This is a genomic window from Propionivibrio sp., assembly GCF_041441355.1.
Lineage (GTDB): Bacteria > Pseudomonadota > Gammaproteobacteria > Burkholderiales > Rhodocyclaceae > Propionivibrio.
Genome location: NZ_JASDTF010000027.1, coordinates 113188 through 154410, shown reverse-complemented (window position 1 = coordinate 154410; position 41223 = coordinate 113188). Strand labels below are relative to the sequence as shown.

At 65.4% G+C, this 41223-nt stretch carries 38 protein-coding genes; 9 read left to right on the top strand and 29 right to left on the bottom strand.

Annotation, left to right across the window (positions count from 1 at the left end):
- Positions 1-1090 (top strand): molecular chaperone DnaJ (dnaJ, locus tag QMB55_RS10555; protein WP_497588666.1); only part of this gene is annotated, 1090 nt, incomplete at its 5' end.
- 51 nt (positions 1091-1141) lie between these two features.
- Positions 1142-1390, top strand: a complete 249-nt coding sequence (locus QMB55_RS10550; protein ID WP_497588665.1) for a DUF1289 domain-containing protein — start codon at positions 1142-1144, stop codon at positions 1388-1390.
- Between the two features lie 25 nt (positions 1391-1415).
- Here QMB55_RS10550 and tcuB read toward each other — a convergent pair whose 3' ends face one another.
- From tcuB to QMB55_RS10535, 3 genes are all read right to left on the bottom strand, one after another.
- Positions 1416-2531 carry a tricarballylate utilization 4Fe-4S protein TcuB gene (gene tcuB, locus QMB55_RS10545; RefSeq protein ID WP_497588664.1) on the bottom strand — a complete coding sequence of 372 codons (1116 nt, stop codon included), beginning with the start codon at positions 2529-2531 and terminating at the stop codon, positions 1416-1418.
- 1 nt (position 2532) lies between these two features.
- A complete protein-coding gene (tcuA, locus tag QMB55_RS10540) occupies positions 2533-3957 on the bottom strand; it encodes an FAD-dependent tricarballylate dehydrogenase TcuA (RefSeq protein WP_497588663.1) in 1425 nt (474 codons plus the stop codon).
- Positions 3958-4032: 75 nt separating this feature from the next.
- Positions 4033-4959, bottom strand: coding sequence for a LysR family transcriptional regulator (locus QMB55_RS10535; protein WP_497588662.1), 927 nt, complete (start codon positions 4957-4959; stop codon positions 4033-4035).
- Positions 4960-5251: 292 nt separating this feature from the next.
- Here QMB55_RS10535 and QMB55_RS10530 point away from each other — a divergent pair, with 292 nt between their 5' ends.
- The 4 genes from QMB55_RS10530 (at position 5252) to QMB55_RS10515 (ending at position 10418) form a co-directional block, all read left to right on the top strand.
- Complete coding sequence (locus tag QMB55_RS10530; protein ID WP_497588661.1) at positions 5252-5611, top strand: CzcE family metal-binding protein; 360 nt, start codon at positions 5252-5254, stop codon at positions 5609-5611.
- A 256-nt stretch (positions 5612-5867) separates the two neighbouring features.
- A complete protein-coding gene (mutS, locus tag QMB55_RS10525) occupies positions 5868-8501 on the top strand; it encodes a DNA mismatch repair protein MutS (protein WP_497588660.1) in 2634 nt (877 codons plus the stop codon).
- Positions 8498-9463, top strand: a complete 966-nt coding sequence (locus tag QMB55_RS10520) for a metallophosphoesterase (RefSeq protein ID WP_497588659.1) — start codon at positions 8498-8500, stop codon at positions 9461-9463. The genes mutS and QMB55_RS10520 overlap by 4 nt, the downstream gene beginning before the upstream one ends.
- Before the next feature lie 73 nt (positions 9464-9536).
- Entirely contained in the window at positions 9537-10418 is an 882-nt protein-coding gene (locus tag QMB55_RS10515) for a DMT family transporter (protein ID WP_497588658.1), read from the top strand.
- Between the two features lie 74 nt (positions 10419-10492).
- On the opposite strand, the gene QMB55_RS10510 is transcribed toward QMB55_RS10515, so the two are convergent.
- Together QMB55_RS10510 and QMB55_RS10505 are read right to left on the bottom strand one after the other, a co-directional pair.
- Positions 10493-10987, bottom strand: a complete 495-nt coding sequence (locus QMB55_RS10510) for an FKBP-type peptidyl-prolyl cis-trans isomerase (protein WP_497588657.1) — start codon at positions 10985-10987, stop codon at positions 10493-10495.
- Positions 10984-11454: a peroxiredoxin gene (locus QMB55_RS10505; RefSeq protein ID WP_497588656.1), complete on the bottom strand. Its 471-nt coding sequence runs from the start codon at positions 11452-11454 to the stop codon at positions 10984-10986. Before QMB55_RS10505 ends, QMB55_RS10510 begins: the two co-directional genes overlap by 4 nt.
- Before the next feature lie 223 nt (positions 11455-11677).
- On the opposite strand from QMB55_RS10505, the gene QMB55_RS10500 reads away from it, so the two are divergent.
- Positions 11678-12397 (top strand): SIMPL domain-containing protein, encoded by a 720-nt coding sequence (locus QMB55_RS10500; RefSeq protein ID WP_497588655.1) that lies wholly within the window; start codon positions 11678-11680, stop codon positions 12395-12397.
- 32 nt (positions 12398-12429) lie between these two features.
- Here QMB55_RS10500 and QMB55_RS10495 read toward each other — a convergent pair whose 3' ends face one another.
- The 7 genes from QMB55_RS10495 to pyrG form a co-directional block, all read right to left on the bottom strand.
- The gene (locus QMB55_RS10495) at positions 12430-13473 is read right to left on the bottom strand and encodes an HD domain-containing phosphohydrolase (RefSeq protein WP_497588654.1); all 1044 of its coding nucleotides are present in this window, start codon (positions 13471-13473) and stop codon (positions 12430-12432) included.
- A 3-nt stretch (positions 13474-13476) separates the two neighbouring features.
- Positions 13477-17364 (bottom strand): PAS domain S-box protein, encoded by a 3888-nt coding sequence (locus QMB55_RS10490; protein ID WP_497588653.1) that lies wholly within the window; start codon positions 17362-17364, stop codon positions 13477-13479.
- A 149-nt stretch (positions 17365-17513) separates the two neighbouring features.
- Positions 17514-17852 (bottom strand): cell division protein FtsB, encoded by a 339-nt coding sequence (gene ftsB, locus QMB55_RS10485; RefSeq protein ID WP_497588652.1) that lies wholly within the window; start codon positions 17850-17852, stop codon positions 17514-17516.
- Between the two features lie 93 nt (positions 17853-17945).
- Positions 17946-19229 carry a phosphopyruvate hydratase gene (gene eno, locus QMB55_RS10480; protein WP_497588651.1) on the bottom strand — a complete coding sequence of 428 codons (1284 nt, stop codon included), beginning with the start codon at positions 19227-19229 and terminating at the stop codon, positions 17946-17948.
- Between the two features lie 22 nt (positions 19230-19251).
- A complete protein-coding gene (locus tag QMB55_RS10475; protein WP_497588650.1) occupies positions 19252-19554 on the bottom strand; it encodes a DUF1330 domain-containing protein in 303 nt (100 codons plus the stop codon).
- The gene (kdsA, locus tag QMB55_RS10470; protein WP_497588649.1) at positions 19551-20390 is read right to left on the bottom strand and encodes a 3-deoxy-8-phosphooctulonate synthase; all 840 of its coding nucleotides are present in this window, start codon (positions 20388-20390) and stop codon (positions 19551-19553) included. The genes QMB55_RS10475 and kdsA overlap by 4 nt, the downstream gene beginning before the upstream one ends.
- Positions 20387-22018: a CTP synthase gene (pyrG, locus tag QMB55_RS10465; RefSeq protein WP_497588648.1), complete on the bottom strand. Its 1632-nt coding sequence runs from the start codon at positions 22016-22018 to the stop codon at positions 20387-20389. Before pyrG ends, kdsA begins: the two co-directional genes overlap by 4 nt.
- 178 nt (positions 22019-22196) lie before the next feature.
- Here pyrG and QMB55_RS10460 point away from each other — a divergent pair, with 178 nt between their 5' ends.
- Complete coding sequence (locus tag QMB55_RS10460) at positions 22197-22841, top strand: ankyrin repeat domain-containing protein (RefSeq protein ID WP_497588647.1); 645 nt, start codon at positions 22197-22199, stop codon at positions 22839-22841.
- Between the two features lie 110 nt (positions 22842-22951).
- Here the strand turns inward: QMB55_RS10460 and lexA are convergent, their stop codons facing one another.
- The 15 genes from lexA to QMB55_RS10385 all read right to left on the bottom strand — a co-directional run bounded on the left by lexA (position 22952) and on the right by QMB55_RS10385 (position 38389).
- Positions 22952-23554, bottom strand: a complete 603-nt coding sequence (gene lexA, locus QMB55_RS10455) for a transcriptional repressor LexA (RefSeq protein WP_497588646.1) — start codon at positions 23552-23554, stop codon at positions 22952-22954.
- 65 nt (positions 23555-23619) lie between these two features.
- Complete coding sequence (gene fabV / locus QMB55_RS10450; RefSeq protein ID WP_497588645.1) at positions 23620-24831, bottom strand: enoyl-ACP reductase FabV; 1212 nt, start codon at positions 24829-24831, stop codon at positions 23620-23622.
- 16 nt (positions 24832-24847) lie between these two features.
- A complete protein-coding gene (locus tag QMB55_RS10445) occupies positions 24848-25267 on the bottom strand; it encodes a MaoC family dehydratase (protein ID WP_497588644.1) in 420 nt (139 codons plus the stop codon).
- 285 nt (positions 25268-25552) lie between these two features.
- Positions 25553-26347 (bottom strand): SDR family NAD(P)-dependent oxidoreductase, encoded by a 795-nt coding sequence (locus QMB55_RS10440; protein WP_497588643.1) that lies wholly within the window; start codon positions 26345-26347, stop codon positions 25553-25555.
- 24 nt (positions 26348-26371) lie between these two features.
- Positions 26372-26686, bottom strand: a complete 315-nt coding sequence (locus tag QMB55_RS10435; RefSeq protein WP_497588642.1) for a hypothetical protein — start codon at positions 26684-26686, stop codon at positions 26372-26374.
- Positions 26687-26706: 20 nt separating this feature from the next.
- Entirely contained in the window at positions 26707-27951 is a 1245-nt protein-coding gene (locus tag QMB55_RS10430) for a thiolase C-terminal domain-containing protein (protein ID WP_497588641.1), read from the bottom strand.
- A 68-nt stretch (positions 27952-28019) separates the two neighbouring features.
- Entirely contained in the window at positions 28020-29417 is a 1398-nt protein-coding gene (locus QMB55_RS10425) for a GntP family permease (RefSeq protein WP_497588640.1), read from the bottom strand.
- A gap of 30 nt (positions 29418-29447) precedes the next feature.
- Positions 29448-31127: an acyl CoA:acetate/3-ketoacid CoA transferase gene (locus QMB55_RS10420; protein WP_497588639.1), complete on the bottom strand. Its 1680-nt coding sequence runs from the start codon at positions 31125-31127 to the stop codon at positions 29448-29450.
- A gap of 556 nt (positions 31128-31683) precedes the next feature.
- On the bottom strand, positions 31684-33183 hold the full coding sequence (locus QMB55_RS10415; RefSeq protein WP_497588638.1) for a sigma-54 interaction domain-containing protein: 1500 nt from the start codon (positions 33181-33183) through the stop codon (positions 31684-31686).
- 65 nt (positions 33184-33248) lie between these two features.
- A complete protein-coding gene (locus QMB55_RS10410) occupies positions 33249-33761 on the bottom strand; it encodes an asparaginase domain-containing protein (RefSeq protein WP_497588637.1) in 513 nt (170 codons plus the stop codon).
- Between the two features lie 28 nt (positions 33762-33789).
- Positions 33790-34437 (bottom strand): pyroglutamyl-peptidase I, encoded by a 648-nt coding sequence (gene pcp, locus QMB55_RS10405; RefSeq protein WP_497588636.1) that lies wholly within the window; start codon positions 34435-34437, stop codon positions 33790-33792.
- A 90-nt stretch (positions 34438-34527) separates the two neighbouring features.
- Positions 34528-35301: a LamB/YcsF family protein gene (locus tag QMB55_RS10400; RefSeq protein ID WP_497588635.1), complete on the bottom strand. Its 774-nt coding sequence runs from the start codon at positions 35299-35301 to the stop codon at positions 34528-34530.
- A complete protein-coding gene (locus QMB55_RS10395; RefSeq protein ID WP_497588634.1) occupies positions 35298-36365 on the bottom strand; it encodes a 5-oxoprolinase subunit C family protein in 1068 nt (355 codons plus the stop codon). Before QMB55_RS10395 ends, QMB55_RS10400 begins: the two co-directional genes overlap by 4 nt.
- On the bottom strand, positions 36349-37161 hold the full coding sequence (pxpB, locus tag QMB55_RS10390; protein ID WP_497588633.1) for a 5-oxoprolinase subunit PxpB: 813 nt from the start codon (positions 37159-37161) through the stop codon (positions 36349-36351). Before pxpB ends, QMB55_RS10395 begins: the two co-directional genes overlap by 17 nt.
- Before the next feature lie 10 nt (positions 37162-37171).
- Positions 37172-38389 (bottom strand): NRAMP family divalent metal transporter, encoded by a 1218-nt coding sequence (locus QMB55_RS10385; protein WP_497588632.1) that lies wholly within the window; start codon positions 38387-38389, stop codon positions 37172-37174.
- 246 nt (positions 38390-38635) lie between these two features.
- Between QMB55_RS10385 and QMB55_RS10380 the strand changes: the two genes are divergently transcribed.
- A complete protein-coding gene (locus QMB55_RS10380) occupies positions 38636-39166 on the top strand; it encodes a winged helix DNA-binding protein (RefSeq protein ID WP_497588631.1) in 531 nt (176 codons plus the stop codon).
- A gap of 71 nt (positions 39167-39237) precedes the next feature.
- Here the strand turns inward: QMB55_RS10380 and QMB55_RS10375 are convergent, their stop codons facing one another.
- Both QMB55_RS10375 and fliW read right to left on the bottom strand, forming a co-directional pair.
- A complete protein-coding gene (locus tag QMB55_RS10375) occupies positions 39238-40413 on the bottom strand; it encodes a glycerophosphodiester phosphodiesterase (RefSeq protein WP_497588630.1) in 1176 nt (391 codons plus the stop codon).
- A 361-nt stretch (positions 40414-40774) separates the two neighbouring features.
- Positions 40775-41203: a flagellar assembly protein FliW gene (gene fliW / locus QMB55_RS10370; RefSeq protein WP_497588629.1), complete on the bottom strand. Its 429-nt coding sequence runs from the start codon at positions 41201-41203 to the stop codon at positions 40775-40777.
- Between the last annotated feature and the right edge of the window lie 20 nt (positions 41204-41223).

Here is a 41223-nt window from a genome sequence, read left to right as displayed (position 1 = left end):
GAAGGCCTACCGCAAGCTGGCCATGAAGTACCACCCGGACCGCAATCCGGACAACCCCAAGGCGGAAGAGCACTTCAAGGAAGTCAAGGAAGCCTACGAAATCCTCTCCGACGGGCAGAAACGCGCCGCCTACGACCAGTACGGCCATGCGGGCGTCGACCCGCAGGCGGGCATGGGCGGGGGCTTCGGCGGCTTCGGCGCCGGTGCCGGCGCAGGCGGTTTCTCCGACGCCTTCGGCGGCATCTTCGACGAAATCTTCGGCGGCGGGCGTGGCGGTGGCGGCGGTGGGCGCTCGAACATCTACCGCGGCGCCGACCTGCGCTACAACCTCGAGATCACCCTCGAACAGGCCGCCTTCGGTACCGAGACCAAGATCCGCATCCCGACGATGGAAGTCTGCGAGCCCTGCAAGGGCACCGGCGCCAAGGCCGGCACGCAGCCCAAGACCTGCCCGACCTGCCAAGGCAGCGGCCAGGTTCGCCTGCAGCAAGGCTTCTTCTCGATCCAGCAGACCTGCCCCAAGTGCCACGGCACCGGCAAGTTCGTCGCCGACCCGTGCGGCAGCTGCCACGGCGCCGGACGCGTCAAGCAGCACAAGACGCTGGCAGTGAAGATTCCGGCTGGCGTTGACGAGGGCGATCGCATCCGCCTGTCGGGCGAAGGCGAGCACGGCATCAACGGCGGTCCCTCGGGCGACCTCTACGTGCAGATCCACCTCAAAGCGCACGCCGTCTTCCAGCGCGAGCAGAACGACCTGCACTGCGAGATGCCGATCAGCTTCACCACCGCCGCGCTCGGCGGCGAGATCGAAATCCCGACCCTCGACGGCATGGCCAAGATCAAGATCCCGTCCGAGACCCAGAGCGGCAAGACCTTCCGCCTGCGCGGCAAGGGCATCAAGGGCGTGCGCAGCCATACGCACGGTGACCTGATGTGCCACGTCGTCGTCGAAACGCCGGTCAACCTTACTGAACGGCAGAAGGAATTGCTACGCGAACTCGAAGAGTGCAACCGCTCGGACGACGGCCTGCACAATCCGCGTGCCAAATCCTGGATGGACCGGGTGAAGGATTTCTTCAGCGCCAGCTGAGAATCCACGCCGCCGCCCTCCGAAACGCCTGCCTCGCGCAGGCGTTTTTGCATGCCGCCACACCGCGAGCGCCCCGCCCCGGACGGCACGCCGCGCCTGTGCTATCGTCTCGCCATGAAAAAGCGCGCGCCCTTCTACCCCTGCCTCGGCTACTGCATCATCGACGCCACCGGTACCTGCGTCGCCTGCGGCCGGCCGCCCGACCTCGGCGCGCCGAAGGGGAGCGCGCTCGCCGCGCCCGCGGAGCCCCTCCCGGCCACCGCGCCCCCTGAACCGCGCGCGCCCAAAAAACCCGGCTGACGGCGTTCCCGAGCGCCGCCCGCCTTTACTCGCCGCCGAGCCCCAGCCGGTTCGGCTGACGTTTTTCGATCGACCACTTCAAAAGCGCCGCAGCCCGGTAAAGTCCGTGCGCAAATTTGCCGTAGGGCAAGGTGATGAAGAGTGCCAGCACCAGCGCCAGATGGAGTACGAGCAAGGGCGCCAAGGCGGCCGTCTCGCGCGCGGCGAGCAGCACGAGGCCGCTCAGGCTGGAGAGCAGCAACAGGAGGGTGAAGCTGCGATCAAGCGAATGCTGCGCCGGATCGCCATGTTGTGGGTGGCGGCGCAGGTTGAGCCACAGCAGCCCTGCCGGCCCGACGACGAGCAGCACACCGCCCAGCGTGCCGAGCAGCACCGGCAGACTGTTCAAGGCATACGGCGCGACGCGGCCGAGCAAGTAGTGATAGCCGGTTGCCGCCAGCGTCGCGGCGAAACAGAGCACAAATCCATAGAAGGTGAAATGGTGAAAGCGCCGGCGCGCAAGCGTGAACGCGTCGTCAGTTTCGTTGCACCCCTCACCATGGCCGCCATCGAGGTACTTCAACGTCAACACCGCCGCGGCCGCCTCGCCCGCCGCTCCTCGGCTCGGGGGCAGCGCCTGCCCCGTGGAAATGCTGCACCAGAAGCGCCGCAGGCCGACCGCCAGCGCCAGCATCACTCCGCCAAAGACGGCACCGAAAACCGTCACCAGTTGCCCGTGCGGGAAATAGGCGAAGAAATCGCCAGGCCGCCGGGCCGCAAGTGCCGCGCCGCCGTTGAGCACCAACAGCAGGAGAAACAACGCCAGGCTCGCGCACACGGCGACGAATGCGAACCGCCAGGGCCGCGCAAACAGTCTTGCGGCGACAGGCGGCCAAGCATATTTAGCGTAGGTGCGCCCCCGCAGCCTAGCCATCGCCTGCGGCACGTTGAGCGAGAATTCATGCGGTGGCGCAAACTGGCAGGCATGCAGGCACGAACCGCAGTTGTGGCAGAGGTTGGCAAGGTAGTGCGCGTCGGCGGGCGGAAATTCGAGGCGCCGCGTCATTGCCGGAAAGACTGCGCAGAACCCCTCGCAATAGCGGCAGGCGTTACAGATCTGCAGGACGCGGGCCACCTCGGCCTCCGGTGCAGCAGCGGACAATTCAGATCCTTGCATGGTTTTCGTTCCCGAGGAGATGTGCCGCCTGCGCGGCGCGCAGGCCGGCGACGCGGCCGAAGGTGGTCCCGATCGACATTCCGATGCCCGCCAGGTAGCCCTTGCCTAGTACGTTGCCGGCCATCATTTCGCCGGCAACGAAAAGGTTGTCGCTCGGCCGCCCCCCGAAATGCACCGCAGCATCGGTATTCACCTTCAACCCCAGATAGGTGAAGGTGATCCCTGGCCGCAGGGCGAAGGCGTAATACGGCGGCGTATCGAGCGGCCTTGCCCAATGCGTCTTGGGTGGCGAGAGCCCTTCGGTGCGACAGTCGTCGAGCACTGCGTGGTCGAAGTGGCCGACGCGGCAAGCGGCGTTGTAGGCGCGTACGGTGTTTTCGAGCGATGCCGGCTCAAGCCCCGAGCGGCGCGCCAATTCGGCCAGGGTGTCCGCCTTGAGGCCTGGGAAAACTGGCGGCATGAAGCGCCCGACGGCCTTGGCGTCGATGATCGAATAAGCGACTTGCTCCGGCTGCCCAGCGACCAACCGCCCCCAGATGGCGTAACGTTTGGGCCAGAAATCCTCGCCTTCGTTGTAGAACCGTTCACCGTCGCGGTTAACAACTATCCCGAGCGAGACGCAATCGATTCGCGTACAAATGCCGCCGTCGTACAACGGCGCGCGCGCATCGATGGCCACGCAGTGCGACTGCGACGGCTCGCCGACAATGTCGGCGCCCGCCGACATCATCGCGCGCAGCAGCCTGCCTTCGTTGTAGCGCGTACCTCGGATAAGGAAACGCTCGGCCGGCCATTCGCCGCGCGCATTCTGCCCCCAGGCCTCGCGCAGCCAGTCGCGGTTCGATTCAAAGCCGCCGCAAGCCAGCACGCAGGCGCGTGCCGGGAAGCGTCGCGCGCCTGAATGGGCGGCGACGAAGCGGTCGCCATCGAGTTCCAGCGCATCGACCGGCGTATCGTAGCGAATGCGCACGCCGAGACGTTCGGCGCTGCGGTAATAGGCATTGACCAAGGCCTTGCCGCCCCCCATGAAGAAGGCGTTGGTCCGCGCGGTGTGCAGCGCGCCCGAAAGCGAAGGCTGGAAATGCACGCCATGCCGGCACATCCAGCCGCGGCAGTCGGCCGTCGAACGGATCACCTGCCGCGCCAGGGCCTCGTCGGTCAGGCCGCCGGTCACCCCAAGGAGGTCGTGCCAGTACTCGTCTTCCGAGTAGGCGTCGACCAGAACATCCTGCGGCGCGTCGTGCATGCAGCGCAGATTGCGCGTGTGCTGCGAGTTGCCGCCACGCCATTCGCGCGGCGCCGCCTCCAGCAACATCACCGAGGCACCGGCCTCGCGGGCGCAAAGTGCGGCGCACAAGGCGGCATTGCCGCCACCGATGACCAGGACATCGACCAGCGTTTCAACCGGCATGGGTTCCTCCTCTCGAAGGCCCCCACTTTACGCCGCCAAAACTTCAGGCGTAAGCACGCCCATGACAACAGGCGTTCAGTTTTTGTAAAGTCTCGCCCCGGGCCAGACACCGGCGTCGACACGCTGCCGAGCGACCTGCTCGAGCACCACGCGCGCCGCGAGACCGGCCGGCGAAAGCTCCTCGTCCGACAAGCTGACCATGAGGTTGGGGCGACGCGCCAAGGCATCGGTCAGCTCGATGCAGCGCAAATGGCCACCGGGCTCGCGCACGGCGGCGGCCCCCGGTTGCACCGTGGCCCCCAGACCGGCGCGCACTGCGTCCATGAGCAGCGCCAGACCGTCGATTTCTGCCACGACGTCGAGCGCTACGCCGGCCTGCACCGCCGCTGCGTCGACCAAGGCGCGCAGGCCGTGTTGAGCGCTCGGCAAGATCAACGGCAAGCCGGCCACCGCCGCGAGACGAACACTCGCTCCACGCGGCAGGCCGGGCAATCCGGAAGGCGCGATCAGGAACAAGGTTTCCTCGAGCAACGGTCGAACGCTCCAGCGCCGCGCACGCTCGGCCTGGAACAGAATGGCCAGGTCCAGCTGGCGCCGGTCGACCAGCGTCGAAAGGTTGCCCGACAACGCCTCGACGAGGCGCACCTGGATCGCCGGATAACGCGCCCGCATCTCGGTGAGGAAAGGCACGCCCAGAATCGACGCCGTGCTCGGGGGCATGCCGACGCTCACCTGCCCCGAAAGGCGCGCCTCACGCGCCGCGCGGGCCGCTTCGTCGACATGCCGCAGGGCCAGCTGCGCCTGCGGCAGGAAAGCAAGCCCCGCTTCGGTCGGAACCACGCCCGTCGCCGTACGGCGCAGGAGGCGCGCCGCCAACTCGCCTTCCAGACGGCTGATCTGCTGGCTCAAGGCCGAGGTGCCGAGGCCAAGCTCGGCCGCTGCACGTCCCATGCCGCCCAACTCGACGACACGCACGAAATAGCGCAGCTGTCGTAACTCCATCGCATTTTTCTCCCGTTCCCAACACCGGCTTTGGCGCCCCGTCCCGAGCCTCTTCGGCAGCGGCATCATCTCAAGCGCCCGCCCTTTCGGCCCGCACTCCAATGCTAAAGTGCGCTCACCGGGCATGGCAACAGGCGTGGGCCAAGCCCCTGAAAGCGCTGCCGACGCAGCTTGCAGGAACGTAATCCTTGCGTCACCGGGCGGTCAGCGTCGCCTGTCTATGATGGCCTCACGGTTGAACGACGGAGCCCCTCCGAAGTCGGCCCAGTTCATTTTTGACAGGAGACCCTCCATGCAGCTTCACCTTCAGTCCCGCGTTTCCCGCAGCGTTTTCATGGCCTCGTTCATCGCCGCCCTGTCGGCCCTGGCCAGCGGCCAGGCTGCGGCCGCCAGCGACGTCAGCGCGCAACCCGCCGCAACCTACGGCAAAATCGCCAAGATGCCGACCACCCGGACCATCGAGATCACCCCGCAGACGCGCCACATCAACGTCACCCAGCTCGAGAGCGTTCAGCTCAAGCTCGGCGAACAGCGCGTCAATTGGACCTTCGACACCCTGAGCACACGCGCCTTCCCGCTCGCGGCCATCGTTCCCGGCGCGGGCGAAGTCACCGTCTATGTCGCGCCCTCGCCGCTCTGGCAAGGCCGTTAATTTCCCTCCCCCTCCTGCCCGCGTTCAGCGCCGCTTCCCTCCGGCGCGCCTGCAAACCCGCGGAACATGAGTTTTTCCGAGCGAGCGTCCCCGACGCTCGCTTTTTTATTGCATCCGCGAAGCGGCACCGCAGCGCCGGCTTTCATCCCGCTGTGCGTGCCCGGGAACACTGAAAACGCGACTTTTCGGCGATAATTCGCCTTTCCGCGCGCCGCCCTGGCGCCCCGCACAATCCCGAAAAGAAACCGTTTTGCCGATGTCGAAAACGCCTGCCTCCGCCACCCACACGCCGATGATGGTCCAGTACCTGGGCCTGAAGGAACAGCATCCGAACACCCTGCTGTTCTACCGGATGGGGGATTTTTACGAGCTGTTCTACGAAGACGCCGAGAAGGCCGCGCGCCTCCTCGACATCACGCTGACCACCCGCGGCCAGAGCGCCGGACAGCCGATCAAGATGGCCGGGATTCCCTATCACGCGGTCGAAGGCTACCTCGCGCGCCTCGTGAAGCTCGGCGAGTCGGTGGTCATCTGCGAGCAGGTCGGCGACCCGGCAACGAGCAAAGGACCGGTCGAACGCGCCGTGGCGCGCATCGTCACCCCCGGCACGCTGACCGACGCGGCGCTGCTCGACGACAAGCGCGACGTGCTCCTGATGGCGCTGGCCACTGTGCGCCAAGGCACAGGCACGCTCGCCGGCCTCGCCTGGCTCAACCTGTCGAGCGGTGAATTCCGCCTTACCGAACTTCCCGTCGAACGCCTCGCCGCGACGCTCGAACGCATCCGCCCGGCCGAGCTTGTACTCGGTGAAGCGCAGCAACTGCCCTGCCGCGCCGAAACGGCGCTGACCCGCCGCCCCGACTGGCACTTCGACGCCGAGGCGGCCGAGCGCGAACTGTGCGCGCACTTTGCCACCGCCTCGCTCTCGGGCTTCGGCGCCGATGGCTTGAAACCCGCCATCGCCGCCGCCGGCGCCCTGTTGCGCTACGCCCAGGCGACGCAGGCGCGCGCCTTGCCGCACGTGCAGGCGCTGGTCGTCGAGCGCGACCAGACCTTCCTCGGCCTCGACCCGGCGACGCGGCGCAACCTCGAACTCACCGAAACCCTGCGCGGCCAGCCGGCGCCGACTTTGTGCAGCCTGCTCGACACCTGCGTCACGGCCATGGGCTCGCGCTTTTTACGCCACGCCCTGCACCACCCGCTGCGCGACCCGGCGTTACCGGCCGCACGCCACGCAGCGATCGACAGCCTGCTCGACGACGGTGCCCCGCGCCTTACCGCGCTGCGCCAGGCGCTGCGCGGTGTTGCCGACATCGAGCGCATCGCCGGCCGCATCGCCCTCTACAGCGCCCGTCCGCGCGACCTCTCCAGCCTGCGCGAGAGCCTGCGCCGCCTGCCCGAACTGCGCTCACCGCTCGCCGGCAGCCCGGCACCGCTCCTCGGCGAACTGGCGCTGGCGCTGGCCACGCCCGAAGCCGCGCTCGACCTCCTCGACCGCGCCATCGCCCCCGAACCGGCGGCGCTGATCCGCGACGGCGGGGTGATCGCCACCGGCTTTGATGCCGAACTCGATGAACTGCGCGCCTTGAACGACAACTGCGGCGCCTTCCTCGTCGACCTCGAAGCACGCGAACGGGAGCGCACCGGCATCAGCAACCTCAAGGTCGAGTACAACCGCGTCCACGGCTTCTACATCGAGATCACCCACGCCAACGCCGCCAAGGTCCCCGAGGACTACCGCCGCCGCCAGACGCTGAAGAACGCCGAACGCTACATCACGCCCGAACTCAAGGCTTTCGAGGACAAGGCGCTCTCGGCCCAGGACCGCGCCCTGCGGCGCGAGAAAATGCTCTACGAAGGCGTCCTGGCGGCCTTGCAGGCCGACCTGCCGCAACTGCAGCGCATCGCCCGCGCGGTGGCGCACGTCGACCTCGTGGCCGGCTTCGCCGAGACGGCGCGCCTGCGCAACTACTGCCGGCCCGAGTTCTCCAGCGAACCCGGACTCTCCATCGAAGCCGGGCGGCATCCGGTGGTCGAGGGCGAACTTGCGGGCGGCGAGAGCTTCATCGCCAACGACACGGTGCTCGGCGAACGGCGCCGCCTGCTGCTCATCACCGGCCCGAACATGGGCGGCAAATCGACCTACATGCGCCAGACCGCGCTGATCGCGCTGATGGCCCACGTCGGCAGCTTCGTGCCGGCCCGGCGCGCCGTGCTCGGCCCGCTCGACCAGATCTTCACCCGCATCGGCGCCGCCGACGACCTCGCCTCGGGGCGTTCGACCTTCATGGTCGAGATGACCGAATCGGCGGCCATCCTGCATCACGCCACCGAACACAGCCTGGTGTTGATGGACGAAGTCGGACGCGGCACCTCGACCTTCGACGGCATGGCGCTGGCCTTCGCCATCTGCCGCCACCTGATCGAGAAGAACCGCGCGCTGACGCTCTTCGCCACGCACTACTTCGAACTCACCCGGCTCGCCGCCGAGTACTCCGACCTCGCCAACGTGCACCTCGACGCCGTCGAGCACGGCGAGAAGATCGTCTTCCTGCACGCCGTCGAGGACGGCCCGGCCAACCAGAGCTACGGCATCCAGGTCGCCGCGCTGGCCGGCATCCCGGCCGCCGTGGTGCGCGCCGCGCGTCGCCAGCTGAGCGAGTTCGAGGAACGCGCGGTGGCGCACCTCGCGCATCCGGTGCAGCCCGACCTCTTCGCCGCGCCGGCCGCGGCGCACGTCGCCGAATTCGAGGGCTTCGACGACCTCGACGCGCCTGAATTCGCCGAGCCCCACCCGGTGCTCGCTGAACTCGCCGCGCTCGACCCCGACGCGCTCACCCCGCGCCAGGCGCTCGACACCCTCTTCGCCTTGAAGGCGCTGCTCAAATGACGCCCCCGGCGGGCGCGCGGACCACCGGCCGCTGGCGGAGCATGGCCCTGGCGGCCTTATTCTGCGCGCTCTCCAGCCTGCCTGCAGGGCGCGCCGATGCTGAAACCTGGCGCTTCACCCTGATCGGCGACACGCCCTACAGCGGCTACGAGCGGCGCGAATTCCCGGCCATGCTCGACGCCATCGCCGAAGAATCGCCTGAACTCATCGTCCACGTCGGCGACTTCAAGGCCAGCAAGGCGCCCTGCACCGACGCCCTGTTCGCCGAGCGGCACGCGCTCTTCGATGCCGCTCGCGTGCCTTTCGTCTTCGTCCCCGGCGACAATGAATGGACCGACTGCAAACGCCTGCCCGCCGGCCATTACGACGAAGGCGAGCGCCTTGCCGCGCTGCGCCGCCTGTTCTTCGCCGCCCCCGTCTCGCTCGGGCAACGCAAGATCGAGCTCGAACAGCAGTCGGCCGAATTCCCCGAACACCTGCGCTGGCGCCTCGGCCCGGTGCTGATGCTCACCCTCAACGTCCCCGGTCCAAACAATAACTTCGGCCTGACGCCCAGGCCCAGCATCGAATTCCGTGAGCGCAACCCCAACGCCGTCGCCTGGCTGCGCGAAGGCTTCGCCCTGGCGCGCCGCGAAGGCCGTGCCGGCGTCGTCGTCTTCATGCAGGCCAACCCGGGCTTCAAGCACTTCGCCGCGGGCCTTGCCCGGCGCGGCTACCGCGAGCTGCTTGAAACGCTGCGCGAGGAAACCCAGCGCTTTCCCGGCCAGGTGCTGCTCGCCCACGGCGACACCCACTGGCAGCGCACCGACCGCCCGCTGCGCGCCGCCGACGGTCGCATCCTCGAGAACTTCACCCGCACCGAATCCTTCGGCTACCCCTTCATGGGCTGGACGCGGATCGTCATCGACGACCGCGACCCGGCGCTCTTCCGCTTCCAAACGCAGGTCTGGCCGCCACGCTGAACATCGCGCGCCGGATTTGACGCCGCCGCCTCGCGGGTCGATACTGCCAAGCCTGCTCCCCCATGCCGCTGCCATGACCCACGCCCGCGCCGTCGCCCTGATGTTCCTCGCCACCTTGCTGTGGAGCATCGCCGGCATCGTCACCCGCCACCTCGACGCGGCGCAGAGTTTCGAGGTCACCTTCTGGCGCAGCCTGGCCAACGCCCTGGCCCTGCTGCTCGCGCTCTCCTGGCTGCGCGGCGCCGCCTTCTGGGCCGACCTGCGGCACGGTGGGCGCGTCCTGTGGGCCTCGGGCCTGTGCTGGGCAACGATGTACACCGCCTTCATGGTGGCGATGATGCTGACCACGGTGGCCAACGTGCTCGTTGCCATGTCGGTCGGCCCGCTCATCGCCGCGCTTTTCGCCCGCGTCTTCCTGCGTCGCCGTCTGCCGCGCGCCACCTGGCTGGCGATCGCCCTGGCCGGCGTCGGCATCGCCTGGATGTTCGGGCACGGCGTCAGCGACGAACTCTCGCTGCGCGGCACCTTGATTGCCCTGCTGCCGCCGCTCGCCGGCGCCTGCAACTGGACGCTGCTCGAGGCCAGTGCCGAACGCGGGCGCGACATGTCGCCGGCGGTGTTCATCGGCGCCGTGCTCTCAGCCCTCGTCACCCTGCCGCTGGCCCTGCCCTTCCAGGCCACGCCGCACGACCTCGGCCTGCTCGGGATGCTCGGCGTCGTCCAGCTGGCGCTGCCCTGCCTCCTGGCCGTACGCGCCTCACGCGCACTGGCGGCGACCGAAATCAGCCTGCTCGGCCTGCTCGAAGTGATCTTCGGCGTCGCCTGGGTCTGGCTTTGGGGCAAGGAAACGCCGACGCCGGAAACGCTCACCGGCGGTCTGCTGGTCATCGGCGCGCTGCTGTTCAACGAATTTGCCGGCCAGCGCCGGCGGCGCGCGGCCCTGGCCCTGAGCTGACGCTGCGCTCGCGTACGCATCGGCCATAAAAAACGCAGCCCGCAGGCTGCGTTTTTTATCGGCAAAAGCCTGACTTACTCGTCTTCGCACTCGCCGTCTTCGTGCACATGGCCGTGCGCGATTTCTTCTTCGCTCGCCGGGCGAACGCTGGTCACCGTGCAGGTGAACACCAGTGCCATGCCGGCCAGCGGGTGATTGCCGTCGAGCACTACCTTGTCTTCGGCGATCTCGGTGACGCGGAAGATCAGGAGGTCGTCATCGTCGCCGTTCTCGGGCGTGCCCTCGAACTGCATCCCGACTTCGAGTTCCTTGGGGAAGCCCTTGCGGGACTCGACCTGGATCAGGTCGGCATCGTATTCGCCGAAGGCCTCGTCGGGCTGCAGCTTGACGACGACGGCCTCGCCGACCTTCTTGTCCTGCAGCGCTTCCTCGATCTTGGGGAAGATGTCGTCGAAACCGCCGTGCAGATAGACGAGCGGTTCCTGACCGGCGTCGACGAGGACGCCATCCGGGTCCTTGACGTTGTAATCGAGGGTGACGACAGTGTTCTTGGCTACTTGCATGTTCATGAATTGAGTTCCTTCACCGCGCGCAATACATCGAGCGCGTGGCCCTTGGCGTTGACTCCGTACAGTGCCAGACGGAGCACGCCGTGTTTGTCGATAACGAAGGTCGAGCGGACGATGCCGTGCTTCTTGACGCCATCCACTTCCTTCGCCTGCCACACGCCGTATTGCTTGCACGCCGCGCCATCGCCGTCCGAGAGGAGGCGCACGGAAATCCCGTGCTTGTCACGAAATTCGGCATGCCGGAGGCAATCGTCGCGGCTGATGCCGAAGACGGTGCAACCGTGCCGCGAAAATTCGTCCTCGTGATCGGAAAAATCGGTGGCTTCGAGCGTACACGCAGGCGTGTCGTCCCGCGGGTAGAAGAAGAGAATGACACTGTGCTTACCGCGAAAGGCGGCGAGATCGACGTTCTCCATGTCCGCATCCGGAAGGATGAACATCGGCGCGACCTGTCCTGCTTTGAGCATGCTTCCTCCTCTCTGTCCCGCACCGCCCGCCTGTCGACGGGCAAGTGCGACCGATTCTAACCAAGCTTTTCGCCCCAGGCCAAGGGATTTCGCTGCTGCAGCACAGCACGCCGGCACTGTTAGAATGGTCAGTCGACACAGCCATCGCGGCACGGTTCTGCACCGCCGCGCGCCAGGCTGCCCTTCACCCGCGCCATTCCGCGCGCCCACGAGGAGCCTATCCATGTCCACGACCCTCCCCTGCCGCAGACTTTCCTGCCTCTTCGCACTTTGCCTCGCCGTCGCGGCCGCGCCCCAGGTCGCCGCCCAGACCGCCGGCCGCGAAGCCCGCAACGGCACGAGCATCGAGTTTTCCGCCGAAGCCAGCCGGACGGTGAACAACGATCTCTTCCGCGCCGTGGTCAGCGCCGAGGCCAGCGGCGCCACGCCGGGCGAGCTCGCGCGCCAGGTCAACGCGCAAATCGCCGACGCCTTAAAGCTGGCACGTGCCTACGCCCCGATCAAGGTGCAGAGCGCCGGCACTTCGACCTCGCCGATCTACGGCAAGAGCAACAAGATCGAAGCCTGGCGGATGCGCTCCGAACTGATGCTGGAAACCGCCGACAGCGCCGCCCTCTCTGAACTGCTCGGTCGCTTGCAGAGTACGCTCGCGGTCTCGGCGCTGACCATGCAACCCGCACCGGAAACCCGACGCAAGGTCGAGAACGAGGTGACCGTCGATGCCATCGCCGCCTTCAAGGCGCGCGCCGATGTCGTCGCCGAAGCGATGGGCAAGAAATACCGGATCAAACAGATGAACATCCACACCAACAGCCGCGGGCCGCAACCGCTCTACCGCGCTGCGAACAAGTCGATGCTTATGGAAGCGGCGGCGCCGATGCCGGTCGAGGGCGGCGAATCGGCGATCAACGCCACGGTCACCGGCCAGATCGAGCTTGAATAAGCGATAAGCGGACGAGCAAGCGCGCCGACGGCCTACCAGAAGCGCGAACGGTCGTCGGAGTAGGCGCTGCGGATTCGCGCGAACTCGGGCACCAGCTCGATAAACCGCGGCACCAGGCCGGGATCGAAAGCACCGCCCGATTCGGAGACGATGTACTCGACGGCGGCGGCCGACGTCCAGGCGGTCTTGTAAGGCCGCGCGCTGGTCAGGGCGTCATAAACGTCGCAGATCGAAACGATCCGGCCTTCGATCGGGATCGCCTCGCCGGAAATTCCTTCAGGATAGCCGCGCCCGTCCCAGCGCTCGTGGTGGGTCATGGCCACCGAACGGGCCAGGCGCAGCAGGCCGGAGGCATGCTCGCCGATGATCTCGGCGCCGATGCGCGTGTGCTGCCGCATGATCTCGCGCTCCTCGGCGGTAAAAGTGCCGGGTTTGAGCAGGATCTTGTCCGGAATTCCGATTTTCCCGATGTCGTGCATCGGGGCGACCACTTCCAGCATCTTGGCATGTTCCTCCGGGATGCCGGCGGCAAGGGCGAGCAGATAGCAGCACTTGGCCATGCGGATGACGTGCATCCCGGTCTCGTTGTCGCGGTATTCGCCGGCACGCCCCAGGCGGCGAATGATCTCGAGCCGCGTTTCCTCGAGTTCGGCGGTCCGCTCCCGGACCCGCTGTTCAAGTGCCAGGTTCTGGTTATGCGCCTCGAGGTGGATGCGCACCCGCTGCAGCACGATCGCCGGATGGCAGGGTTTGTGCAGGTAATCGACCGCCCCCAGGCGCAAACCGATCTCCTCGTTGTTCACGTCGCTGTGCGCGGTCAGGAAGATCACCGGAATCCCGCGCGTACGCAAGTCGCTCTTGAGTCGGCGACAGGTCTCGTAGCCGTCCATTCCGGGCATCATCACGTCGAGCAGGATCAGGTTCGGCTGCGGCGTCTTCTGCGCGAGGTGCAGCGCCTCCAGCCCGTCGCGCGCAAAGATCACGCGATAGTCGTCGCCCAGAATGTCCGACAGCAAGGCAATGTTCTCGGCCGCGTCATCGACGACGAGAATCGTCTCGTTCTCCAGTCCGTTCATGGTTCACTCCTTCGCTTGCCCAAGACCCACGGTCATACCTTCCAGAATCTCAACCGCCTTCTGGAAATCGAACCCCGTGACCGCGTCGGAAAACGCCGCGATCGGCCCGGCCGTCATTCCGGCGGCACTCAGCACTTCGACCACATCCGCCAGCCGTCGTGCGGCGACGGTGTCATTGCCGATCAATAAGGCCCGGTATTCGGCCAGCAGCCTGGCTTCGCAGACGTCTAACGGCCTCGCGGGCGGGCCGCTGCCTTCCGGGTGACCGGAGCGCGGCGTTTCCGGCCCGACCCAGGCCAGCGCAGCCGCGAGGCCGGCCATGATGCGCTGCAACTCATCCTCCAGCGCCGCCTCCAGCGTCGCGCAGCGGGCCGATCCGCCGGCGCGCAGATCGCCTTCCAGTGCCTCCGCCCGGCGGCCAAGTTCGGACGCGCCGATCAGGCGCGCCGTTCCCTTGAGGGTGTGCGCCAGACGCAGGCCGGAATCCCAATCGCCCTGTTCCCGCGCTTGCCGCAGGAGATCGACATAAACGTCGCCGTAACTGCGCTCGAACTGCCGCAACATCCTGAGGTAGCGCGGCCAGTGGCCGCGCACATGGACCATGCCGAGCCTCGGATCGACCCCGGGCATCTCGGGTAAGCCGATCGGAACGCCCGGCGCTGGCGGCTCGGGCTCGGCGGCCAACGCCTCCGGCGCCTCCCGGCGCGGTGCCGCAGAGCCTTGCGGGATCGGCGGCAGCCACTTGTCGAGCACGGCAAAGAACAGCTCCGGGTCCACCGGCTTGGAGATGAAGTCGTTCATCCCGGCGTCGAGGCAGCGTTGGCGGTCCTCGTTGAAGGCGTTGGCGGTCATCGCCAAAATCGGGCGCGAGCTCCAGTCGGGCAGGCGACGCAGCGCCTGGGTCGCTTCCAGGCCGTCCATCTCGGGCATCTGAATGTCCATCAGCACCAGGTCGTACGCCTTGCGTCCCACCATTTCGAGGACTTCGCGCCCGTTGATCGCCGTGTCCGTCTCCAACCCGACGGAGTTGAGCAGTTCCAGGGCCACCTCGCGGTTGATCTCGTTGTCCTCGGCCAGGAGAATCCGGGCATGTCCGGCACGCAAGCGCCCTTCCGTGTCGGATGCCGGATCGCACGGGGCGGCCTCGGCCCCGTGCTGTCCGTAGCCGAGACGCGCCGTCAGCCAGAAGACACTGCCGCGCCCCGGCTCGCTGCTGACCCCGGTTTCCCCGCCCATCAGGAGGGCCAGACGCCGGGTGATCGCCAGCCCCAGTCCGGTGCCGCCGTATTTGCGCGTGGTCGACGCGTCACCCTGCTCGAAGGAGCGAAAGAGACCGGGCAAAACCTCGGACGTGATCCCGATTCCGCTGTCCTCCACCTCAAAGCGCATCAGAAGCGTATCCGCCTGCCGTTCGAGCACCCGCGCCCGCAGGACGATTCCGCCGTGCTCGGTGAATTTGAGCGCGTTGCTCACGTAGTTGAGCAAGGCCTGCCGCAACCGGGTCGGGTCGCCGCGCAGCGGTTCGGGAAGCGCCTCCGCATCGATCGTGACCTGCAGCCCCTTGCTCCGGGCCTCTTCGTTGATCAAGGCCTGGATGTTTTCGAGCAGCGCCGAGAGCTGGAAATCGGCGCTCTCCAGCTGAACCCGTCCGGCTTCGATCTTGGAAAAATCGAGGATGTCGTTGATGATGGAGAGCAGGTGCTTGCCGGCGCTCTCGATCTTCTCCACTCGCACGGCCTGCTCCTGCGGCAGCCCCGCGCGCAGGATCAGGTGGGCGAGCCCGAGGATGGCGTTCATCGGGGTGCGGATTTCGTGGCTCATGTTGGCAAGGAAAGCGCTCTTGCTGCGCGTCGCCCGCTCAGCCTCGTCGGCCCGCCGGGCCAGCTCGCTCTGCATGGCGGCCAGCATCTGCTCGCGCGCCTTGCGCTCGCGGTTGTCGATCATCGTGCTGCGCGAGTACTGTACTGTGCCGTCCGCGTTGTACACGAGATTGGCGCTGACCAGGGCGGAGAGGCGCGAACCGTCGCGGCACACGAACTCCAACTCGGCGTCCCGCAACAGCCCTTCGCGCAAAAAGCGCGGAAAAGTCGCGGCGAAGAAGGCCTGGCTCTCGGGCGCCATGAAATCAGTAATCGGCCGTCCAACGACGTCTTCGCGCGCATAGCCCAGCCAGTCGAGCTCGGTGTCGTTGATCGCCAGCACCCGGCCGTCCGGCGCCAGCGAGTGATAACCGCAGGGCACTCGGTTGTACAAGGCGGCGATTTCCTCGACGTGTTCGGCCAGCGTCCGGTTGGCTTCGGCCAGTTCGGCGGTGCGCGTCTGAACCAGGTGTTCGAGGTGATTGCGATGCTGTTCGAGTTCGGCATCGGCACGTTTTTTTTCGCTCACGTCCATGACGATGCCCAGAAAGCGCTCCGGTTCGCCGTGCGCGCCGAAAATGGGCTGCCCGCGCGACATCAGCCAGCGTTCGCTTTCGCCAGCGTCGCGCACCCGCCACTCGATGTTCAGTTCCCGCCCCGTCTGTCCGGCAAGCTGCGCGGCGTTCACAGCGCGCTCGCGGTCGTCCGGGTGAATACTGTTAACCCAGGTGTCAAACGACGGTGCCTGCTCCCCAGGTGCCAGGCCATAGAGCCTAAAGACCTCGTCCGACCAGATGTTCTCGCCGGTACGCAGGTTCCATTCCCACATCCCGGCTTTGGCGGCGTCGAGGGCCAGCCGCAGGCGGCGTTCGTTCTCGCGCACGGCAAGCTCGGCCGCTTTTTTCTCGGTCACGTCGCGGCCGATAACGACCGCGCCGGCAATCTTGCCATCCACCCCGTGGATCGGCGCGAAACTGTAGCTGCCCAGCCAGGTTTCGCCGGTGTCCTTGCGCTGCAAACGGAATTCGACATTGCTCGCGGTCTCGCCGCGCAAGGCCCGCGGCGCGGCCCATTCGGATAGCGGCAGCAGGCGCCCGGAGGACGAATAGACCTCGAGAATCTCGGGATAGTCCTCAAAGCGCTGGGCACAGGCAGCTTTGTCCGGAAATTTGTGAAGGAGGGCGAACGCCTCGTTGAAGACGGTGATGCGCCCTTCGAGGTCGGAAATGAACACCGCGTCGGTCATGCTTTCAAGCGCGGCCTCGAGTTGCCGCTTGCTGGCCATGGCCTCGTCCTGCGCCCGTTTTTTCTCGTCAATGTCCTCGATCACCGAGACGAAATAATCCGGCTCGCCTTCCGCCGTGCGCAGCAAGGCCACGGACAGGTTGACCCAGACGCTCCGGCCGTCCTTGCGCCGGTAGCGTTTCTCGAGCGCGTACTGCGTAATCCGGTCGGCCAGAAGGTCGCGAATCTGCGCCTCGTCTACGGCCAGATCGTCGGGATGGGTCACCTCCTGGAAACGCATTCGCAGCAACTCTTCAACGCTGTAACCGACGATCTGCGCCGCCCGTGGATTGACCCGCAACCAGCGCCCGTCGGGCGCGACCAGGGCAATGCCCACCGCGGCCTGATCGAAGGCCGCGTCGAAAAGATTGTCGCTGTGCCGCTGACTGCGCCGCAGGCGCTCATGCACTTCGCTGATCAGGTAACCGACAACGAGGAAAACGAACACCGACGCGATCTGGTTCGGCGCTTCCATCGCCCAGCTCAGCATCGGCGGCATGAAAACATACCAAGCCAACAGCACGCTCACGACGGTGCTCGCCACTCCGCCCCACAGGCCGGCGATGCGCGCACTGAGAAACACGGCGGGGTAGAAAAGGAACCAGACGAAAGGCTGCAAAACGCTCCAGAACGTCCACTGCACGGCGCACGCCAGGCAAGGCACCAGAACGGCCCCCAGCCGCAACCATGGATCATCCAGACGACGACGCCCTCGGCATTGCGTGCCCAGCCAATGCATCAACGACATTCACCACCCCTCGTGAGATCGATGCGATTTCTCTTGATGCAGGTGCAGTCCTGAGAATGGAACGTCGGAACGCCCTGCCGATCTTCAGTCCAGAATAGTGCTTCGAAGTCGTTTCGTCTCGTCGCCCGTCGACGGACTGTAGAGCGCGCCTAGCGCGGCGCGCGTGCAGGCGGAGCTTTCTCTGCTTTTTCGACCCGGGGCGGCGCTTCGCCGGGAAGGCGTTCGGGGATCTGCACGAAAACTTCGTCCTGCTTGATCATCCCGAGTTCGTAGCGTGCCAGTTCCTCGATCGCGTCGTACCCCGTCTTGAGGTCGCGGACTTCCGCGTCGAGGCCGGCGTTGCGCACTTCAAGCTTCTTGTTCGCCTCGCGCTGCAGATGCAACTGGCGGTCGACTTCCCACACGCGCAACCAGCCGCCTTTGCCGATCCAGAGGGGATACTGGATGAGCACAGTGAGGCTTACGAGCACGATCGCCAGCCAGCGCATCGGTCAGAGGATGGGAAAGAAAAAAACGTGGGAAGAGCGGGGGCCAGACGACGAGACGCGGTCACCCACGTCGCGTCGCCAGCGCCCTGCCGTTCAGCGCAGGTTGTAGAAGGCCTCGCGCCCCGGATAGGCGGCGGTGTCGCCGAGGTCTTCCTCGATGCGCAGCAACTGGTTGTACTTGGCGATGCGGTCCGAGCGCGAGAGCGAGCCGGTCTTGATCTGCAGCGCGTTCATCCCGACCGCGATGTCGGCTATGGTGCTGTCCTCGGTTTCGCCCGAGCGGTGCGAGATGACCGCGGTGTAGCCCGCGCGCTTGGCCATTTCGATCGCGGCGAAGGTTTCCGAGAGCGTGCCGATCTGGTTGATCTTGATCAGGATCGAATTGGCCACGCCTTCCTGGATGCCTTCCTTCAGGATGCGGGTGTTGGTCACGAAGACGTCGTCGCCGACGATCTGAACGCCGTCGCCGAGGCGGTCGGTCAGCTGCTTCCAGCCCTCCCAATCGCCCTCGGCCATCCCGTCCTCGATCGAGACGATGGGGAACTGGTCGACGAGGTTGGCGAGGTAATCGATGAACTGGGCCGAGGTCAGCTCCAGGCTTTCGCCGGCGAGGAGGTACTTGCCGTCCTTGTAGAACTCGGAGGCCGCGCAGTCGAGGCCGATCAGCACGTCCTCGCCAGGGAAGTAACCGGCGGTCTCGATCGCCTGCACGATCAGCTGCAGCGCTTCGGCATGGCTGCCGAGGCTGGGGGCAAAGCCGCCCTCGTCGCCGACCGCGGTCGAGAAGCCTTTCTGGTCGAGCAGCTTCTTGAGCGAATGGAAGACTTCGGCGCCGCAGCGCAGCGCCTCGCGGAACGAGCCCTGGCCGACCGGCAGGATCATGAATTCCTGAAAGTCGAGGCTGTTGTTGGCGTGCTGGCCGCCGTTGATGATGTTCATCATCGGCACCGGCATCTGCATCGGCCCCGAGCCGCCGAAGTAGCGGTAGAGCGGCAGGCCCGACTCCTCGGCGGCGGCCTTGGCCACCGCCATCGACACCGCGAGCAGCGCATTGGCGCCGAGGCGCGACTTGTTTTCGGTGCCGTCGAGCTGGATCAGCGTCTGATCGATGAAGGCCTGCTCCTGCGCATCAAGACCGATGATCGCCTCGGCGATCTCGCTATTGACGTGTTCGACCGCCCGCGTCACGCCCTTGCCGAAGTAGCGCGAGGCATCGCCGTCGCGCAGTTCGATGGCTTCGCGCGAACCGGTCGAGGCGCCCGAGGGCACAGCAGCGCGCCCCATCACGCCCGACTCGAGCAGGACGTCGCATTCGACGGTGGGGTTGCCGCGCGAATCGAGAATCTCGCGGGCGACGACATCGACAACGGAGCTCATGGCTGTTCCTTTACCCTGGTGATTACGGTTGATGACCTGCGGCGACCAGCATGTTCATGACGGCCGCCCCTGCGCGCTCAGCGCGCGCCGCCCGGTACTCGGGCGAAGCGTAAAAGGCTTGGGCCCGGTCGACCGAGTCGAACTCGATGATCACGAGCCGCTCGGGCGCCGTCCATGGGCCTTCGAGAATTTCGACCGGGCCGCCGCGAACAAGGTAGCGGCCACCGAATTTTTCGACCGCGGCCGCCGCGAGCGTCCGATAGCGCGCGTAGGCTTCCGGGTCCGAGACTTTCGCCTCGACGACCAGATAGCCCTTTGCGCTCACCCCTTGAGTTCCTCCAGCCCGGCGGCCTTGACCGCACGGTCGAGGGCAACGAGGCCGCGCAACAGACTTTCCATGCGCGCCAGCGGCCAGCTGTTGGGGCCGTCGGAGAAGGCCTGCTCGGGCCGCGGATGCGTTTCCATGAACAAGCCGGCAATGCCCGCGCCGACGGCGGCACGCGCCAGCACCGGAACGAACTCGCGCTGGCCGCCGGAGGACGTGCCCTGGCCGCCCGGCAACTGCACCGAGTGCGTCGCGTCATAGACCACCGGGCAGCCCGTCTCGCGCATGATGGCCAGGCCACGCATGTCGGAAACGAGGTTGTTGTAGCCGAAAGACGCGCCGCGCTCGCAGACCATCAGGGTGTCCGCACCGCCGTTGGCTTCGCGCGCCTTGGCGACAACCTGCTTCATATCGCCCGGCGAGAGGAACTGCCCCTTCTTGATGTTCACCGGTTTACCGCAGGCGGCAACCGCGTGGATGAAATCGGTCTGGCGGCAGAGGAAGGCCGGCGTCTGCAAGACGTCGGCGACCGCCGCGACCTGGGCGATCTCGTCCTCGGTATGCACATCGGTGAGGATGGGCACCCCGACCTGGCGACGGACTTCGTCGAGCAGTTTGAGGCCAGCATCGATGCCGGGGCCGCGCGGCGACTTGCCCGAACTGCGGTTGGCTTTGTCGTAGGACGCCTTGAAGATGTAGGGTAGCCCCAGCCTCGCGCACACTTCTTTCATGTGCCCGGCGACCTCGACGCACAGTTCGAGCGACTCGGCGGTGCACGGCCCGGAAATCAGGAACAGCGGCTGATCGAGACCGACGTCGAATCCGCAGAGCTTCATGCTTTGACCTTGCCGGAAATGGCGGCGCGCACGAAGGAGGAGAACAGCGGGTGACCGGTGCGCGGCGTCGAGGTGAACTCGGGGTGGAACTGGCAGGCCACGAACCACGGGTGCACTTCGGTCGGCAGCTCGATCATCTCGCACAGGTTCTCGCTCGGCGTCCGTGCCGAAACGATCAGTCCGGCCGATTCGAGGCGATCAACGTAGTGGTTGTTGACCTCGTAGCGGTGACGGTGACGCTCATTGACGTCGCTGCCGTAGATCTTCTCGGCCAGGGTGCCCGTCCGCACCGGGCAGCGCTGTGCGCCCAGACGCATGGTGCCACCGAGGTCGGAGGCCTCGTCGCGCTTCTCAAGTTTGCCGGTGCTGTCCTTCCACTCGGTGATCAGGCCGATCAGCGGATGCGGGCAGTTGGCGTCGAACTCGGTGCTGTTGGCACCGGTCAGGCCGACAACATGACGGGCGAATTCGATCACCGCGAGCTGCATGCCGAGGCAGATGCCGAGGTAGGGAATCTTGTGCTCGCGCGCATAGCGGATCGCGGCGATCTTGCCTTCGGTCCCGCGCCGGCCGAAGCCGCCCGGAACCAGCACGGCGTCCATGCCCTTCAGGGCGGCGCAACCTTTGGCCTCGATCTCTTCCGAGTCGAGGTAATGAATCTTGACCTTGGACTTGGTGTGGATGCCGGCGTGGATCAGCGCTTCGGACAAGGACTTGTACGACTCGGTCAGATCGACGTACTTGCCGACGAAGGCGATGTTGACTGTGCATTCAGGATGCTCCAGGGCATGCACGAGACTCTTCCACACCGACAGGTCGGCCGCCTTGGCCAGGATGTTGAGCTTGTGGCAGACGATCTCGTCGAGCATCTGGTCGTGCAGCATCGCCGGAATCTTGTAGATCGAATCGGCGTCGATGGCTTCGATCACCGCCTCGCTCTGCACGTTGCAGAACAGGGCGATCTTGGCCTTCTCGTCGGCCGGGATGTGACGGTCGGCGCGGCAGATCAGGATGTCGGGCTGGATGCCGATCTCGCGCAACTCCTTGACCGAGTGCTGGGTCGGCTTGGTCTTCAACTCGCCGGCGGTCGGGATGTAGGGCAGCAGCGTGAGGTGCACGTAGCAGGCGTTGCCGCGTCCGACCTGAAGGCCCATCTGGCGGATCGCCTCGAGGAAGGGCAAGGACTCGATGTCGCCGACCGTGCCGCCGACTTCGACGATCGCCACCTCGGCGCCCTCGGCGCCGCGGCGGATGTGTTCCTTGATCTCGTCGGTGATGTGCGGGATGACCTGCACCGTCTTGCCGAGGTACTCGCCGCGCCGTTCCTTCTTGATCACCGTCTCGTAGATCTGGCCGGTGGTGAAGTTGTTGCGCTTAGCCATCTTGGCGCTGGTGAAGCGCTCGTAGTGGCCGAGGTCGAGGTCCGTTTCAGCGCCGTCTTCGGTGACGAAGACTTCGCCGTGCTGGAACGGGCTCATCGTTCCTGGATCGACGTTGATGTACGGGTCAAGCTTGAGGTGGGTGATCTTGATGCCACGCGATTCGAGGATGGCACCCAGCGACGCAGCGGCGATGCCCTTACCGAGAGAGGACACCACACCGCCGGTGACGAAGACGTATTTGGTCATGGGAATATCTGCAGCGGGAAAGCCGAATTGTAGCCGAAAAAGGGGGACGGCAAGAAGACGCCCGCGCGTCGTCGCCTCGAACCTTGTCGTATCCGCTGCACCGCGGCGGACGCGACCAAGAGCGCCACAATCGTTTATGATTAGCGTCTATTTCCACCACCCGCGTCACTTTTTGCCCATGAAGCGACCCACCGAAAACCGTCTGCCGGCGACGGCCGCACCCGTTCCGCGCCTCCTGCGCCGGATCGCGTTGCTCGGCTGCATCGCCCTCGCCTTCGGCCTCGGCAGCTGCGACAGCAAGAAGGACAATGCCAAGCCGCCGAGCGACGAAACACCCCCGGTGGCCGAAACGCCACTCGCCAAGGCCGCCATCCAGGGCGACCTGACCGAAATCAGCCAGCAGCTCAAGGGCGGTGCCGACATCAATGCGCGCGACCCGCTCGGGCGCACTCCGCTGCACATGGCTGCTTTCTACGGCCGGGTCAAGACCGCCGAATACCTCATCAACCACGGCGCCGACATCAACGCCAGCGACCGCGTGGGCATGACCCCGCTGCACGTCGCCGTGCTCTCGGGCGGACGCCAGGTGACGCAGGTGCTGCTCGACCACAAGGCCGACCTCGCCAAACGCTCCGACGCCGGCCAGACCGCCCTGCACCTCTCGGCCGCGACCGGCCAGCCCAAGCTCACCAAGTTCCTGCTCGAGCGCGGTGCCGACCCGACGGTCAAGGACGCCGAAGGCCGCACCCCGCTCTCCTACGCCGTGCAGAACAAGCATCCGCAGACGGCAAGCGTGCTGCGCCAGAGCCTGCCCAAACCCTGATCGCAGCACCCCAAAAGCAAAACCCGCCGAGCACTTCGGCGGGTTTTTCGTTTTCGTGAGCGAAAGAGCGCTGCGCTTGCAGCCCCGAGCGCTGAACTGGAGCCCGCGCCTTACATCGCCTCGCCGCCGCGAATGAGGCCGACGGCGATGCCTTCGATGACCAGCGGCTGGACGCGCGTGTCGACAACGATGGGCGCGTAGTCCGGATTTTCGGCGATCAGCTCGACGACGCTCCCGTGCTTGCGGTAACGCTTGACGGTCACATCGTCGTCGAGACGGGCCACGACGATCTGGCCGTTACGCGCCTCGGCGCAACGATGCACGGCCAGGAGGTCGCCTTCGAGGATGCCGGCGTGCAGCATCGACAGGCCACGCACACGCAGGAGGAAGTCGGCACGCGGCTTGAACAGGCTGGCGTCGAGCGCGTAACGCCCCTGCACGTTCTCGACCGCGAGGATGGGGCTGCCGGCGGCCACGCTGCCGATCAGCGGCAGGCCGAGTTGCTCGACGAGGCGAATGCCACGCGCCGAACCCGGTTCGAGAACGACGACGCCTTTCTTCGCCAAGGCTTTCAGATGCTCTTCGGCCGCATTGTGCGAAGAGAAGCCAAAAGCGGTCGCAATTTCCGCGCGCGTCGGCGGCGCGCCGAGCATCTCGACGTTACTGCGGATGAAATCGAGGATTTCCTGCTGCCTGGGCGTCAGCTTGACCATGTCACCTCCTGAACGACTGACTGTATTTTTATACAGTCAGTCGTATTTGGCAAGCCTTCAGACACTTACGGTTGCAGTGCGCGCAACGCTTCGAGATCGACGTCCTCCGCATAGTCCACGCCGTCCACCTCGAAACCGTTGAGTTCCATGAAGGCTCGCCGGAACCCAGCGTAATCGCCGAGCTCACGGAAGTTTTCAGGGGTCATGCTGGAGAGTATTTCGAGCACCTGCGCCTGGACATCGGGGCGCAATTCCCAATCGTCGATCCGCACCAGCCGCTCGGCATCGGTCTCCGGCAGGCCCGCCGCGAGTCGCTCGCCGAACAGCCGCTGCATCTGCTCGATCGGCCCCTCGTGCAGCCCCAGCGCCTTATGCACCCTGAACAAAGCCAGAAGATAGGGGGACAGGCCGGGGATGAAGACACTGGCCTTGGTCACCAGCGCCTTGCAGACGACGGCATAGGCAGAACCGCCGACCGTCTCGGAAAGGAAGTCATCCAGCGTGTCGGCGGTGGCATGGAGATGCCGCTTCGCCGCACCGAGCGTGCCGTGATGATAGATCGGATAATTGATCTCGCTGCCGATGTACGAGTACGACAAAGTCATTGCCCCCGCAGCCAGCAGCCCACGCCCGGCGAGAAAGCGAATCCACGCCTCCCAGTCCTCGCCGCCCATCACTTTTTCCGTGCAGAACCGCTCCTCCGCCGTGGCGGGTTCGACGGTCAGCGGCAACAGGGCTTCGCGCTCGAGATCGAGCATGAAGCCAGTATAGGGCGCATCCAGCGTCTTGATCGCCGAACGCCACAGTTCGCCCGTTTCCGGATTGGGTCGGGCCCCCGTGGCCAGGCTGTAGATCACGAGATCGACCTGCCCGCCGAATTCGTCTTCAATGTAGCGGGCCACCGCCTCGCGCAGATCAGCGGAAAAGGCATCGCCGACGAAGTTCTTGGCGATGCGTCCGGCGCTTTTGGCAGCCTCGTTGAACGCAATGTTGTTGTACCAGCCGGCGGTTCCAACGCCTTTGTCGTTCGCCCCGCGCTCGAAAGAGACGGCGATGGTATCGGCCTGCGCGTCGCCGAAGGCCAAGGCGATGCGCGACGCCAGGCCAAAGCCGGATGAACCGCCGAGGATGAGCACCTTTTTCGGTGCTGTGCCGGTACCGCCGCCGGGCGTGCGGCACCCCTCGACGTAGGCGATCTGCTGGCGCACCGCCGCGGCACAGCCGGCGGGGTGGGCACTGCGCGCAACGACCCCCTGAATGATTGGTTCGATAATCATGATGACTCCTTCTTTGTTACGCGTGCTTCGGTGGCATGACGGTCGCCACACCCTCGACGACGACCCGACCGTCCTGGTTGGTCGTCGTGGTCTTCAGGATCGCGACGTTTTTTTCCGGCCGCAGCTCGGTCACTTCAACCGAGGCCTTCACCGTGTCGCCGATGAAGACCGGCGCCTTGAAGCGGTTTTCCTGCGCAAGATAAATGGTCCCCTTGCCCGGAAGCTGCATGCCCAGGACCGACGAGGTCAGCGACGATACCAGCACGCCGTGTGCGACGCGACGGCCGAAGATGCTTTTTTGGGCCGCAAGTTCGTCAATATGAACTGGATTGATGTCCCCGGACACGCCAGAAAAAAGGATGACATCGGCTTCGGTGATGGTCTTTTCGAAACTTGCCGTCTGCCCGATCTGCAATTGCTCGATTGAAAATGACATGGTCTGCTCCATCAAGTTGAAAATCGATTTCCTTCCCGTTGGCGAGCCGTACCGGCGACCGCAACCCTGGCCGCGCGGCCATGACATCTGATTGCCGAGCAGACGCCTCCCCTCGAAACCTCGAGGCGGACCATCCCGCCGATTGGCGCTCAGGCCATTCGGTACGCAAACAGGACGGAAACGGTCGACGCGAAACGTTGTCGCGTCAGTGCGGAAGCGGTGCCGTGCGCTCCGGGCGCGCCCGTACGGGCGCGCCGGATTCAGGCAGACGCAAACGGAGGCGGCTTACTTGGCGATGCCGCCCGGATAACAGAGGCCGCCGGTGATCTCGAGCGTGGTGGCGTTGATCGCTTCGTTCTCGACGGCATGGCCGATCAGGCGGGCGATTTCCTCGGGTTCGACGAGGCGGCCGAGATGCACGTCGGCGAGGATGGCCTGGAGGGCATCCTGGTTCATGCCGGTGAGCATCGGGGTGGCGGTGTAGCCCGGGGCGATCGCGATGCAGCGCACGTTGCGGATGCCGCGCAGCATGAACTCACCAACCACGATCTTGGGCAGCAGCGCGTCGGCGACCTTGGCGGACGAGTAGTTGAGCTGGCCGACCTGGCCGACCTTGTTCACCGACGAGATGGCAACCAGCAGCCCCGGCCAGCCACCGTTGACCATCGCTTCGGCACCGTCGCGGATGGTCAGGAAGGTGCCAGTCAGGTTGGTGTCGATGACCGGCTGCCACTTGTCGAGGCCCATCTTGCGCGAAACCTTGCCGGTCTCCTTGTCGAGCGCGAGCATCGTGCCGTCGCGGATGATCCCGGCGCAGGAGACGACGATATTGACCTTGCCGAAAGCTTCCAAAGCCGCCTGATAGAAGCGCGCCGTGTCAGTCTCGCTGGTGACGTTGGCCTGCACGCCGATGACCTCACCGCCCGCGGCGGCGATTTCGCCGACGACGCGGTCGATGTTGCCCTGCGCCATGTCGACCACCACCACCTTGGCGCCCTGGCGGGCGAAATACTTGCTGACGGCCTCCCCGATACCATTACCGCCGCCAGTCACGACGGCAACGCAGCCTTTGATTTCCATAATTTTTCCTTTCGCGGAAAGAGATCAAACCGTTTTCGGGCAGGACGTGCTGTCCTTGTCCCAGTAAATGAAGTTGGGATGCGTCACGTCGGGCGGGACGATCTTCAGCTCGCCGAAACGCAGCGGGTGCGCGACGTCCGGGCCGACGAGGCGAACGCCCACCGGCGCCAGCGTGCGCACCAGCTTTTGCGCGCCCGCCAGCGCCGTTTCGGCATCGGCTCCGCCAAAAAGGCCGGCGCCCACCGTCGCCGTCTTGCCGCCGCGCAGGACGACGACGTCCCATGCCGCGGCGCGCGGCACCAGCGTGTATTCCAGGTCGTTGTAAATGAAAGCGCTCATGGCTGACTCCTTTCCCGCGCTCAGCGCGGCGCCTTGAGCACGGTGACGCAGTTGGTCACCGACGAGCCGCCGACGTTGTAGACGACGCCGATGTCGGCCTTCTTCGCGGCCACGCCGATCGGCTCGCCGATCAACTGCTTGTAGGCCAGCGCATGCATCGACGCACCGGTAGCGCCGACCGGGTGCCCCTTCGACTTAAGGCCGCCAGAAAGGTTGACCGGGCAGCGGTCGTCGCGCGTGAAACGCCCGTCGAGGAAATCGAAGCCGGCGCGCCCGTCGGCGGAAAGCCCCAGCGCCTCGGTCGACAGCAGCATGTTGATGGTGAAGCAATCGTGCACTTCGGCAAAATCGATGTCGGCGACGGTGATCCCGGCTTCGCTGAACGCCTTGGCGGCGGCGACCTTGCCGGCCATCAGCTCATGCATGTTGGGGCGCACGTTCTCGGCCAGGCGCTCGGCGGTATGGCCGATGCCGGCGATCTCGACGGCACGCTCGCGGCGGCTGACGTTGGCCGTCTGGGTGACGACCAGCGCCGCAGCGCCGTCGGTGACCAGCGAACAATCGTGCAGACGCAGCGGCGCCGCGATCATCACGTTCTTGCACTTGCCCTTTTCGTCGGGCTGCGACAGCGCGCGGATCTGTTCCAGCGTCTGCGGGCCGTTGCGCACGTGCGCGAGCGGATTCTCGGCGCCGTTCTTGTAGCACAGCGCGCCGGCCGTCCACAACATGTTCTCCAGCGCCTCGGCGCTCAGACCGTAGTGCTGCTGGTAGCCCTTGGCGTAGGCGGCGAAAAGCGCCGGGAAGGACCAGCCCTTCGAGCCTTCGCTTGGCCAGTGCGAAGAACAGGCGAGCACATGCGTCATCTGCGGCGTCGGCAGGAGGTTCATCTTCTCGACGCCGATCACCAGCACATTGCGATAACGGTTGGATTCGACGGCGTAGATGGCGTCGTAGAGCGCGACCGACGACGAGGCGCAGGCGCACTCGCAACGCGTCATCGGCTTGAAGCGCAGCGCCGCGTCGATCTCGGCGGCGAGCGGCGCGACGTGTTCCTGGTTGATGAAGGAACCGGGCGAGCAGGAACCGACATAAACCGCGTCGATGTCCTTGGCTTCGAGGCCGGCGTCGGCGATCGCACCGCGCCCGGCCTCGATCAGGAGGTCGTAGTAGCTGCGCGTGTCGGTGATAAGGCCGGTGGCCTTGTCCTTGGTCACGAATGCGCCGAAAGGGGTGTTGTAGGCGCCGATGATACTGGCTTTGGACATGGTGTTTCCTCCTGAGAAACGATGCGTAAAGGGGGGCCGGCCGCCGAGTGGCGGCCGGCGAAAGCAGGTCAGACGAGGCCGGTCGCGTAGTACATCGCGATGACGAAGAACACCGCGGCCGTCTTGATCACAGTGATCGCAAAGATGTCCTTGTACGACTGGCGGTGGGTGAGTCCGGTCACGGCCAGCAGGGTGATCACCGCGCCGTTGTGCGGCAGGGTGTCCATGCCGCCCGAGGCCATCGACGCCACGCGGTGGAAGACCTCGAGCGGAATGCCCGCGGCCTGCGCGTTGGCGATGAAGGTCTCGGCCATCGCGGCGAGCGCGATGCTCATGCCGCCCGAGGCCGAACCGGTGATGCCGGCGAGCGCGGTGACCGTCACCGCTTCATTGACCAGCGGATTGGGGATCGAACCGAGCGCCTGGGCAACGACGAGGAAGCCCGGCAGCGCCGCGATCACCGCGCCAAAGCCATATTCCGAGGCAGTGTTCATCGTCGCCAGAAGAGCGCCGGCGATGGCGTTCTTCGAGCCTTCGGCGAACTTCTGGATGACGATGCGGCCGGCAAAGACGAAAACGGTGGCGATGCCGACGAGCAGCGCACCTTCGACCGCCCAGATGGCCATGATCGCTTTGGTCTGTTGCACCACCGGCGCCACCTTGCCGATCACCGCCGGGGCAAAGGAGACGCTGTCGCCATAAAGCGAGGGGATGACCATGGTGAACACCTTGTTCATCACGCCAACCAGCACCAGCGGCAGAATGGCGATCACCGGATGCGCCAGTTGCTCGTTTTCGAACGGCGCCGGCTCGTTGATGAGGTCGGTGCCGTAGCCTTCCTGTGCGGCCAGCGCCTTGCGCCGGTTCCATTCCAGGTAGGCCAGGCCGACGATCAGGATGAACAGGCCGCCGAGCGTGCCGAGCACCGGCGCAGCGTAGATGTCGGTCTTGAAGAAGGTGGTCGGGATGATGTTCTGGATCTGCGGCGTGCCGGGGATCGAGTCCATCGTGAAGGTGAAGGCCCCGAGGGCGATGGTGCCCGGGATCAGGCGCTTCGGAATCCCGCCCTGACGGAACATCTCGGCTGCAAACGGATAGACCGCGAACACCACCACGAACAGCGAGACACCGCCGTAGGTCAGGATGCCGCACACCAGCACGATGGCCAGCATGGCGCGCGACGGGCCAATCAGCTTGATCACCGCAGCAACGATCGACTTCGAGAAGCCGGACAACTCGATCACTTTGCCAAACACGGCACCGAGCAGGAAGACCGGGAAATACAACTTCACGAAGACGACCATCTTGTCCATGAACAGGCCGGTAAACATCGGCGCAACCAGGGACGCATCGGTCAGCAGAACGGCGCCCATCGCGGCCACCGGGGCAAACAGGATGACGCTGTAACCCCGGTAAGCGACGAACATCAGGAAACACAGTGAAGCCAGGACGATCAGGAAACTCATGGTGTTAACCCTCTCTTATTCTGTCTAGCATCAGGCCGCGACGGCAGCCGTGGATTTGGCGCACTCGGCGGTTTCGAGTGCAGGGCGGACACCGCTGACGATCTCTTCGCGGATGACCATCGGGGCATCGGCGAAGATGCGGGCATCCATGAGCTTCAGTTCCGGGCTGATCGCCGGGACAAAATCCATGTGCGCCAGAACGTCGCGCTCGAGGTCGACACCGGGGGCAATCTCGATCAGTTCCAATCCGCCTTCAACGAGGCGGAAAACGCAGCGTTCAGTGATGTAGAGCACATCCTGGCCGCGCTTGTTGGCGTAATCGCCACTGAAGGTGCGGTGCTCGACCTCGGCGACGAACTTCTTGGTCTCGCCTTCGCGGGCGATCTTCAGCGCGCCGTTCTCGACCGACACGTCGAGCTTGCCGGCGGTGAAGGTGCCGAGGAAGACCACTTTCTTCGCGTTCTGGCTGATGTTGATGAAGCCGCCGGCCCCCGCGAGGCGCGGACCGAACTTGCTCACGTTGAGGTTGCCGTGGGTGTCGGCCTGCGCCAGCCCAAGGAACGCAAGGTCGAGGCCGCCGCCGTCATAGAAATCGAACTGGTAAGGCTGGTCGATGATCGCCTCGGCGTTGGTCGCTGCGCCGAACGACAGGCCGCCTGCCGGAACGCCCCCAACCACGCCGGGCTCGGCGGTGAGCGTCATCAGGTCGATGATGCCCTCTTCCGTTGCCACGCTGGCCACGCCCTCGGGCATGCCGATGCCGAGATTGACGACGCTGTTGGTCGACAACTCCATCGCCGCGCGACGGGCGATGATCTTGCGCTCGGAAAGCTCCATCGGCGGAATCGAAGACATCGGCACCCGCAACTCGCCGGAAAACGCCGGGTTGTAGGCATCGACGAAGGTCTGCATGTGGTAGTCCGCCTTCTCGGCGACCACGATGTGATCGACCAGAATGCCCGGGATCTTGACTTGGCGTGGATTGAGCGTGCCGCGTTCGGCGATGCGTTCGACCTGGACGATGACGATGCCGCCCGAATTGTGCGCTGCCATCGCAATGGCCATTGCCTCCAGCGTCAAAGCCTCCTTCTCCATCGTCACATTGCCATCCGGATCGGCGGTGGTGCCGCGGATGATGCCGACGTTGAGCGGGAACGTCCGGTAGAAAAGATAATCTTCACCGTCAATCTCTTTGAGTTCGACGAGGTCGCGCCGGGTCACCGTATTGATCTTGCCGCCGCCGAAACGCGGATCGACGAAGGTGCCGAGGCCGACGCGGGTGAGCAGGCCGGGCTTGCCGGCGGCGATGTCGCGGAAGAGGTGCGAGATCACCCCCTGCGGCAGGTTGTACGCGGCAATCTTGTCGTTGACCGCCAGCGCTTGCAGCTTGGGCGCCAGACCCCAGTGACCGCCGATCACGCAGGACACGAGCCCTTCGTGTCCGAGGTGGTTGAGGCCGCGCTCTTTGCCGTCGCCCTGCCCGGCCGCGTAGGCCAAGGTCAGGTTGCGCGGGTTACCGGCCGGGGACTCGGGATCCTCGCCAAGAAAACGTTTTTCGATGGCGACCGCAATGTTCTCGGCAAAGCCGATGCCGACAAACCCGCCCGTGGCGACGGTATCACCGTCGCGAATCAGGCGAGCGGCTTCGGCCGCGCTGATGATCTTGCTGCGCTTGCCGGAGGCTGGCGTAGCGGCTGAAGGTTGCTGCATTTGACTCTCCTCTGACGTGGCACGGCGCGACGACGCCTCCCGGATCAAACAGGAAACGGCGACACGCAGACCTTGGGTGCAAAACAGGACAGCAACGAAAAAGGGAAGGCCGCGGGCAAGCCGCACGCGAGGAGGCCATGCGGCCGTCCAGAATCGATCCGGACGCAGTGCGCGAGCAGCATTGCGCATGCCCCGCCGTCGCAGGTCGATTTAGGGTCGGATAAGGACACGGCCTGATGCTGCCTTGGACGCCCTTTCCGAAAAAAGCACCTCTGAAGCAAACCCTTCCTCCGTTACCGATGAAGCGCAGCGGCTCTGACGGCCAGCTTAGCGCCCACCTTCAAAGCAGAGGGCATGCCAGAAAAAACAGCAACTTGTTTTATATGAATAAAATGTAAAAAACAGCCGAAAAACGAGACGATGACAGTAGGTTGGGTCTCATTATTGAGACAGCACACGCTTACCCGCCAGCTTTGCCTCGTCCGTAAGCGGGAGATCGACAACAAATCGCGTCAAACCGGGGAAAACGCGCCACGTCTCAAAAACGAGACAAATCTCAATGCTGGGATTTGATTCCGTGCGCCTGCAGCTTACGGTAAAACGTGGCGCGCGCCAGACCGAGCCGCTGCGCCGCCCGTTCAGCCTGCCCGGAACAAGCCGCCAAGGCTTCGAGCAGCAGGGTCCGTTCAAAGGCGGCCATCGCTTCGGCATGCCCAAGCCCCCTGGCAAGTACCGCAACGGAGCCTTCCGAATTCCGGTCGAGCGGAGTGGCGACCGGATCTGATGGCGGCAACTCCGGGGACGCCGAATCGGACGGGAGTACGCCGTCAAAATCGGCGGCCGACAGCTGCTGAGTATCGGAGAGCATGGCCACTTTTTCCAGCATGTTCTGCAACTCGCGGACGTTGCCCCGCCAGTCGCAACGCTGCAAACGCGCCAGCGCATCGGGCAACAGTTCGCGGTGCGGCAGGCCGGTGCGCTGCTCGATCTGCTCGAAGATGCTCTCGCACAGGGCGGCGAGGTCAGTGAGGCGCTCGCGCAGCGGCGGGACGGTCAAGGACAGGACGTTGAGCCGGTAGTAGAGGTCCGGCCTGAACTTCGATGCGGCGACGAGCGCCGGCAGATCGACGCTGGTGGCGGCGATGATGCGCACATCGACCTTGACCACCCGGTTCGAACCGACCGGCTCGAACTCCCGCTCCTGCAACACGCGCAGCAGCTTGGACTGGAGCTGCAAGGGCATGTCGCCGATCTCGTCGAGGAACAGGGTGCCGCCATCGGCCAAGAGGAACTTCCCCTCGCGACCGCGTCGATCGGCCCCGGTGTAAGCCCCCGGGGCAGCGCCGAAGAACTCGGTTTCAAGCAGGTTTTCGGGAATCGCTGCGACGTTGACGCCGACAAAAGGCTTGTCGCCGCGCGCCGAAGCGGCATGGATGGCGTGCGCCAAGAGCTCTTTCCCGGTCCCGGTCTCGCCCAGCAGGAGCACCGTGGCGTCAAGCTGCGCCGCGCGCCGCGCCCGGCGCTTGACCTCCATGCACGGCGGACTCGAGCCGATGAAATTGGAGAAGGTGTATTTCGCGCGCCTTGCTTCGGCTAGGCGCTTCTGGGCTTGCGCGATTTCACGCTGCATAGCCTCGAAACGGGCGAACAGCGGCTTGAGCGATTGCACCTGATCGAAGAGTGCAAAACCGGCGGCACCGATCACCTGTCCCGCCTCATCCTTGATCGGGATGCGGGTAACGACGAAGGTCGCGCTGGGCGTTTCCATGAGGTCGAGCAGGATCGGCTGTCCGGTCCGCACGACCTGGCGCATCAAGCTGCCCGGAATGACCTCCTCGACCGCCTTGCCGATCGCTTCGGCCGCCGAATTCGCCCCCAGGCGCTTGGCGTAGCGTTCGTTGATCCAGACGATGCGCGCCTCCAGATCGACAACCACCGTGCCTTCGCACAACGTATCCAGGCTGTCGAACAAGGATTGCATCGCGAGCCGGCGGATCTGCGTGTAATCACGCAGGGCATCGGCCAGCGGAAGTTCGGACAGGCTGATCTGCGGCATGGTTGCGTTCCGATCGGGAAGGAGGCGTGGCGCAGCCGGCGGCACGGTTCGCGCAGGGCGCAAGCTTAGTCGGCCGTATCCTCGAAAACGCCGAGTTCGCGGTTTTTGCGCACCCGGTCCCAAGGACGGCAACGGCCGTTCATCACGATATAGACGCCCGGCGCGGTCAGTTGCGCGGCGAGGAAGGCGCCGCCGAGGTTGAACAGTGCATCGCTGCCCGAGACTGAGTACGGCACCATCGCTCCGGTCAACACGATGTGCTTGCCGGTCAGCGCCGCGTCGCCGGAGGCGAAGGCGCGGCCGAGCACGGCCGCCGTTTCGCTCATCGTGTCGGTCCCGTGGGTGATGACGATGTAGTTTTCCGGCGCGCGCCGACAAGCGGCGAGGACGCGCTGGCGGTTATCGTCCTGCATGTCGAGGCTGTCGACGAGCTGGTTGATCTCCAGCTCGACGCCCAGCGTGCTGCGCACCTGTTCGATGATCTCGGGCAGATGGCTGTCCTTGAAGGTCAGCTGGCCGCGGATCGCGTCGTATTGTTTGTCGAAGGTGCCGCCGGTGATGATGATGCGCAGTGCCATTGCCGCCCAAGCCTCGTGTAAAAGTCGTTCAACAGATCGTCCCGCCGGTCTGTTTGAGGTCTTCGGCACGCGTCAGCGCGGCGGCGATCGCCGCCTCCAGGCCGCGCACCACGGTTTCCACCGCCATGCTCGGCTGGCCGCCCAATCGGGCCGCCTGTTCGGGCAGGTAGGGAATATGGATGAAACCGCCGCGGGTGCTGCTGCCCGACTGCGCCAGATGGTGCATCAACCCGTAGAAGAGGTGATTGCAGACGAAGGTGCCGGCGCTGTTGGAGACCGCGGCGGGCACCCCGGCCTGGCGCATCGCCTCGACCATGGCCTTGATCGGCAGGGTGCTCCAGTATGCCACAGGCGCCCCGGCGACGATGGGCTCGTCGATGGGCTGGAAACCGCCGTTATCCGGAATGCGGAAATCGTCGACGTTGATTGCCACGCGTTCAGGGTTGATCTCCAGGCGCCCGCCGGCCTGGCCGACGGCGATCACCAACACCGGATCGGTGGCGCACAGGTGATCGAGCAGGGTTTCGATCGCGGCCTGGCGAACCACCGGCAAAGCGCGCGTCGCCACCTGACAGCCGCCGATCTCTCGCCCTTCAAGCAGCTTCACCGCCTCCAGCGCGGGGTTGATCGACTCGCCGCCGAAGGGTTCGAAACCGGTCACCAGCACCTTGCGCATCGATTGTCTCCTTTGTCCACATTCCGGCGCGGATGCGCACGGCAAACAAGGGGATGCGGGCCAAGCCCCTCCCCTTTCGCTGACTCAAATTCAGGTCAGGAGTTGCGGGATCGTCACCATCTCGAACCCGGCCGCCTGCAAGCCGGCGCGGATTGCACGCGCGGTGGCCACGGCGTCGGGGCCGTCACCATGCACGCAGATGCTCTGCGGTTTGACCGGGAGGCGTTTGCCGTTGATCGAGATCAGCGCCTGCTCCTCGATCATGCGCATGACGTGCGCCAGGCTTGCTTCAGCGCCGTGGATCATGGCGCCCGGCTGACTGCGCGGCACGAGGTTGCCATCGTCGAGGTAGGCACGGTCGGCGAAGATTTCCTCGACCACCGGGAGACCCTGCTCACGTCCGGCGTAGATGAGCTGCGATGCCGCCGGCGCGAGCAGAATCAGGCCCGGATCAAGGCGATGCACGGCGCGCGCGATGGCGTCGGCGATCTTGCGATCGGCACAGGCGAGGTTGGACAAGGCGCCGTGCGGTTTGACATGCGTGACACGCAGACCCTGGGTACGGGCACAAGCGTCGAGCGCACCGATCTGGTAGATCAGCATCGCCTCGAGTTCGGGCAGCGGGATGTCCATGCGCCGCCGGCCGAACCCCTGCAGGTCTGGATAGCCCGGATGCGCGCCGATGCTGACACCGTGTTTGAGCGCCAGGGCGGCGGTTGAGGTCATCACCAGCGGATCGCCGGCATGGTAGCCGCACGCGACGTTGGCCGAGCCGACGATGCCGAGCATCTCGGCATCGCTGCCCATGCTCCAGGGGCCGAAACTTTCGCCGAGATCGGCGTTGAGGTTGAGGAGGCGGTTCATGCGGACTTCTCCGTCGTCAGGGTTGCGATGGTGTTGCCTGCGTCGCTTTCGTCGTCATCGGTCCAGACCGACGACAAGTCGTTGTAAAGGGCCTGAGGATTGGGCAGGCCGAAGGCGATCCCGGCCACCCACGCCGCCCATTGTGCCTCGCGCTCGGCCAGCGCCAGACGCGCGTCGGCCAGGTCCACGGCAGCAAAGCGTACCCGTTGCCCGGGTTGCCATTGCGCCAGTCGGTACAGGTCGGCGCTGATCACGGTGGCAAGCTTGGGATAGCCGCCGACGGTCTGGCAGTCGGCAAGCAGGATAATCGGCTGGCCGTTGCCCGGCACCTGCACCGTCCCCGGCGTAACGCCATCGGAGACGATGTCGGCCGCCGCCTTGGAGATGTGCTCAAGCGGCGTGCCTTCGAGGCGCACGCCCATGCGGTCCTGGTTCGGAGTCACCACGAATTCTTCGGCGAGGAAACGCGCCACCGACGCCGGTGTGAAATGCTCGGCTTGCGGCCCGAGCATCACCCGCACCGGGGTATCGGGATAGCGCCAGGGCTGGCCGTGGAATTCACGATGCGCATGGTGCGTCTCGCTGGCGCAGGGCAGCAGGTGGCCGGCGCTCAGGAGCTCGCCGTCGATGCCGCCAATCCGCGCCCGCGGGTAGGTCGAGCGGCTGCCCAGCTGACTCGGCACGCAGATCCCGCCGGTGATGGCCAGATAGGCGGTTCCGGCCGCGAGGTAGCCGACTTCGATCACGTCGCCCGGAAACAGCGTCAGGCTGCTCCAGGCCGACAACGCCTGGACGCTGCCGCTGCCGCGTCGGACCTGCGCATCGAGTTCGCCGGCGAGCGCAACACGCACCCGGCCGTGGCGGACGATCAGCGTCGGCCCCACCGCACGCACTTCGAGGCAAGCGCAGTCGGGCGCATTGCCGACGAGGGCGTTGGCGCACCGGGCGAGGACGGGATCGAGTGCTCCAGAAACAGCGATCCCCATGTGGCGCACGCCAAACCGGCCGAGGTCCTGGATGCTGTTGGCGATGCCGCCGTCGAGTACTTCAAGCAGACCGGACATCCGCCGCCTCCTTTCCACCGTCGTCCTCAGCGCACAGGAAGCGTTCGCGCGCCAGCGTTCCGGCCGCCGACGCGGCCTCGAGCATGTCGAATTCGGCGCGGGTGATCGCCTGCCAGCGCACCCGGTCGCCGGCGGCGAGCAGCGCCGGGGCCGCACGCTCCTGCGCCGAGAAGAACGGCAGCGGCGTGCGTCCGAGCAGGCGCCAGCCGCCCGGACTCTCCCACGGATAGACCGCACACATGGCCCCGGCGATGGCCAGAGAGCGCGCCGGAACGGCTTTGCGCGGCGAAGAGAGGCGAGGCATCTCGAGCGCTGCCGGCAGCCCGCCCATGTAGGGGAAGCCGGGCATGAAGCCGATCATGTACACCTGGAACGTCGCGCCGCACAGCACCTCGATCACCTGCTCGCGCGTCATCGCCTTGGCGGTGGCAAGGTCGTCAAGGTCGGGCGCCAGGTCGGTGTCGAAGCAGACGGGAATCCGCCACGCCCGCCCGGCACTCGTCGCCGTATCGGCGTCAGCGGCCAGCGCCAGCAGGGCTTCGCCGAGGTCTGCCCCGTCGACGCGTAAGGGATCGTAATGCACGGTCAGCGAGCGGAACGTTGGCACCACATCGACGATCGCCGCCAGCGGCGTGGCCGCTGCCTCGGCCCGCCGCGCGGCGAGCGCGACGGCCAGCCCCTGCACGCGTGCGTACAGGGCCGGGTCGATGCGATCGCCGTATTCAACGGTCCAGGCGGTGTCGCCCAGAGCAAGCAGCCGGGGCGACTCGCCGTGGGCTGTTTCAACGGAATTCATGCGCGCTCCGTCACTTCCACAAGGCCGCCATGCCCTGCAGCGAAACGGCGCCGGCGTAGGCGGCCACCGCAGCGGCAAGGATGCCGAAGACCATCAGCCAGGTCGGATGCTCGTAGTCGCCGACGATCTTCTTGTTGCGCGCGGCGAGCAGCATCGCCCCCAACGTCACTGGAAGGATCAGGCCATTGAGCGCGCCGACCAGGACCAGCACGGCAACCGGCCGACCGATGAGGACGAAGACCAGCGTCGACACGGCGATGAAGCCCATGATGACGTACGAGTTGTTGCGGTCGACCGTCTTGGACATCGAACGCAGGAAGGAGACGCTGGTGTAGGCCGCGCCAACGACCGAGGTGATCGCCGCCGCCCAGAGGACGATGCCGAAAAACTTGTAGCCGACGTTACCGGCCGCATGCTGGAAGACCGATGCCGGCGGGTTACCGGCCGCAAGCTTGACGCCGGCGCTGACCACGCCCAGCGCGGCGAGGAAGAGGATGACGCGCATCACGCCGGTGACGAGAATGCCGGTCACCGCGCTCTTGTTCACTTCCTTGAGGTTCTCGTGCCCGACGATGCCGGCGTCGAGCAGGCGGTGCCCGCCTGCGAAGGTGATGTAGCCGCCCACCGTACCGCCAACCAGGGTGATCATCGGCAGCATCAGGATGCCATAGTCGTCGGGAAGGACGGATTTGACGATCGCTTCGCCCACCGGCGGGTTCGAGGCGAACATGACGTAGGTGGTCAGCACGATCATCAGCAGGCCGAGCGCCTTGGCCACCATGTCCATCGCTGCACCGGCCTCCTTGGAGGCAAAAATGGCAATGGCGATGATGCAGGAAATGACCGCTCCGGTTTCAACGCTGGTGCCGAAGAGCACGTTCAGCGCCAGCCCGCAACCGGCCACGTTGCCGATGTTGAAGGCCAGCCCGCCTGCGACGATCAGCAAGGCAATGAAATGACCGAGGCCCGGCAGGACAGCGTTGGCTACGTCCTGACCGCGCATGCGGCTCATGGTGATGACGCGCCAGACGTTCATTTGTGCGCCGATGTCGATGACGATCGAAGCGAGGATTGCGAATGCGAAATTGGCGGCGAACTTCTCGGTAAACACCGCCGTCTGTGTCAGGAATCCCGGACCGATGGCCGACGTGGCCATGATGAATGCCGCCCCCAGCAGCACCGACCACTTGCTCGTCGCGCTGCGCTTGCCCATTACCGCTTCCGCCATGATGCCTCCCTGTAGGTGTGTGATGCCTGAAGAAAGCCGCCTGAACTTCGACGTGTTCTAAGGGTTTGGAGCGATTTCGCCCCTGTGCAGCCCATGCGCTCCGGTGGATATCGCCGCACCAAATGGTGCACTGTGCGCATGAAATAGTGATAAATTGGAACGACCAAAAGCTAATAAAACGTCCTTAAAATGTCAACAAATAATCGTCATAAAATGGTCAAACCGAACGCGACCGCTCTCGAAACCATGCCCGACGCTGCACGCCCCCCATCCCCACGGCATCGGGTCGTCTCCTCGGCCCACCTCGTCTCCAAGAAATCCCCCGAACTCTCGGAATTCGAATTCGGGCTGATCGTCGCCACCCACGCTTTTCAGCGCTGGATGATGCGCTGCATGAGTGCCGCCGGCGCCAAGGACATGACCGCGGTCGACGTGATGGTGCTGCACCACATCAACCACCGCGGCAGCGAAAAACGTCTGGCCGACATCTGCTTCGTGCTCAACATCGAAGACACGCACGTGGTTTCGTATTCGGTGAAGAAGCTCCTCGGCATGGGGCTTTTGACCAGCACCAAACGCGGCAAGGAAGTTTTTCTCGCCACATCGGAGGCTGGCGTGGCGCTCTGCGAGCGCTACCGGCAAGTGCGCGAAGAATGTCTGCTCGCGGGCTTTTCCGGCGAGGATGGGGAAAACGCAGAGCTGGGGGAGATTGCCCGCCGCTTGCGGGCACTCACCGGACGTTACGACCAAGCCGCGCGGGCCGCGAATTCGTTTTGACCGGATAAGGCGTTCCTTCCGAGCGCGTTCCCGCCCAGTTGGTCGGGAACGCAGCTCAGTTCAAGCGCGGATCACTTACGCTCGCGTGCTGCCAACGCGGTATCCGGGAAGTCGCTGAACAGCCCGTCGACCCCGAGTTCGTAGAACACCGCGTACTCGACCTTGGGATCGCCCTTGTAGTCGGAGACGAGCAGTTCCTTCTCGTTGCGGAAGGTGAAAGCGTGCACGAACAGCCCCGCGGCGTGGGCGTTCTTGACCACCTCCGTCGGCGCCAGCAGGACGCGGTCGGCATCGGTGATCTTACCGTCGCCATTGAGGTCCTGCGGCTTGCCGTCGCTCCCCAACACCTGCTTGGCACTGCGCAAGTAGGGCTTCCACGGACCAATCCCGTCGGCATAGGTTTTGATCTCGGCCAGCCCCTTGGGCGTCAGCAGATCCGGGAAGGTGCGCGGATCCTTGCGCACGGCAAAGTCGTAGGGCTTGTCAAAGGGCGCGACCAGGGTCACCTTGCCTTGCGCGTCGACGCCGTCGCCGTCGATCAACTGCACGAGGCGCACGCCGGTCTGCTGGCGCAAATCTTTGAGGTTTTGCACTTCGAAGGACTGGATGATGACCGGCGAGTTTTTCTTGGTGTAGCCGTACTCGGCGAGAATCTTGAGCAGGCGCGGCTCGATCGGCAGGCCGGCAGCGACGTGGTAGGTCGGGTGCTTGGTCTCGGGATAGACGCCGATCGTGCGCCCGGTGCGCGCCGATTCGCTCTTCGCGAGTTCGAGAATCTCGCGGAAGGTCGGCACCGGGAACTGCTTGTTGAACGACTGATCGCGCACCGGGTTGGCCTGCTTGGCATACAGCGTGCGCAACTCGGCGAGCGTGAAGTCGGTGACGAACCAGCCCGTCTCGGCGACGCCGTCGACCATGCGCGTCTTTTTGCGGCTGGCGAACTCGGGCCGCGTCGAGACATCGGTGGTGGCGGTGATGTTCGGCTCGTGGCGGGCGACGAGTTCGCCGTCCTTGGTCACCACGAGGTCGGGCTCGATGAAATCGGCGCCCATCTCGATCGCCTTCCGGTACGAGGCCAGCGTGTGTTCGGGCAAGTAGCCGCTGGCGCCGCGATGCCCGATGACGAGCGGCTTGGCGCCGTCGAGCGTTGGATAGGCGGACTGACGTTCGGGTCCGGTGTTGGCACAGGCGGCAAGCAAGACTGCGGCGACCAGCGCCGCGGCGGCGCTGTAGTTTCGATGCGTCATTTCTGCTCCTCCTCGATCAACCTGCGATGTTGTGGATGGCCTTGAAACGCAAAACGCGCAAACGCGCGGATGCGCATGGCCGCCCCATCATACGCCGAACGTCATAAGGCGCAAAAAACCCACTCCCGCCCGCGCCACGGGCTGAGCCAGGCAGACTCGCTGCGGTCAACCGACCGACCGCCTCGCACGTTGAGGGCTCAGCGCAAAGCGCTGAAGACGCCAGAACAGGAAGCAACAGGAAACGAAAGGGCCCGACACCGCAACAGCGGGTACGGGCCCGAGTCGAGGGGCGGACGGATCAAGCCGGCGGCAAGACCGGTGCCATCGCCCACCGCAGTTCCCGGGAGGCCCCGGGGCACTTTCAGCGCGCGCGGTAGAGCAGCGCCGGGTGCACCTCGCTGAGAACCTTCTGCATACCCTTGCGGGTCTTGAGGTTGAGGATCACCGGCGAGCGGGTATTGGCGGCGATCTGCCCCCCCTGCGCCTCGTCGCGATAGACGATCACCGCCACCGCCACGTCGGCCGGGTCAGCCACGCCAATCAGGGCGCAGTCGGCATCGGAAAGCTCGATCTGGTATTCGATGTCCAGCGTTTCCGGCGTCACCACCGGGAACATCACATCCGCCTGATCGAGCGACTGCAGCCAGAACACGGTCGGTTTGCCCTCCTCGTGGAAGAGCTTGAAACGCGTACACTGCTCGAAGCCGGCGATGCCCGCCGGGAAGGCGAACACGCTGTCGGGATCGACCGTGACGTTTTTAAGGCCCAGACGTTCGATATCGATTTTCATGTTGTCCCCTGTCAATGACG

Bases quoted from the DNA above. Each gene is read 5' to 3' on its own strand.
- QMB55_RS10460 (WP_497588647.1), top strand. From the start codon at position 22,197: ATGAAGCGACCCACCGAAAACCGTCTGCCGGCGACGGCCGCACCCGTT.
- QMB55_RS10430 (WP_497588641.1), bottom strand. From the start codon at position 27,951: ATGTCCAAAGCCAGTATCATCGGCGCCTACAACACCCCTTTCGGCGCA.
- QMB55_RS10375 (WP_497588630.1), bottom strand. From the start codon at position 40,413: ATGACGCATCGAAACTACAGCGCCGCCGCGGCGCTGGTCGCCGCAGTC.
- tcuA (WP_497588663.1), bottom strand. From the start codon at position 3,957: ATGCCGGTTGAAACGCTGGTCGATGTCCTGGTCATCGGTGGCGGCAAT.
- QMB55_RS10495 (WP_497588654.1), bottom strand. From the start codon at position 13,473: ATGAACGGACTGGAGAACGAGACGATTCTCGTCGTCGATGACGCGGCC.
- QMB55_RS10395 (WP_497588634.1), bottom strand. From the start codon at position 36,365: ATGTCCGGTCTGCTTGAAGTACTCGACGGCGGCATCGCCAACAGCATC.
- QMB55_RS10425 (WP_497588640.1), bottom strand. From the start codon at position 29,417: ATGAGTTTCCTGATCGTCCTGGCTTCACTGTGTTTCCTGATGTTCGTC.
- QMB55_RS10505 (WP_497588656.1), bottom strand. From the start codon at position 11,454: ATGCTCAAAGCAGGACAGGTCGCGCCGATGTTCATCCTTCCGGATGCG.
- QMB55_RS10535 (WP_497588662.1), bottom strand. From the start codon at position 4,959: ATGGAGTTACGACAGCTGCGCTATTTCGTGCGTGTCGTCGAGTTGGGC.
- pcp (WP_497588636.1), bottom strand. From the start codon at position 34,437: ATGCGCAAGGTGCTGGTGACCGGTTTCGAACCCTTCGGCGGCGAGTCG.
- kdsA (WP_497588649.1), bottom strand. From the start codon at position 20,390: ATGAAGCTCTGCGGATTCGACGTCGGTCTCGATCAGCCGCTGTTCCTG.
- QMB55_RS10500 (WP_497588655.1), top strand. From the start codon at position 11,678: ATGTCCACGACCCTCCCCTGCCGCAGACTTTCCTGCCTCTTCGCACTT.
- mutS (WP_497588660.1), top strand. From the start codon at position 5,868: ATGTCGAAAACGCCTGCCTCCGCCACCCACACGCCGATGATGGTCCAG.
- QMB55_RS10490 (WP_497588653.1), bottom strand. From the start codon at position 17,364: ATGTCGTTGATGCATTGGCTGGGCACGCAATGCCGAGGGCGTCGTCGT.
- QMB55_RS10515 (WP_497588658.1), top strand. From the start codon at position 9,537: ATGACCCACGCCCGCGCCGTCGCCCTGATGTTCCTCGCCACCTTGCTG.
- QMB55_RS10440 (WP_497588643.1), bottom strand. From the start codon at position 26,347: ATGGAAATCAAAGGCTGCGTTGCCGTCGTGACTGGCGGCGGTAATGGT.
- QMB55_RS10510 (WP_497588657.1), bottom strand. From the start codon at position 10,987: ATGAACATGCAAGTAGCCAAGAACACTGTCGTCACCCTCGATTACAAC.
- QMB55_RS10385 (WP_497588632.1), bottom strand. From the start codon at position 38,389: ATGGCGGAAGCGGTAATGGGCAAGCGCAGCGCGACGAGCAAGTGGTCG.
- pyrG (WP_497588648.1), bottom strand. From the start codon at position 22,018: ATGACCAAATACGTCTTCGTCACCGGCGGTGTGGTGTCCTCTCTCGGT.
- fabV (WP_497588645.1), bottom strand. From the start codon at position 24,831: ATGATTATCGAACCAATCATTCAGGGGGTCGTTGCGCGCAGTGCCCAC.
- QMB55_RS10400 (WP_497588635.1), bottom strand. From the start codon at position 35,301: ATGAACCGCCTCCTCAACCTCAACGCCGATCTCGGCGAAAGTTTCGGC.
- QMB55_RS10445 (WP_497588644.1), bottom strand. From the start codon at position 25,267: ATGTCATTTTCAATCGAGCAATTGCAGATCGGGCAGACGGCAAGTTTC.
- pxpB (WP_497588633.1), bottom strand. From the start codon at position 37,161: ATGAATTCCGTTGAAACAGCCCACGGCGAGTCGCCCCGGCTGCTTGCT.
- QMB55_RS10520 (WP_497588659.1), top strand. From the start codon at position 8,498: ATGACGCCCCCGGCGGGCGCGCGGACCACCGGCCGCTGGCGGAGCATG.
- QMB55_RS10435 (WP_497588642.1), bottom strand. From the start codon at position 26,686: ATGAGCGCTTTCATTTACAACGACCTGGAATACACGCTGGTGCCGCGC.
- QMB55_RS10415 (WP_497588638.1), bottom strand. From the start codon at position 33,183: ATGCCGCAGATCAGCCTGTCCGAACTTCCGCTGGCCGATGCCCTGCGT.
- eno (WP_497588651.1), bottom strand. From the start codon at position 19,229: ATGAGCTCCGTTGTCGATGTCGTCGCCCGCGAGATTCTCGATTCGCGC.
- QMB55_RS10550 (WP_497588665.1), top strand. From the start codon at position 1,142: ATGCCGCCACACCGCGAGCGCCCCGCCCCGGACGGCACGCCGCGCCTG.
- QMB55_RS10420 (WP_497588639.1), bottom strand. From the start codon at position 31,127: ATGCAGCAACCTTCAGCCGCTACGCCAGCCTCCGGCAAGCGCAGCAAG.
- lexA (WP_497588646.1), bottom strand. From the start codon at position 23,554: ATGGTCAAGCTGACGCCCAGGCAGCAGGAAATCCTCGATTTCATCCGC.
- ftsB (WP_497588652.1), bottom strand. From the start codon at position 17,852: ATGCGCTGGCTGGCGATCGTGCTCGTAAGCCTCACTGTGCTCATCCAG.
- QMB55_RS10410 (WP_497588637.1), bottom strand. From the start codon at position 33,761: ATGGCACTGCGCATCATCATCACCGGCGGCACCTTCGACAAACAATAC.
- fliW (WP_497588629.1), bottom strand. From the start codon at position 41,203: ATGAAAATCGATATCGAACGTCTGGGCCTTAAAAACGTCACGGTCGAT.
- QMB55_RS10380 (WP_497588631.1), top strand. From the start codon at position 38,636: ATGCCCGACGCTGCACGCCCCCCATCCCCACGGCATCGGGTCGTCTCC.
- QMB55_RS10530 (WP_497588661.1), top strand. From the start codon at position 5,252: ATGCAGCTTCACCTTCAGTCCCGCGTTTCCCGCAGCGTTTTCATGGCC.